Here is a 57,671-nt window from a genome sequence, read left to right as displayed (position 1 = left end):
TTGGAAGCGTTTGCCGACCAGTGAGCGCGGAACCTCTCCTATCCTTGGTATCGATCACGTCTGGTTCCGCACGCAGCCGCTCCCGAATGCGGCCGTCTATCAGCGCCTGAGGGACAGCTGGCATGCGTTCACAAGGGAGAACCAGCGGGTGCTGAAGAGCGAATCTGATCTCGCTGACTTCGAGGGATACATGGCAATCGAGCGAACCGCGGGCTTGAAGAGATCCCGGAAAAAGGACCCCGAACAGAATGCAGTGCTCAAGTTGTTCCTTCGTGCGTATGCACACGAGGAACTCGGGCTCAAGCGAGTGCTTGCGAACCGCCAGTTGCTCGACTGCTTGGAATCGGCGGGCTTCTCGCTCAAGCTCACGGACGTGGAGAACGCCAAGCGGGCTAAATCCCAGCTCAAGCTTCATTGTCTACGACCTACCCCGGCGGTTACCGGGCTTCTGGAGAGGCTTCAGAGACTCTTCCCTACCTTCGAGGCTGATCGGCTGATCTCCAAGGCCGGGGATCTATTCGAATATGCCGCGAACAAGGCGGAGGCCCCGGAAGGCCAACTGCTGATGCCGGGGATCTAGGCGGATTCCCGAAGATACTTGCTGACGGTCGCAGCCGAAACGCCGAGCGTTTGTGCGATCTCACGACGGCTCTGTCCCTTCTTGGCGAGGGACAGAGCCTTTTCGCGCCGCTCCTCAACGTCAGACTGGCTCGGGATCGACTTCGGAACGCGCGGCCTCGCTTTCGCCTCAGCAGGGACAAAGCGGCGGCGCGCCTGAAGGAGGAGCACCTCAAGGGAGCCGTAGAGCAGCAACGGGGGGACTGCTGCAATCACCATCGCAAGCGGACGTCCGTGAGCGTGAAGCGTGTTCAGTCCCACCGACGACAGGGTAACGGCAAGCACCAGCCCCTTGATCCAGCGGACGTCTCGATGGTCACCGGCAAGCTCGGCACGCAGCGCGGAGAGGCTGAAAATGCAGATGGCTCCGTCAACGATTACCGGAAACATCAGTGAGGCCGGTCCCACAAGCCCTCCCTCGCGCTCCGCCAGCTCACGAAGAGCTTCGAAGCTCAGAACGAACGCGCTCACCGCGAGCAATGCAACCAACACAGCGGTGGTACGCCCGATCAATTTCAGCGCCTGTTCCTCGCGGGCTTCAACGGCTCCAATTGCTTCAGGGACGGGATCGAGGGAATTCATCAGCATGCATTCCAACACAGACCGGCCTCCTTTACAAGATACCCGCCGATTGACAGGAATGGCCCAAGCTGTTTTCCCACCTTACTACGTGTTCTGTAGTAATCTCGCACGCGTTGCCCCCCGTAATTCCACAGGCTTGGTATACCCTCTTACCGATTTTACGGTGAGCATCTAGTAGCCCAGCCGCTTCAACAGTCGATGGGTGTTCGGGATGTGCCACAAGCCGTCGCCTGGTGAAGGAATCCCGTGCTGATTGAGGTAATCCTTCAAATCACGCGTAGTCTTGGCCCCGGAAGCCTTGGCGAGTTCCACGACTTCCCGGTATTGCTCGGCTTTGGCAATCGCTTGCTCATGGTGTCGCTTCGCGAGAACGCGGCCGGTTTCCCCAAGCACCACTCCTCTGGCTTTTGCTGCCGCGAGAGAAGCCTTCGTGCGCTCGGAGATCAATCTGGCCTCTTCCTCTGCCATGGCGGAGTAGACGTGCAGCATGAAGCGGGTTGCGTTCGGCATGTCGGCTGCCGAGAACCCCGCTATCCATCAGGCTGCTGATCATTGCGACGCTGCGCGCCAGACGGTCCAGTTTCGCAATCACAAGGTGCGCCTTGCGCTTCCTGCAAAGACCGAGCGCCTCCTTGAGCTTCGGACGATTGGCCTTCCGGCCTGATTCGACTTCGGTGAATTCAGCAATCACCTCGCCCGGATGGCTGGCCAGAAAGTGAGCGACGGTAGAGCGCTGGGCTTCCAGGCCGAGGCCCGAGCGTCCCTGGCCTTCTGTGCTGCACCGGTAGTAACAAACCCAGTTGGTCGCGGCGGATGTCTGCATGCTGGCATTTCAACATAAGCCACAAGGTTACCGCACGAATGTCCATTCGCCCGGTAACAAGGCCCCCACTCAGTTTGGGCGGAGAACCCGTTAGCGCGAGAAGCCTTGATGGGAGCGACTTCGATCCAAGCCTGGTGACCGGAGCGATTGGAAACGCGATTCTCCCGCCCCCCGAACGAGACAATCCGCTCGGACCAACCCGATGAACATCACACTTGAACTCCGCTGCCCTGCCCGCCGCCGATACCCGAAGTCCCCGCCGGGAGTGGCACTCCGGTCACACCCATTCGCCTCTTCCGTTCGGGAACCCTGCGGGGCCGCAGCCATTATGGGAACCGGACTCCTGATGGCCCGGTGCATGGCTGCCGACAGCGAGGCTCACTGGGGCAACGCATCCGCGGTTGCGGGCGCAATAAACGCCAAAGCGATGAACTCAAATCAAAAGAATCCGTCAGCCCCAAATCTCAAGCTTCAGGAATTGGTCCCGATCCTGGGCCGCTCCTGGGCGACCATCGAAGAAATCGCCAGCCTGAACCGTCTGCCGCAACCCGAGGTGCGAGCCTTGTTGGAGCGTCTCGACCTCCCGGTCGTTCGTCTTGATGGGAAGCTCGCATTTTATCTCGGCAACCCTGCTCGCGCGGTCCGGATGAGGAGTTTGCAGGGCTTCGTGCCCTCCGAAGAACTGCGGCACTTGAGCCTGTCACCAGAAGCGTTCGCACCCTGAATGCCCACTACCACTGATCTCATCTCCCACTCAATCAACGCTCCATGAAACCACAGATTACTTCCCAGAAAATGTCCGGCCCTGCTGACGAGACTCACAAACCAAAGAAAGTCGTCGGCACTGGGTTCTCCGACAATGTCGCGGCAATCATCGCGAACCTCACCCTCAACGGCACCGAGATCATCCGGCGCACAGGAAGGCTCATGTTCACGACCCGTGAGATGTGCGAGATTGGTCGACGAACCGGCTTGCTAGGCGAATTGGACGAGAACGGGACCAACGCGGCACGCCAGATCGGTGCGGCGCTCGGACGCCGGAACCTACAGGTTCTCAGACTGCGGGGTGCTGGCGACAAATGGTTCCTTCCCTCCGTCACCATGGACGAGCATGCTCGTGAAGGCTTCTGGAAGCTTGCCTTGGAAGATCGCGTCGCTCTGTATCACCTGATTCGCGACTCGGTCGTACGAGGCACACACTTGAACGGTTACATCGGCCAACAGCCGATCGTGCTGGATGCGTCGTTCTGGAAAACGCTCGCGGACCATCGCTTCACGGTCGATGGAAAGCCCCTGTCCAAATTCATGTGTCCCGATGGGAACATCCTCAAGCGATCGAATCCAGGCGCCCGTTCACTGGCAGAGGCCATCGAACACCGTCTGATGGCGCTGATCGGTGGTCTTGGTTCGTGCGCGTCCCGTCCCCTGCCAATCGACTGGGAGAATCAGACTACCGGGGACGACGTTTCGGACGACGATTGCCTCTGTCACGTGCTCGCTCACGTTGCGGAGAAAAACAGCCACCCGGTCCTCTGCCACACGCCTCCGTACTACCGCGACGACCTGATGTGACCAATGGCACGCACGCTCGATTGGGAGCGATCGTGCGCGCCTATCGCCGCGGGCAAGAGGGGTGGTCTACTTGACGGGAACTTTCTCGTGAGTTTCAATTCGGGCCATTTTTCCCATGTCCTTGCTCCCCGAACATCTCCGTCAAAGCCTCATCGTAAACTGGGAACTCATGATCGTCGCGCCCGAAGCAGGAGTATGTCCGGACCTTTATCCTGAGGTGAAACTATTCGCGCCAAAAGGGTGCGCAATTTGGCTGCTTACGGAGCTGAACCCGGACACGAATGTAGCCTTTGGCCTCTGCGACCTGGGACTTGGACAGCCGGAGCTTGGTTACGTGGATCTAAATGAGTTGGAGGCGCTCGCTGCCACCGATGGATTTGAGATCCAGGTGGACCTTGAGTTCGACACCCACACGCCGCTTTCGAAGTATGCCGAGTTGGCAAAGACTGCCGGTCGAATTGAAGACTGGTGACCCAAGGGATAACGCAGATACGAATTCCTGTTAGGTAAGTCGCGGAACGATTCTAGGCCAGCCATCGACGGCTTTCGAAGCCGTGAACAGAACGGGGGAACTTGACGAGCAGTACTGCTCCCGTTTTCAACCGCGCACACCTACTTCACAAAGGCTCGTGCTTGTGTCTTCATTTTGATGCAGGCGCTGTTGGCAAGTTCGACGCAACTCACTCCTCTGGCTTGCTGTTGGTCAGCGCGCGCACCACCTCCTCCGCAACCCGTCGATTTCCGTAGCTGTTAGGGTTGCTACGCTTTCCCGCCAAGGATTTGGCGACCGCGCTTTGCATCGCCACGATATCGATCGCCTGGGCAAGAGCTGGGAGATTGCCGATCGAGAGAACCGCAACGCGGACTCCATGCCACAGGATGATCGCGCCCATAACGATGAAGAAGCTGATGAGGCCGCAAACGCCCAGATTCACCCCCAGGGATTCTTTTCCTTGGTAGAAGGCTAGGAAACACCCCGCGACAAGTCCCGCGCCGACGTTCGCGACGTACTGAGGCAGCCGTTGCAGGATCGCCAGTATGACCAGCACCACGATTTCGATGAGCAGACAGGCGAGCAGCATGATTAGGGGAGCTTGGTGAATCAATTTCGGTTGTTTGGGCGACATGCCCCGTTCCGTTTCAAGGAGAGTGGGACGCGGGGCTTTGCGAGGAACTCTGCGCTTGTCGCGCCTTCATCGCGTCCATGTGCTGGACGATAGTGACGGTACCCAGGACTATCGCGATGAGTCCGACCGCCATCAGGACGGTAGCAATGCGGTCTTCCATCCCAGAATCCGCTTCCTGCGCGAGGGGGCGCGAACCGCCCTCGGTCGGATCACCCAGCAGGGAGTCGAGCGCATCGGGCGGGCCGTGGCCCGTAGGATTGGGGACGGCAGCGAGCAGATGACGAAGCGTCGTCCATTGCCCATGGGTCTCGCTCCAGGCTTCATCATCGAGAACCGCTGAGCCGGTCCCTAGCATCTCCCGGATCTGGTCGGGCGAATACGGACCGTAGAGGCGGTCTCCGCGCCGGATTGTGATCGCCGCGTCCATCACTCCTGGATTTCGGGATCAAGCTCAGCTACGAGCGTCTCCAGCCGCGCCTTCTCGGCCTTCAGATCGGGCGCGCCCTTTTCCACCTCCGCGATGATTCGGGACGCCTCCATGCAGCGGTGGTAGGCAGGAGAGCCTTCTTTGACCGGCTTGGTCTTATTGAGAGTGAGTGTGTTGATAACGTTCAGCGCATCGGCGTGCCGCTTCCGTTCGCCCTCGATCTTCGACTTTACCGCCGCGAGATCGGCACGGGCCTTCGCGAGATCATTGTTCGCGGGACTGGGCTGCTTCGGGGTTTCCTCGGGCCGTTCACTGGGCTTCGAAGTCGGCGCCGGCTTACTTTCGGCTGGCTTCGCTTTCGGGTTCCACGACGGGTCCTGCTCCAGCTCCGCGATGTCCTTGGCCCGCTGGGCCTGCCGCTCCGCCTCTCGCGCGGCCTCTTCTGCCTTTTCCTTGGCCTTCTCTTGCGCTTCGCGGCTAGCCTGGGCGTCTACGTAGGGCTTCAGCTCCTCGGCGGAAGCGCGGGCCGCTCCCGGCGCTTCGAAGTCCAGGTAGCCCTTACTGGTCAGCATCCCGAACACGATCATCGCGGGAATCCGGCGGGGCGCGCCGTCGACGGTCTCCATCTGCTCAGGCCCTGCATAAACGCCGACCAGTTGCGCGATCGAAGTTCCCTCGGTCAGCGCGATCTCATCCAATGCCCGCGGATTGTCCGGATGAAGCACCCACTGCTCGCGGCTCGCAGTATGGGACGCCATGATGAAACCGTCGCCGACCTGATCGACCACCAACCGCCCCGGGAGGATTGCCAGCTTCCCTTTCCGCTCCTGCGCCGAAAACATGATCTGACTGGCTCCGAGCGCCTTCGCATAGTAGGCGAACACCACCTCCCAGTCCGCCGACCCGGAGCGCTTTATCGGCTTCCCGTAGATCTGATCCGCGAGATTGGTAGCTCGGGAGTTCCCTCCTTGGGAAAACGCCCCCTCCGAAGCCGAGGAGGCCTTTCCTGTTCCGCTTGGCCCGCTGCCGCCGCTGAGGACCGAGACCACACCTACGCCCAAGACGACGACCACCGCAACCGCTGCCAGTTTCGGGAGCGCCGAGGCCTTCTTCGCCCTAGCGGCGGGAACCAGAATTGGGGTCGAACAGCCGGGGCAGGCAACCTGAGAGCCTATGGCCTCCAAAGGCGCGGAAAGCTGTTTGCGGCATGAGGGACAGGCGAATTTCGTCGAGGAGGGAGTGGCTGCCATCGTCGAAACTACAGCACCCCGAAGGATTCAGGTCAATATTACCCGTCACAATTATGACGGCCCGTTGTCTTCCTGAAGACTGATAGCTGGATCGCTGGTGAAAGCGGAACCAGTTGAATTTGGGAAGAAACTTGGCGGTGTTTTCTTGGCGGAACGCGAACGCAAGAAGCTCTCGAAGACTCGTCTTTCGGAAATGGCAGGTGTAGCTCGGGCGGGAATCGTTCTCTTTGAGCGCGGCGACAGGATGCCGTCGATTCACATTTGCAAAGCTCTAGCCGATGCGCTGGGAGTTCCGCTCAGTCGTCTGGTGAAGCGCGCTGAAAAGCTGATGGAGGAGCTGGAGTAAGAGAATCTGAGGAGTGGTCGGCCGCGAAGTCGCCAAATCAATGCCGGAGCTGGCTTCTGCGCCCGGAGCAACTGTGCTTTTCGCCCTCGCCCGGAGTCTCTGGTGGCTACGAAACTCGGGCGTCTTTTCGTAGCCCGAGTAGCCCGAGTAGCCCGAGTAGCCCGAGTAGCCCGAGTAGCCCGAGTAGCCCGAGTAGCCCGAGTAGCCCGAGTAGCCCGAGTAGCCCGAGTAGCCCGAGTAGCCCGAGTAGCCCGGAAGGACGGGCTTCCGGGCGCGCTCCGTAAAAGTTCTCTTTGGGTATATCAAAGCGCCGGACCAACGGCTGGCGGCGGAGCCCCTTCGTCCAAAGAGCAGGAGCCCGGCTTGCGCCCCATGATGGAATGGCTGCCTATGCCCGGAGGTCGGGGCTGTTTCGCTGGACGATCCACGCCGGACCCGTGGGCCTACCGGTCGAGCGGGATCTCCACTTCGAGGCCACGAAGAGCGTCACTGACTACGCGCTGAAAGTCCTGAACGCCGAGAGAGTCACAGTCTAGGCCTTGCGGCATGCCGCGTCGTCCGGGCAGTCGTGGCGCGATCCATTCCAATCGAGGACTTCAAGGAGGCCTGCGGATTTGTAGCGGGCATACGGACAGCCGGTTTCCCATTCCCACTCGCCCCCCATGCTCTTCTTCCCGTGCTTCGAAAGAATCTGGTCCTCCTCCAACGTCACGATCACTGCCCGGCAGTGCCTAGTCAGCAATGCGTAGATGCCGTCAACGCAGAGATCGCTATCAATGATCCTCTGGGCGAGTGCGATTCGGGGAACCGTGTGCTCGTGGCGGAGACCGCGAATCGATTTCTTGCGAAGCTCCCGCGCATTTTTGGTCGCCGGTAGCATTTCAACGTCGTATTTGATAGCGTCCGGGCGGATTACGCCTTCATGCCTGCAGTAGGCGTCGGCGGTCCAACGCCAGAGTAAAAGAGAGATCTGCCACCGGGCGAACTTCCTGAACGCGTTCTTCGTGTCGTTCGCGATTGGGACGTAGCGGCGTATGAAGCGACAAAGCTCCATTCGCTCTTCCTGATTCAGGTGCCTGTAGCGAGGGGCGTCGATCACATCGGCCTGGGCAGTCATTTCATTCGGGTCATTCCGGGCGGAAGCCCGTCGTTCTTGGCTGGTGCATGCCTGTCCATGATTGAAGGGCCGGGGCCGGGCGAGAAACTCGGCAGCTGAGAATTCCCCGTGGCGGTCAGAACACCGTTCTTCTCCTCCAACGTGATAGCGGACGGAAAATAGATGAAGCCCGTCTGCCTCCATTCCGACCAAGAGGTAGTGCCTGGCTTCCAATCTCGGCAGGCGTCACAGGCCAAGCCTGCGTAATATCGCCTCGTCACTCCGTTAAGTCGGTCGGCGTCAGAAACGGGCTGCTTGGTGATTGTTCTGACCACAAGTTTCCGCCACTCTATAGGCCACTGCGACTTCTCGTGATAGGTCGAGGAAGCCGAACCATCCGGGCGGAAAATCACGTGCTTCGCTAGCAGCGTCGCGGTCGCTGTCAGCACGTCCCGCTTCTCAGAGTCCGGGACGGGAGCCAGCGTGGCGACTGCGCCCTTCAGCCCCTGTTCCAGGAGCTTCGAGACATTGGCCTGGCCGCACGCAGCGGTAGCCAGGAGAAATAGAAGGATCGGGACTCGCACTGTGATACCGTTCATAGGGCAACCGGGCAGATGCGGAAAGCCGGTAGTTGGCATCTCGCAGATTTCTTTGTCTCGCCCTCCATTCCCGTCCGTTGACATAAGATTCGTAAATCTGTCTAACAGACGAATGAAGGCCGCCGACCTCAAAAGAATCATTGATCAATTCAACAGGGAGACGCTCGCCAAGCCACTGGGAGCCGAAGGATCACTTGGCCCTGAAATTCTACCACCGGGCACAGCCTCCGTCACTCGCCCACTCGAGGCTGCTGACACCAACCGCTGCGATTGTTTCTGCGGGAAAACTCCGAAAGGCTACAAGTCCGCTCGGAATTTCGTCGATACCTGCCTCACGCTCACGGACCCCAACGCCGCAGCCAGCCAGGTAGCGGTGGGATCAGTCGCCGTTGGAGCGGTGATGGACGACACTACCGGAAGCAGCGACGACGATCTCCCGGTCGTGCTGGCAGTTGGCATCAACTACGGCCAGGGCAAAGGATATTTGAATTCGCCTGTCCCCACCGTGGATCGGACAGGAATGCGCTCGAAGCTGCAAAAACCCGCTCAACTTCTCGCCAGTCAGAACTGTGAGGCCCGAGGCCTCGATGAACCGTTCCATCTGGTAGCCGCGAACTTCTTTCCCTGGATCACGTCAGAGCCGTGGTCGTCTTACAACTTCAACAGCATCGAAGAAGCCGCCTTGGTTTCCTGCTGTGGTTACAGTGATCCCCACCAGTACATTCTGGACCTGATCGCCCTTATTAAGCCAGCAGCGGTGGTCTTCCATGGTGCAAACAACGCGGTCCCTTACATGGGGGCGGAAGTTGTCCGCCGAAGTCTCGCCGCGAATCATTCGTCAGGGTTTGAGGTGGTTTTCAGCGACAACCTGGCCGGTAGCTACCAACCGGGAGTCTGGAACGCCATTTGGCTCTGTTACCTCGATGCCAACCGTGCCGCGATGGCCGTCAGGGACTTCGACGAGTAGGACTTGCCCAGACAGACCAAGTCGCTGGGCATCACACGATGATCCCGCTCTCTCGGAACGAGAACCAAGGCTTCCGCCCGGCCAGGGGGTCACCGACGATCAGATGATCCAAGAACCGAATCTGCAACACGTCGGACGCCTCCACCAAGCGTCTGGTGCATCGGTCATCACTGATGCTCGGACTTGGATCACCTGATGGGTGATTGTGGGTGAGCACGAAGCCATACGCACCGCTCATGATCGCTGGCCGAAGGACCTCCCTTGGATGGAACGACACCTCGTTTAGAGTTCCGAGGCCGGCCAGGTGCCATCCGAAGATCTCCAGCCGGGTGTTCAGGAACAGCACAACCAGGTGCTCCTTGTCCGGCTCGTGGGCCGGGTCGGCAGCGACGACCTCGTTGAAGTAGCGGTAGATCGCTTCGGGGTTGTCGCCTTGGCTGGACGGTCGTGGTTCGCCGATACGGACCACACGATGTTCGCGGATGATGAAACGCATGCTGTGGTTCGTCGGGCCGACTCCAGCCACCGAAGTCCTAGCCCGAACCTGACGATTACAGCACACCCGGCAATAATCTGACAATCCCCCTCCCCAGCGCGATTCCAAGCTGTAGCGCCAGTGCATCCCTCCCCCGCCGAAAGACTGCCGGAGCCTACGAAACCCGAGTAGCTTTTCGTAGCCCCAGCTCTCTCCAGAAGGTCCGAAAAGCCCGGAACGACGGGACTTCCGCCGCGTTCCGTAAAAGTTCCCTTTGGGTATATCAAAGCGGCTGGCCTACGGCGCGCCCGCTTTGCGGAAAGCCCCGGAGCCAGGCTTGCGCCCCATGATGGAATGGACGTTCCCATGCTTGGTTCTCCATTCCGACCCGTAGCCCTTCCCTCCCGTTACCCCGGCCGACTATACCTGACCGAGATGCCCGGCTACTGGCGAACCGCGGGGTATCACGCCCGCTTCTGGCAACCGCTGACCGAGGGCAGTGCAGAAGGCTGGGTCCTCTGCCTGGCCGGAGAAGCTGAGAGGAAGCGCAAGGCTCCCGACTACCGGGAGTTCCTGGAGGCCGCGAAGCTTGGCGAACGCTGGCTGGAGTTCCCGATTCGTGATCGGTCTGTCCCGAGGGATCTCCAGGCGTTCCTCGGTCTACTGGATAGACTGATCGGCCTTCTTCACCGCCCGACAACCGTCCTCGCCATCCACTGTGCCGCCGGGGTCGGCCGGACCGGAACAGTCGCCGCTTCGTTGCTCGTTCGGATTGGCCTCCCGCACGATGAAGGCCTGACGCTGATTGAGGAGGCCGGTAGTGAACCCGAAACCGCGCGACAGTTTGCGTTCGCCAGAAGCATCGAAGCACTTACCCCAGATCAGCTAGCTGCCATCGCGGGGCAGTCCTCGGAGGACGCGATCCTCAGCAGGCTGCTGGAGCAACTCGACGCACCGGAGATCCGAATGCAACTGACGCATTCCGGGGTCTATCGGCCCGATGATCTGGTACCCGGCGACCAGGCACTTCCCCGGCTGATGCGGTGCATCCAGACCTCCGACCTTGACTTCCGCGGCCGGAGCTTGAACGAAATCGTGAATCAAGCGCTGGCGATCTAATGACCGGCCGAAAGGCCGCCAGGGGCACCATCGACCGAGCGAGGAACTCGCAACTGCGCCGTCGACTTCCAATCGATTCGGCTCCTGCCATTCTAGCGGCGCTCGATCTTCTCTCGGAACTTGTAGATCTTCCAGCCGTCGCTGGTCCACTGGAGTGCCAGTTCCACATTGGCCACTCCTGATGCAGACGACCTTCGCCCTGGTAAACGTAGCGGTAGGAGAAATCGAAACCAACGCGGGTAGTAGCTCCCTCGATTTCCACGACTTGAGGTTGACCAATCAACGTCAGCTTCCGACTCGGATAGCGTTGGTGAAACTTTTCTGCGCTCTTGGTGAGGTCGCGCCGAGTGGCCTTCGCCCCTTTGATATACTGGTAGTCTGACGATGCGGTGAAATGACTCGCCCATACTCCGGCATCGTTGGCGGTTTGGGATGCCCAGTAGCTCTTCCAGAAGTTATCGATGCCGGCCGCCTTGTCGGAAGCGGGCGCGGGATCGGGCCGTGGCTGGGAAGTAGCCGTCGGGCGATCGGTAGTGCCTCTCGCCCTCTCCCGTGCGGGGAGCGCCGCGGCGAGCGGCGTCACTTCCAAGTTCTTCAAGCCGTCTACCAATGACTTCAAGTGCTTCACTGAGCTAGCGAAGTTGAGCGACTGACCATCGATCCGCATGAAGGTCGCAATGCCAACGACCTCACCGGACATGTTGACCACGGGTGATCCGCTGGAGCCAGGTGAAATGGGGGCGGTGATCTGGATTTGCTCCCATGCCCCTTCAGTTCTGACAGCTGAGACAATGCCGTTCGATACGCTTTGATCGAACCCTTGGGGACTCCCTGTCACCATCACCGGCTCGCCCTTACGGATCTTCGCAGGGTCGGCGAGGACTACGGGAGGAACATCCTTTGCTCCAAATTTCAGGATGGCCAGGTCAGTTTTCTCATCGAGCGTCAGAACGCCGGAGCTAAAAAGCTGAACGCCAGTTGATGTCTTGGCCGTCACTCTTCGCCCTCCCTCTACCACATGGTAGTTCGTGGCGACTTCGCCGTTTGGCCCCACAAAGAACCCGCTGCCAAGACGCTCTCCACCTTCTGCAGTCAACACCTGGATGGAAACAACGGAAGGTGAGATTTTCTCCACCAGCTGAGGGAGATCTTGCTCAACAGCACAGGCTGCCAAGCCCGAAATGAGAAAGGCAACGCAGCTAAAGAATCTCCACATGGGTCTATGGATAGCGATGGGAGCGTGTGGAATCGAGGCGAATTCATTGATTTCACCAGAGAGCCGTGAACTTAGGGAGCCAGGAGCATGCTGCGAAGTTCGGGCCCAGCTCGCCAATTCGTCTCCTTTTCAAAAGCCTCTACCGCCGACTTCATACGGTGGTCGATTGCCGCCCCTCTGCTGCGGTTGGCAGACGAGGGCGAGAGAATGAGATTACCTGGAGAGTTCGACAGTTCGGGCGCGAACTTCACGGGAATTCGATGGTCGATATCCACCAACTCTCCAGCGTGAGGGCCATTTAGGATCTTCGGAGAACGACCGTGCCGAAGCGCATCGAGGTTCTCAGGCGAGTCGAACAGCCCCCATTCGCGGGCCAGTCGGTAGTTGGCCTCGATGTTGCTGCCCTCCAATGAGGCCGAGTGAAAGTAGCCGGGGGGAACTGGTTTGCCGAGCAACCCTCGGTAGACTTCGCCTAGAGCATCACCTGGTTTGACGCCTGCGCCTTCGACGGAATGGAGCTGATACAGCAGCTTCTTAAGCCGAGCATTCATCGCACGGTTAGACGCGAGCGTTGAGATCTTGGCTGGATCAACGAGCGAGGTGAGGCTCAGGAGCCTAGAAGATTTTGCTGCGCTGGCCGCATGCGACACCTCCAGTGCTTTTCGGGCACGCGCGGACAACGTCCCGGAATGCGCGAAGAGAGAAGTCAGCTCAGCCATGTCATCCGGCGAAGCCAGGCGAAGGACCTCGGATCTACCGACCTTTCCCGCCACCTTGGTTCCGATGGTGCGGCCAAACGTTCCAACCGAGGAGAGTGAGAGGGACGATCCTCCACTTGCTGGCGCAAGAGCGATGGACACGGTGATAATGGCGACGTCAGGTGCGAAGCTGCCAGCCACCCGCGCGCCGGTTCTGGAATCAAGCAATTGCCACGTTGCCTCCCCAAGCCGGATTGATTCTGTCCCAAAACCAGCTTCTTTGGCTTCAAGCTCCCGTTTGTCCTCCCAATACAAGTGGGCAATCCCCTGTATGGCGTCGTCTATCTGGGACGGATCCAGTCTTCGAATGACTTCCCACACACTGCTCCATGTAAGCTCGTCAATCTTTCGGCCGAGGCGTGCGAGAACCTCCGCCATGGAATTCATGAACTTCGCTCGGTATTGGGGATCCAGTGCCAACTTGTACGAACCGAGGGCGATGTCCCTTATAAGAACCGCGACCTCTTTGCCCACATCCCCGATGCCGTTAAACACCGCGACTGCGTGATCAGTCCCCGTCGAAAGCATTCCTTTCTCAAGGCCAGCGCTCACGAACGAAGCCTCGTTGAGAAATGAACGGAATCCTTCCGCGTCGCTCTCGAAGTCGAAAAGGATCGAAGGATGATTCCGAAGCTTGCCGCAGAATCGGTAGTAATTCTCCCCCGACAGGCCCGCACCCAGATCAACGAACACCGAGTCATCGCTGAAAAGGACTCGGCATTTCTCGCTAGAGTCTCCGCCGGCGGGGAACTCGGAAAGGCTTCGCGGTGGGAACAGCGGCTCAGTAAAGGCGAGATCGATCCCGAACTCGTCGGTTGCTTGAACCTCACGCTCGACCGGATTCAATTTGACCGAAGGCAGGGTCGCGAAAATGGCCACTGCCACTGCAACAAGGAGTCCTAGAAGTGCTATTCGAAAGACCATGGTTCTGGGGGGGAGAAGGTGGAGATTGCTGGCTTCTCGCTGCTGCCTCCATTACTTCTTTACGTAGGAGAGTCACCCATTTCGTCGCAGAACCTTGGCGACCATCTCAGCATCGAGCCTGCGCCCGTCGTCGCTGACATGTCGCTCGGGCTTTCCAGCCGCAAGTTCATCCCTGACCCGGAGGAGGAACCGCAGGGCGCGGGAATCGCCCTCGCGCACCCACTCGCCGGTCCTGGTCTTGAACTCCAAACCGAAGTCCAAGTGGTGGCAAAACATCCGGCGGCTGAGGCCCCAGTCGGTTTCAACCCGCGCCACGAGATCGCCATGGGTAAGCTCAATCACGGAGACCACGATTCCGGGACGCAAGCGCCCGACGTAGCCCTTCACGCGGGCCTTTCCTAACCGTGGCTCTGCTTCACGCCAAACGGCCTCCGGGCGTGCTGGATCGCCCGCCTCCATTGCCTCACGCGATGCGCCTCCAAATTGAATGTCCGCCAAGATCGTCGGCCCGCGGCGACAAGCACCGCCGGAACTCCCAGATCGGTCGGCCGTAGTCGAAGCGGGTTTCGTCGAACGGGCTCCCCCCGTGTTCACCGGGTCCCAGGGGCTGATAAAGCTGGACGCCTTCCCGTAGGCTCCACTCCCGAACAAACCGCGAGTCCTCCCAGTCCCCGACACGACATTCTTCGAGGGTCGTGCAGCGAGGAGGCGAAGGATGCAGCGCGGTCATTAGTTCATCTGAACACCATCCCCGAATGAATGTCAAGCGGTCGCTCGTCCACGCTCAGTTTTCCGGGGCAGCCTACGAAGCCGGGCTGGCACTTCGTAGGCCCTGGAGTCCTTCCCTTGGCCTTGGAGCCCCGCAGCTACGGCCTTTGGGTCACGCCCCGTAAAAGTGACCCTTGGGTATATCAGAGGGCCGGAGCTACCGGGAAGCGAGCCTGCTTCCTCTTTCTGCAGCTTCCAGCCTAATCGACTGGCGCGAGGAATCTCGCGGCAACCCAACCGGACCAGTTGCCATCTTCTACCGGCACCCACTCGGTGGTGCCATTGACCTCGGATCGCCCAGTCACAAACATCTCCGTGCCGTTGGCGACCGCAGTCACAACCGAAAAGGTGGCACCCGGACCTGAGCGAACGGAAAGCGTGTCGTTCGCTCCGACCCCGACTACACGAACCCTGACTGCGCCGTCCTTGGCGATGTTTCCGAGCTTCTTTGAAAGGTTCCCGGCCACTGCTTGCCTGAAACCGGCGTCGCCAAGCCTGAATCTGGAAAGAAAGCGGGAGAGTTCTTTTGATTCAGCCGGATTGACTTGATCGAGTGTGTTGAGCGCTGTGGTCGCCTTGGGCCAGTTCCCAAGGACAACGTTGCCGATCACAATTTGTCTCCAGGAGCCTGCCGCATCAGGTTTCAGTGCAACAGCACGCTCAAAGGCAGCTAGGGACCTCTCCGTCTGGTTCTGGTTCGCGATTGCGATTCCAAGATTGTGCCAGGTTGCAGCATCGTTCGGAAGAATCTCTAAAACCTTGAGGTATGACAACTCCGCCTGGCGGTCCAGCCTGAGAGCAGATGCGCAATAGGCGTAGTCGAAGTGAATGACCGCTGCCTTCGGATACTTCTCTACGAGCGCACCTGCGAGCTTCATTGCCTCCACCCATTCCTGCTTCTCAATTTTTGCGCGTAGCTCCCGGTAGGCCGGGTCAGCCATAGGAGCAACTTCGGACGGTTTGGAGCCCTTGTCCGGCACCTTCATTTCAGCTGTTGAATCCCCTGGCTTTGGACGTTGACGGCCGAAAAACGGCCATTGAAACCCAGTCTTTGGAATCAGTGGTTTTAGTGCTTCAACCGGAACTGCGAAATTCAGATTTTGCGGCTGAGACGCGCCATGGAGTATCATCGTCATGACCCCGATGACCCGGCCTTCGGAATCAAAGAGCGGCGAACCACTCGACCCTTGAGAAATAGGAGCGTTGGTCTGGAGCAAAACGCCTCCATTGGGCAGCAGTTGGTCCGGCAAGCGCTCCTTCAGGTCTCGCGGTGTGGCTGAGATAATCCCTTCCGAAAGCGTACCTCCCAGGCCTTGGGGACTCCCGAAAACCGCAACCCTCCTGCCAACCGGCACATCACTTGAGGCGGCGAGCTTAAGAAACGGAAGGTCCTTTGCCTCGATCTTTAGAACAGCAAGGTCAGAGGCCGGGTCTTCGGCTACGAGCTGAGCGTTGTCGAACCTTGCTCCCTGCTGGGTAATCAGCGCAAACTTCGCACCGTGCTCGACCACATGGAAATTGGTCGCCACCAGCCCGTCCGAAGAGACAGCGAAGCCGGTTCCTAAACCGATGGCTGTGCCCGCTTCGTCGACCACCTCGACACGAAAAACGCAAGGACTCACCACCTTTGCCAACTTCTCAAGATCGATCGTGTCCGTTTCTTTTGGCTCCGCAACCGGCGGAGAATCAGGTGCAGCGGATGGCGTGGCTTTGGCGGTTTCAGCTTCGGTCTCCGCCTTATCCGACGGAGGTGGTTTCGCTTCTGACGCGACCGCTGATGCAGCCTTGGGGGCAGGATCAGATTGGGGGATCAATGCTGTCTGCGTCGACGCAGGGGCAGCCGGGACCTCCCTGTCCTTGGCGTTCTGAACCGCGAACCAGATTGCGGCGGCGAGACAGACGACGGACAGAACCGCGATTGCAGCCTTCGGGGATCGGCGCTTGGGGGCGGGCGCGGGTGGCTCAGCCAATGCTGGTCCGGCTTTCGCTGGTGGTGGCGCTGGCGTCGCAGGAACTTCCACTTTTTCCCTAACGAGGAACCTATAGGGACCGGCACGGAAGTACGCGGGCGGCTCCAACTCGACGGGCTGCTCTTTTCCTTCCCGGATCAGCCAGAGGACTCCGGCCTCGTCCAGAGAGATAGCGCATTCTTCTTCGGCCAACCCCATCAAGGGCAAGGAAATCTCCATTTCCGGCGAGGAGCCGATTCGACCGAATTCGCCACGCCTCAGCGCGAACTCGATGAAAAGCCTGAGTTCGTCGCAGCTCAACGTGAAGCTCGTAGCTTCGGGGGAACCCGAAATAGGCGATGAGTCTTTTTTAGAACGGGTCAAATGTCGTGCGGCCCGGGCCTGTGCGTCACTGGCGGCTTTCGGCGCGATAAGGATCAACATGAAGCCTAAAACCGCGGCTACTCCAGCAGCACCAAACGCGAGATTCCGCGTTTCAATTCGTCCTCTGGAATACGAGTCGATTTTATCTTGGGTCTCGTTGTATCGCGATTGGCTGAAGCCATAGTGCTTTTGCCGTCCAAGGACGCCGCTCCAATAATCTTCTTCGCTCCCCGCTCTATTGCAGGCGCTCCCATAGATTCCCAGGATAACTGCCACCAAGACAGAAATGATACCGAGCTTTTTCATGGGGGGAAATCTCTAGCAGTTTGGTGCACGTGGGTCGGTCAGATCGATGCTCCCGTAGGCACTCGGGCATTATGCCCAGTTGCCTCTCCTCGACAAGAACCCACTCTGTGGTGCCATTGACCTCGGACCGCCGAATCACGAGCCATCTCCGGTCGAGGATCTCGACTGCAGGCGACGGGCGAAAAGGCGACGAGGAGCATTGATCTTCGATTTTTAAGCTGTCTCTATCCATCGCCTGCCCGCCCCGCCCATGCCTCTCTACCAATTCACCATCGGCGAGCGCTTTTCCCGAGCCGATGTGGCGGAACGTATCGGGCTTGAGCAGGAGAAAAGAAGCGGGGGTGATTGGTCTACCGGCTACTCCTTCCAAAGGGGAGCCTTCTTCATTTTCTGCAACGTCGGCACTGCGGGCAGGACCGGCCACGATTACCCGAACCGGTTCGAAGGCGACCGCCTGCGTTGGTCTGGGAAAACCGGGACTCGCCTCGATCAGCCGCAGGTTCGGCAGCTACTGTCGGGCGACCATGAAGTTTACGTCTTCTTCAGATCCGGTGATCGTGATCCCTTCGAGTTCGCCGGGATAGGAACAGCTGTGGAGCAAGAGGACGGACCGCCGATTCGAGTTCTTTGGTCGTTCGACCGCGATCCGGCTCCTCGCCCAGCCGAGACTCCCGGCGAGATCCGTGGCCAGACGTTTCGTGAGGGGGCAATGGTCCAAGTGACCGTCAATGCCTATGAACGGAACCCTGCGGCACGTCGGGCCTGCATCGATCACTACGGCTGCTCGTGCCAGGTGTGCGGGTTCGACTTCGAAGAGACCTGGGGTGATCTGGGAACGGACTTCATCCACGTCCATCACCTCAAGGAGATTTCCAGCATCGGGGATGAATACGAGGTGGACCCAATCAACGACCTGATCCCGGTTTGCCCGAACTGCCACGCGATGCTGCACCGCCGCCGACCTGCGCTTATGCTGGAAGAGCTTCGAATCAAGCAATCACGGCACGGTAGCGGCCCTTCTCTGCCGACCTAATCACCGAGAACTCCCGTCAATGAGAAAGAGTGGAATATACCTGATGCATTTAAGCTACCCGCCGATTTCCAACCAGGAAGGAGACTGGTTATATAATGATCCAAATGTTAGGGATATACTGAAGCGCAGTAAGCTATATTTTATTGGGCAAAGGGAAGAACTCTTATTTGAGGACGTTGCCCATCCAAATGGCCCGGACGGGGTCTGGGTTTTCAATCTAAAGTGTGGAGCACAGATTTGCGGACCACTCGCATTAGATTTTGGTCAACTTGATCTACCGGACAGCATACAGGTGGAGTTGGGCCCAAAGTGCTTGAAGATTCGGGCATTGCCTCTCCACGCCGATCAGGAGCCCGTCTATTGGTGCACCCCTGACATTCTCCTTTACCAACACTCTCATGGTGTAGTTCATGTCACCGGACTGGCTGACACCAAGCCACTCAGCACCTTCAAGCTGCATTACGTCGGCATTTCGAAGAAAGGGGACAGTTTCAGTCGTCTTTTTGACGGGCACGTCAACCGTAGTAAGATTCTGTCAAACGAAGGGCAAATCAAGACTGAAGCCCGTCTGACGGATGAGGTGATGCTCTTCATGTTTCACATCGATGATATATCGATTCAAACCGATATCGGAATCAGTGATATTGACGAGGCATTCGGAGGGGGGGTCGACTCTATCGAACAAATGACCATGGTTGCCGACGCGGAAAAGGCATTCGCAAACATCATGAAGACTCATTATAATCGCGAGAGCTACGACTCCTACCCTAAGAGCAAAGATGGTCTGTGGGGGAGAGGCTTGGATTCCTATGCCTTCGCAATAAACGAACAGCTCATTTTTCAAACCAATACGTGCCAAATCGCTGGAGGAGAACTATTCTCGGAGGCTGAACCCGATCTCATTCATGTAAGCGGTGAATTGGTTTCGCTCATCTCGACTCCTCGAAGGTCCGATCCACCAAAAGAACATTGATCGATGGGTCTCGGGCGTCATGACCACGCTTGGCCCTCGCACGCGCCGCCGAATGGACCCAAGATTCAGTATATACGCACCTTATGGAAGCCAAAGCATTTAGTTACTCACTTACGGTGTCGATGCCGGATCCACTATTGGGCTCTCAAATTCTCGAACTCGGAGAAGCGATTCGGACAGACGCCGCTCGCTTGGGAATTGCCAATTACCGCAACAAAGCCTCAGCGATTCATTTGAAATGGTTAAGCCTGTCGTTCCTAAGGGCAGAGATCGACGCGTTAGACGAAGCCTATGCTCACCGAAGTGCCATTAAGGAGGTGGATTTTGCATTGATTGTGTCCAAAATCGAAGCCTATCTCACGCAGGCGCGCTCCATCCTCGATATCCTGGCTTGGGGTCTCACGTTGTCTTTCACAAGTGGGTCCGGCAGGGAAAGCATCAATGATCTCAGAAAACGGGACGATCTGCCGGAAGTATTCAAAACCTATTTTGATGAAGCCTTGACCTTTGACCCAACGTACGGGCTCGCCGAGAACGGGTGGCTGACTCTGCTGGTATCCATCGACAAAGGTCCCAGATTTTCACTAAGAGATTTCGTGGTCCATAAGGGGACCTTGCGGCTTATCACCATTCAGCACGCGCATCCCGGGCCACGGTTTGGCTTTTTCCCGCTCAAGGATCATACCTCTGATTCTCCCGTTGGAGAGGTGCTTCAGAACATCTACGACGGGATTGACGAGTTTTTCGCCTTGGTGATCGCCTACCTATGGGACCTGAATGGAGGCAAACCGGACGATCACGTCACGGATTCTGCGGAGGAGTCTGACCGAGAAGGCATGAGCTTGGGGTAGGGAACACCCGAGCCTTTTCTAGGAAGGTAAGCCGCCAATTTCGTCATGCTGCCCGTCTCCCCAAAGCAAATCCTTGCGGCTAAGGTTTCCCTTACGGGCGACAGCCAGCATGGCGAGCTTAACTCTCTTTGGATCAGTAGCTTGTGTTCATGCTGAGCCGGTATGGCTACTATGGGGAGGCAGAAGCATGAACTCCAATTTATGGGCGCCAATGAGATCCCCCTTAGAAGAGCTGCGCCGCATACTCGGTGGGCTCAATCTAGATCTCCGATGCCCACAGCCCCATGGAGCGGCTTCCTGACTTTGTCGCCGACTTTGAATGAGGCGCTAACATTGCCTTGCAGGGACCTTGGTCTACTCGCTCTTGGGAAATAACGTAGGAGCCCACCCTCCACGCCGAAGCGACAGTGCTTCCCTCCCCTGCCCAAGGGCTCCCGGAGCCTACGAGGACCGCCTGGCTTTTCGTAAAGCCAGCGTGCCGGGAAACCCCCAGCAGCCCGAAATGACGGGCCTTCTAGCGCTCCGTAAAGGTTCCGCTTGGGTATAACAAAGCGTCCTGCCTCCGGTCTTCTCTCGAAGAGAGACCCCAGGGGCATGTCGGACTGACCAACGACGTGGAATTGAGGACCTTTGCCTATGGGTCAGTTCATGGCAGTGCCTTGAACTTTTACGAGAAGTAGCGAAGAGGCGCTGACGGTGGTAGCATTGCCCGCTCTGCACCCCGCAGAAATGGAACCTCATCATTACCATGCCGCTGGAACCCCGCCCTGACGCCCGGAAAGACATTCCTCCCTGCGTCCATGTTCGTGGCGCGCGGGAGAACAATCTGAAGAACGTGGATGTCGATATTCCGCGCGATGCGTTTGTTGTCTTCACCGGGGTTTCCGGTTCAGGGAAATCGTCGCTTGCCTTCGGCACGCTGTTCGCTGAAGCACAGCGACGGTATCTGGAGTCAGTCTCGCCCTACGCCCGCCGTCTGATCGACCAGGCAGGCGTTCCGGAGGTGGATACCATCAGCGGGCTGCCTCCGGCGGTGGCCTTGCAGCAGCAGCGCGGCGCAACCAACACCCGCTCCTCGGTGGGCAGCGTCACGACCATCTCCAGCCTGGTGCGAATGCTGTATTCCCGGGTCGGTGAATATCCGCCGGATCAGCCAATGCTTTACGCCGAGGATTTTTCACCCAACACGGTGCAGGGCGCCTGCCCGGCCTGCCATGGGCTGGGGCGCGTCTATGAGGCGACCGAAAAGACGATGGTGCCCGATGATTCGCTAACGATCCGCGAGCGTGCCATCGCGGCTTGGCCCCCGGCTTGGCACGGGCAGAACCTCCGCGATATCCTCGTCTCTCTGGGATACGACATCGACACGCCCTGGCGCAAACTGTCGAAGAAGGTGCGCGACTGGATACTCTTCACAGACGAACAGCCCACCGTCCCGGTCTATGCGGGCCTCACCCCGGAACAGACCCGTGTCGCCCGCAAGCGGGGCACCGAGCCCAGTTACCAGGGAACTTTCACCGGCGCGCGCCGCTATGTGCTGGAAACCTTTGCCAACACCAAGAGCGCCCTCATGAAGAAGCGGGTGTCGCGCTATCTCATAGGCCGGGACTGCCCCGTTTGCGCCGGCAAGCGATTGAAGAAAGAGGCGTTGTCGGTGAATTTTTGCGGGCTGGACGTTGCCGAATTTGGTGAACTTTCGTTCGAGGGACTCGTGGCCCTGCTCGCACCAATTGCGCGGGGCGATCTATCCCATATCAAAGACCTCTCCAGCGACCAGACCCTCGACAAGCAGGCCTGCGTCGCTGCCACCGAGCGTCGCGTCGCGGCGGGCGGTTCCGCCCACAGGGGCGCGCCTGACGTTCGCCGGACCTCTTCGGTTTCCGAGGAAAAGCGCCTCACTGCCCAGCGCCTGTGCTCGGAGCTGCTGGAGCGGTTGCATCCGCTGATCGACCTTGGATTGGGCTACCTCTCCCTGGACCGCAGCACGCCCACGCTGTCCCCTGGCGAGCTGCAACGCCTCCGGTTGGCCACCCAGGTGTTCTCCCAACTCTTCGGCGTGATTTACGTGCTGGACGAACCGTCGGCGGGATTGCACCCGGCAGATGGCGAGGCGTTGTTGACGGTATTGCGCGGCCTGCTATCGGCGGGAAATTCACTCTTCATCGTCGAACACGATCTGGACATCATCCGCCAGGCAGAGTGGCTGGTGGACGTGGGGCCAGGCGCGGGAAGCGAGGGCGGGCGGGTGATCTATAGCGGGCCTCCCGACGGGCTTGGAAAAATCAAGGCTTCGATCACCCGGAGGTATCTCTTCGACCTGCAACCGCCGGAAGCCCGTACTCCTCGAACGGCCCGCGACTGGCTGCGGTTGGAAGGAATCGCCCGCAACAATCTGCTCGGCCTCGACATCGACATTCCCATAGGCTGCTTCACCGCGGTGACCGGAGTGTCCGGATCGGGAAAATCCAGCTTGGTCGGCCAGGCGCTACCGGAACTGATCCAGGAACAGCTCGGTGGCGATCCGCCCGAATCCGAGGACGAGGAACTCGACCCGCTTCTGGAAATCGCGCAGGAAAAGACCTCTGGTCGCATTGTGAGCGGCATGGAGCACATCCGGCGTCTCGTGAGGGTGGATCAGAAGCCCATAGGCCGCACTCCGCGATCGAACCTCGCCACCTACAGCGGCCTTTTCGATCATGTGCGCCGACTCTTCGCCGCGACACCGGCCGCGCGACGCCGTCGTTACGGCCCCGGCCGATTCTCCTTCAACGTGGCGGAGGGCCGCTGCCCTACCTGCGAAGGGGAGGGCTTTGTCATGGTCGAACTACTGTTCCTCCCCAGCGTTTACGCACCCTGCTCCTCCTGCCAGGGTTCCCGGTATAACGCCCCGACGCTTGAGATCGAGTGGCGCGAAAAGAACATTGCCCAAGTGCTAGCCATGACAGTTGGAGAGGCATGCGAGTTCTTCGCGGGGGAAGAGAACGTCATGCGCTCGCTCTTGGTGCTCCGCGAGATCGGAGTCGGCTACCTGCGCCTCGGCCAGCCGGCGACGGAACTCTCCGGGGGCGAAGCCCAGCGAATCAAACTGGCCACCGAACTGCAAAGGGCGCAACGCGGCAATACCCTTTACATCCTCGACGAGCCGACCTCGGGCTTGCATCCCGCCGACGCCGACCGCCTGATGCGTCAGCTCCAGGGCCTCGTGGATGCGGGAAACACCGTCATAGTCGTCGAACACGACATACGCTCCATCGCCCAGACCGACTGGGTGATCGATCTCGGTCCCGGCGCTGGTGAGAATGGGGGGCGCATCATTGCCAGCGGCACCCCCGTCGAGGTCTCCGAGGCAAAAAGCAGTCGCACCGCGCCATATCTCCGGGCGCTCTTCAATAGGATCGTGGCAGCCAAGTAGTCTGCGGGCCTTTGGAAATACGGTCGTTTGCAGCGGGAATGTTACCGCGCGTTGAAATAATCAGTCCTGCAAAAGCTTACGACTCGCGCCGCTAGCACAGCTCGTAGCACCAGACAACCGCAAAGCCCGGAAGGTCGGGCCTTCTGGCGTGCTCCGTAAAGATCCCGCTGGGGTGTATCAAAGCTTTGTGCCTAAGGGCTTCTCTCGGTAAGCTCAGGAGCCCGACTTGCCACGTGTGCTGGAGTGGTTACTCCATGCGTGCCTCTCCCTTCCGCCCCGTTGTCCTTCCCCCTCGGTTTACCGGCCAGCTCTACCTCACAAACATGCCCGGCTACTGGAGGCCTGCCGAATTTCACACGGAGTTCTGGCGGCAACTGACCAAAGGCGACTCGGAGGGTTGGGTTCTCTGCTTGGCCGGGGAAGCAGAAAGGAAGCGAAAGGCTCCAGATTACCGAAGGTTTCTGGATGCCACGGCACTCGGCGAGCGCTGGCTGGAGTTTCCAATCCGTGATCAGTCGGTTCCGGACGATCTGCCGACATTCCTGATACTGCTGGACCGATTGATCGGACTTCTGCAATCCCCGGCAACCGTTCTCGCTATCCATTGCGCCGCCGGAGTCGGGCGAACCGGAACGGTTGCTGCCTCGTTACTAGTTCGGATCGGGCTACCGCCAGATGACGGCCTCGCAGCGATCGAGCGTGCTGGCAGTGAGCCGGAGACCGCGCGGCAGCTAGAACTCGTCCGTGAGATTCCAGCGGCCTCAGGCCGACATCCAACCGATAATCAGTTTCTACAGCGCGAGTGACCCGATGATGATGAGGACGACTCCAGCGATCACCCCGGCAATTAGCAGAATCGCGAAGCTGAGCGTCGCCACGCTGCCTCTTGATCAAGCGCTGAACTCAATCAAGGCTGAGCGGAAAAGAAGTGATCACTCTGCTGGAGGCGTCGCAACGCGGACGATGAAGCTTCGCAATGACGACCGCCACAATGAACAGACCTCAGCCGAGGAAAGAAGTGATCCAGCCGGGGCGATTTCATTTCTTCTCACCTCACCTCCAGCGAGTGGTCTCCTTTCGGAAGCAGCACCATTTTGCAGTCCGGCAGGGACGTATCAAAGGTCGGCGCGGCGACGCCGTTCACCATGATCTTCGCACCCGGCTGAATGCCGCTGACAATTGCCTTCCCAGCGCGATGGGCGTGAAGCTTGGCCGGAATATCACCCCGCCCCGCCCGGTCTCGTCGTTCGCAAGTTGTAAAGACCATCCCCGGTCCGGACTTCACTGGCATCACTTTAAGCAGCCGGACGGATCGTCCAGAGAGAAAGATCTCAAGTCGACCCAGATCGTCCGCCGAGCGGGTGGCCACGGTATCGGCGAGTTGGTCATAGATGAGATAGCGTGTACCGGCCTTAAGCTTCAGGTATAATTTTGCCGCTGGCTCCATGGAAGTTGTCTCCTCGGTGAAGCGATCCGCCTTCACCTTCGTGCGATCCAGCAGGAAGTAGGCATGACCTTCCGCCAGATCATAGCGGGCGCAGGCCCAACTTGTGGATCCCTCCGCAAGCGGTGTGATGCCGATGGTCTTCGTGATGGCCGCCATGACCTCTCGGTAGAGCATCGCGGTATCCGTGCCGCTGTCCTCGTAGCGCTCCGGCGGTGAGAAATTCAGGTAGATGACCTGTCCGCCACCGGGGACGGCCACCCGTGTAACCAGAGATTCATCGCCCAGAGTGACCAGAGCCTCCCCCGGGCAAGCCACCAAGGATTTGTCGAGTTTGATCATGGTTCCGGGGGCAATCGCGAAATGTCCTTCCCACTCCGCGGCGATGTTCCCGATCTTTCCTTCACGCACTTCCGTTGCCCGAAGTTGTTGCAGGCCCAGAATCTTTGCAGCATCCGGCTCATCCAGCCCTGTCAAGGGGTCGAGGGCCAAACCCTTGCATGGCCGTGATGGCACGAAGCTGTGGGTCACCAGCACCCGCGAGAGATCCTCCCTCAGCCACGCCTGAAGCCGGGGAAGCACATCGCGCGGATAGTCCCATGGAGCGAAGAGGAGCACCTTCCTTCCCGCCAGCATGGCGTCGCTCAGGGGGAAATAGGCCTGTTCGAAATCGACATGCAGGTCCACGAGAGCGGGGGCCAGGCTATACTTCTGGTGGACCGACTGCTCGGAGTTGTCGGTGGAATGGAGGATGGAACGGTTGACGATCGACAGAACGGGCGCGATTGGCCGCACCGGTGCATCCAGGGCGTACTGCCAGAAGCCATCCATCGCCTTCACGTAGCCACGCCAGCAGTCGGCCTGCGGGCCGGCCGGGTCCAGAGTCTCCGAGGGAGATGCCCAGATGTAGTCCTCCTCCCGGTCGTCAAAATTGCCCGCCGCGCTGATCGCCCAGGTTATCGCGTAGTTGCTATTGGGATCCCAGTAATGGGGCCGGGCCGGCCCAAATCCGGAGTCCGGGTGCCCGCCAGCCGCGCCTGTCTCGCCAATGAGGCCCAATCGCTTCCTTTGCTTTGCATCAACCAGTCGATAGGGTTCGGTAAAATAGCGGTAAGTGTGGTAGCCGGCGATGGCGTTCCACGGGCTGCCCCACTGCTCCAGCCATGGAGTGCCGGTGTCCGCCAAACGTCCCCACATCAGCAGGTCGGTGCCATTTCCTGTGTTCTCCGGATTGAGCGATGCCTCGAGTTCCCCGCCTAGTGATTTTGCATGTGCACCCGTCTCCTGTGCATACTTCAACCAGCACCAGTGGAAGAGCGCCCGGAAGAGGAACGCATTCCGTCGCTGCTCCTGAGTCGGATTTTCGCCGACCAAGTTGGGCCGGACCGGCTCGTATTCACTCCAGCTTCGCAGCCCGAGATCGGCTGGCTGGAAGCGGACCCCGGAAAGCTCCGCGAGGTAGTCCCAGAAGCTCATCGTCCGCGGCTTCCCCGGACCGGTGATCCGCAGGCCGCCATCGCTGCCGGCCAGGGCACCACGGTAGGCCCTGAAGCAGGCCTCCGAATACCCCCACTGTCCGCCCACCCATGGCCAGACGAAATCGACCATTGTGAATGCATCCGCACCCACATCCTCCATCGAGACGCGAAGGTTGTCTTTCGCCGCAGCAAGGGTGGCCGGGTGGCAGTAGTCGGCGACCGGGTGAGCAAAGCCGAGTTCTGCCGGCTTGCGGTTCAGAAAATCGATCGACCATGCATTATGCTTGTCCAGATGACCCTCGGGCATAACGGGTCCCGCGGCTTGGACCGTAAAGCGCATCGACCGCTGCTTGGCCGCCTTTGCCAAGTCCGCCATGTCGGCCACACGGGCGGGATCGTAGGCACGGCAGTAGTCCAGGTTCGGCCACCACTCCGCCAGACAATCCAGGAGAGCGCCATCTCCCCCGAATCCGCAGAATCTTATGCGTTGGTCGGGGCGGCCGGGGGGAGTCGCCAAAGCTTCCGCGGCAATCGAAGCGAGCGGCAGGAGGAAAGAGAGTGCAAGGCTGCGGCGGCGGGCGGGAAAAATCATTTGCCCCGCCTCTAACGACCGCCGAATTGACAATCTTTCCGCATCCCCAAGAGAGATACGACCGGATCATGAAAATCGTGGTAGAGATTACGCTGGCCAGTGTGCTACCGGTGCAGACCTGCCTCGTATCGCCAGACCCACGAGCGATGCGACTGTATCTCCAGGCCATGGGAGTAGGCCAAGAATAGTCTCCAGACCGATCCTGATGACGGTTCCCGGAATCCGGATGACGTCGCCCATCAGGGATGCGACAATCCCGAGGTGGAGCGCTCACCTTCGGCTGCCTGGCCTGCGCCCTTGTCGATTTGGCCCGGAGTGACGTTTTTCATCTGACTGCCATGCTTTCGTCAGCTGATGCCGAGCGACTCGCTCACCCGCATCAGCAAGGGGTGGAGGGGGTAGGGGCTCCGGAAAAACTTCCCTCAGTAGCCAGCACTTCTCTGCACCTGCGAATCGCCCTTTGGCTCTCATGCCGGCTTAAACTCCTTCAAGCGCACGGCAGATCGCGCTGCAAAACGCCGGGAGATCATCGGGATCCCGCGAGATCAATCTTCTGTTCCCAGGTCAACGCATCCCTGTGTTCTGGGACTACTTCCGGAATTCATTCGTTCGGAATGCGAGCCTGCACATCGGTCATTTTTCTTTTAGCCATCACCTCCAAGGACGGCTTGTCGGCGCTAGGTGGATCTGCTATCCCCGCCTACTTCACGAGGAAGCCGAACAATGAACACTGTCTCATTTTCGTCTGACTGCACGTTGATCGAGCCGCCATGGGCCGACGCCACCTCGCGCGCGATGTAGAGTCCCAGCCCGATGCTTCCAGGGGGTCTTGAAAGGTCACTGCCCGAATTGCGGCGGAGTGGATCGAAAATTACAGAACGGAATTCTTTGGGAATGGGCACCCCGAAGTTGCGAACCCCCAACAAAACATCTCCTCCATTATCCTCTAGGAACAAGCTTATCGGGGCAGTCGGCGAGCCGTGCTGTACGGCGTTCCCCAACAAATTGGAAATGACCTGTCTCAAGCGTGCGCGATCCCACGCCCCCGAGGGATCAATATCGCAGACGAGGGAAAAAGTGTGTGATGGATGCGCCGCCCTCATTTCTTCTACGACTTCAAGGCAAAGCTTCTCCAAGTCCATGACCTGGCGCGCTACGATCATTTTCGCTCCCAGCCGCATCCCCGTAAATTCCAGCAAGTCACTGATCATTTTCTCCATGGCTCGGACGGAGACTGCAATTTGGGATGCCATTTTGAGAGCCAGCCCGGAAAGATCGCCATGCTGCTCGAGCATCCCTGAAACCATGGCTAGCGCATGAAGCGGTGTTCTCAGATCATGCGCAAGAATTCCGAGGAATATCTCCCGCGAGTGGTCGATACGCTCAGCGTAATGGACGATCGATTTGGCCAGCAACTGATCCACGGCCTCGTTGAATCTGGTCATATCGCCGATCTGATGTTCTGGCTCTTGATCGGATTGGAGGCTCCATAGATGTAGAACGCTGGCGCGAAGGGCCCGGTATTCAGCGACCAAGGATCGAAGATCAAAGCCGGATTCTGCGCGGCTCGCAGCATGTCTTACAGACGAATGATCCACCAACTCGCTTTCGCGCGAGGTCGGCCCCTCGCCGGTAGCTTTCCCGCGCTGTTCGGAAGGACTCTGGGGACGTTGCATGTCCTTGATGACGGCAAGAAGCATCTCGTCGGCGTGATCGCGAAGCAGCCGGGGGCCCTGGTCTCCGGCGGGCCAGATTTTCCGGGCGAACTCCTCCCATTCCCGAACAATCTGATCAATGTTGTCCGAAATGAACTGGTAAAGCCGCATTCCCGCCGTTTATCCGCTTCGCGCAAGTTATTCGAGGAGATTCCGCCACAATCGACGCAAGCTCTCGCGAGATATGCGCCAAAGCCTAAAGGAGCAGCGCTACTCGGGTGTTCAGATTACTCGCTTCCACACCACCTCTTCTCCAGCCGAGGTCGCCTGAAGCACTGGTAAAAAGATCCAAGCCCGAGAGCGGCGGCTGGCCTCCGGGGGACGAAACGCTTGGGTTTCCTTACGACCGGTCCAACGTGGGACAGCCTCTTTCGTAACCCAATCGCCACGCTGGCAATCCACGGGATGTTCGCGTTGTTCGCCGAAAGGCAGCGGTGTAAGGGAATTTGGCATTATGGAGAGCTTGCCGCGTTTTTTCCCGCGATGCGCGAGCAAGGCGACAAACAGTCGAGAAACTGTAGGTAGCAAAACTCGGTATTCCGCTGTGTAATGCGAGGGACTGATCCGAGAATCTCTGAGTCAGCGACCAAAGACACGAGTTCGTCCAGCTTCACAGGTTTCACGAGATGATGAGTAAAACCTGCCTCTTGGGATCGGCTTCGGTCCAAACACCACCCCATCCCGAGACCGCAATGAACGTTGTTTGAAGAGACTGTTGCAAGACCCTCCGCGCTACTTCGTAGCCATCGAACTGAAGAAGTCTTGGAGCCAGAGGTGAGAACGCGATGTGCGACGCAACCCGGTAGAAGCAGGTATAAGGGCAGATTGCATGAGTCGATCGTGCACAGGATGGGCTAGTCGTCCTTGACAAGTTCTTCGTTCGCTTGCCTCAGCGCGAAGCGCGCCTCTGCGATATAGTGTGAGGATGGAAGGTGCCTCGTCAATTCGCCGGGAACGATGGCGTGGAGCGCCTCCCCGCGAAATTTTCGCAGCTTTTCCGCCGGGTATGGGGGAATCTCGAAGCTTTCTTCGAGGACTCGCGTAACCGCGTCGATCGCGGCAAATGCCTTCAGGCTCTCAACCTGATCGATTGGATTAATCGAGTCCAAGAGGGCCTCAAGGGCAGCAAAATGATGCTTCATGTCCGCACCGTGAGGGCACTCCACCCCACTAGCGATGTAATAACCCTCATCGTGGCCGATTTTCACTTGTAGATCGGACTCAAGGTCGCCAGCGAAAAGATCAATCCAAGGATGCTCGTGGCGGCCGTCAATCTGCTCACTGCAACCGCCGGCAGCCTTTTTGAAGAGCCAGCCTCGGTGACGGCGAGCCGGGCTCGAACAGCCACCTTAACCAACCATTTACTGGCATTCCTCCATCGGAGCTCAATCCCCCGTTGATTCCCTCCACATTTTGCGGGCCGGCAGATGTTCACCTCTGTTTCGGAGAATGGACCTTCGCTCGCGAATTCTTTCCCGCGATGTTAATTTGAATGGTGCTGCACTTCGACCAAAGCGACCTGTTAGTTGTTTTCTTGGGAATTTCGATGTTTGCCGCTGCCTTTCTTCCCCGCTTGCTGTGGAGACTCCCCGTTTCGATGCCGATGGCCGTGCTAGCCTTCGGTTTTACAGTATTCTCGCTACCGTTCGGTCTTCATACGCTCGATCTTTTGAAGTCGGGTGCCGCTACAGAGAAGCTGGCAGAGGCAGTTGTGGTCATTTCCCTGATGGGTGCCGGACTTAAAATCGACCGGCCTTTTGGATGGAGTCGATGGCAGGGAACATGGCGTCTACTCGGCATAACCATGCCCCTGTCCATTGCCGCCGCCGCTTGGGCAGGCTGGTGGATTGCCGGCCTGGCCCCTGCCGCAGCCTTGCTGGTGGGTGCGGCCATCGCTCCTACCGACCCCGTTCTCGCATCAGAAATTCAAGTCGGTCCACCCCGGCGGGGCTCCCGAAACGCCGAGGTCGCCAAGGAGGGCGATCAAGACAATGCCGAAGAAGACGAGTTCCGGTTCGTGCTTACATCCGAGGCTGGCCTGAACGACGGCATGGCCTTCCCATTCGTCTACGCCGCTCTCTCTTTGGCAGTGAACGGCACTTTGGCCGGTTGGACCAGCCACTGGTTCGCTTTCGACGTCACCTATCGAATCATTGGAGGGCTTCTCTGCGGGCTGATTCTAGGCAATCTCCTGGGCCGGATCATTCTTGCAATACCCATGCGGAACCATGCGGCGACCGCGATGGTGGGTCCTGGGGCATTGGCTGCTACTCTAATCATCTACGGAGCGACGGAATACATCGATGCTTACGGATTCCTCGCCGTCTTTGTGGGAGCCGTGGCCATACGAAGCGAGCGGCGCGATCATGACTACCACGAGTCCCTCCACTCTTTTTCAGAAATGGCCGAGCGAGTTTTGACGGCCACCGTACTGCTCGCGCTCGGCGGTGCTCTCGCGGGTGGGCTCCTGGCCCCGCTCAACTGGAAGCTCTCGCTGGTGGCCGTCCTGACCGTGTTGGTGATTCGACCGATGAGCGGAATGGCGGGAATGATCGGGTTTACAGAAGCGACATGGAGGGAGCGAATCGCCATCAGCTTTTTCGGGGTCCGTGGAATAGGGTCGATCTACTACATGGCGTTTGCCCTCGACCGGCATGTTTTTCCCGAAGCGAGCCGCTTGTGGGCGTTTGTGGGGCTCGTCGTCGTAATCTCGATTGTAGTTCACGGCATGTTGGCAGCACCGGTTACGCGCTTACTGGACCGTCACGGTCAAAGGTGAGCGCATTGACCGGCCTAGCATCTTGAACTCTTTAGGGTGATTGCCCAAGCGGCGAGGTTATCGCGTCGGCCTACAAACGAAGCCAGGATGTATGAACGCGGACCACACCGGCGGAACTTCTCCGCCAATGCCGCTTTTGCTGGAAGCGCCTGCAATTTCAACACGACTACATTGTCAGTAAAAGGATCGAGAGCTTGATGCTTTCCAGTACAAATCGGATATACTGGTAGACTTTTTTTGACCCAACCTGCGGAAGCTAGTTTTGACCCCGCGAGTGTCGGCTTGGTTAGTGAGAGGCTTGTTCCTTCAAGGCAGGACACCGGCAATCTTATCTGGATTTCGGACCACATAGACGGCCTTCACTCGGTTTCCTTCAAAAGCGAATGTCATGACGCTGACCCCCTGCTCTCCGTGACTGATCACAACACCCGGACTGCCATTGATCGTAACGAATCTTGGAGGCGGACTCCCTTCAGTATTCAAGCGGCGCATCCCCATGAACATACGGCCAATTCTGTCCGGACCGTAGATAGGGAGAAGCGCCGCGCGAACCTTTCCGCCGCCGTCGCTGTAAAGTATTGCATCATCGGTGAGGAGCGCAAGTAGCTGCGAGAGTTCGCCCGATTGGGCGGCGGAAAGGAACTCTCTCACGAGCCGCTCGGCTTCCTCTGTCGCCGTAGGTGCGTTGGTGGATTGTCGACCGAGCTTATCCTTGGCTCTGGAGACGATCTGACGACAGGCAGCTTCGGAACGTCCGGTGATCTCGGAAATCGCTGGATAGTCATGGTCAAATGCCTCGCGCAGAATGAAGACCGCACGGTCGACCGGAGAAAGCGTCTCAAGCATTAGCATGAACGCAGTGCTCAAAGTGTCGGCCAGCTCGTCAGGGAGATTTTCTCCGATGATCGGTTCGGGAAGCCATGATCCGACGTATTCCTCACGTTGGCGGCGGGCGGAGCGCAACTGGTCGATACAGAGACGAGTAACGGCTTTCGTCAGCCATGCTTTCGGAAGACTGATGCTGCCCTCCAATTCCAAATGGTAGCGGAGATAGGCCTCCTGAACCATGTCCTCCGCTTCGGTAACTCGTCCGAGCATGCGATATGCGATGCCGAAAAGATGCGGACGATGATCGTTGGCGGAGGACATGGATGGCGGAAGAGGATGATGCTTTCTCGATAGAATCACGCCAAGAAGGTCAGGCGGTAGCAGGAACGGTCGGGAGAAACGCTGTCCCGAATCGATTCCAAGCATTGATAGTCGCAATCGCGAGCGTGATGCGAGCCACCTCAGCTTCGTTGAAGTGGGAACTGATCTCAACATAGTCTTCGTCGCTCACGTGATTGCCTGGCAGTTTGGTGAGGGATTCGGTCCACCGCAGGACAGCCCGCTCGGAATTCGTGTAGAGATGAGGTGCTTCCCTCCATACGGGCAGCAGATTCAATCGCTGGGGAGATTCACCCGCTTTGACTGCATCGTTGAAATGTAAGTTGATGCAATGAGCGCAGCCGTTGATCTGGGAGGCGCGGAGCTTTATGAGTTCAAGGATCTTTGGATCGATTCCGAAGCTTTTGACGGCGGTTTCGAGAGCCAACGCGGCCTTGAAGACCTCGGGAGCGGCTTTCCATGGATCGATGCGGCCAACAAGCGTGCTGTCTTGGTTCATACATCCATTCTGACGATTCAGGCCGTCCATTTGTGACAAGACGTGCGAATTTTCCATATCGAAACCCCACATGGAGGGAACGTCGCGCTGGGGACGCTGAGATCGTCAGATAGCCAAGAAAGGGAGGAGATGCAGGGAGACGGGCTTTCGGCTCAAGGTCTGCCACAGCATAGGCTTCCCTAGCGGAGGCTGGGAACGCCCTGGCTCAAAAGTGCCGCGTTCTCAGGCGTTCCGGTGTGGACGGCTCATGTCTTGATCTCGCCGGGTGATGAGTCCGATCTCATCGAATTGCCGGGGGTCTTGGCCGGCGAGACGGATCCCTTCGTCAACCAACGCGCCTCTCAGATAGCAACGCAGGGCGCTCGCAAGTTCCCGAATCTCCACGTCTGCCAGCTCTTCATCCGCCTTGTTGAATCGACCGGGTTCGCAATCCCGCCACGCTGCCAGGGTCGAATCGGACATGTAGTAGGTGAAGAACTCTTCGTCGTGGGATCTGCGCACCAGCCGGCAGGCCGATAGCACACGCTCTCCCCACGACTTGATAGGGTCCATCAGTTCCCATAGCGCCCGTGAGACATTCGCCTGTAAATAAAGGTGACCGGAGCCCGCGGGATGGCTTGAATCCTTCCGAGTGTCGTGCTCCAAAACTTCCAATCGTAAGTATTCTGACTCTTGCTGACGACGCGCTATTCAACCGTGCCGTCCCACTCGCGGCTGGGTACACGATTTACGGGAAGGCGGGAAGCCACTCGTTTTGAGCAACCTCCCGACTCCACCGCTGATGCGCCCTTTTACCCGGCTTTCGGCACCACGATTTTCAAGAGTCCTTCCTTCGTCTCCACGTTTAATTGGTCGGCCTTGACCTCGCCCGGCAGGGTAAGGTGCTGCGAATAGTAGGCTCGCCGTGTAACCGACGTCTTCCCGTCGTCACCGGACTTCGTCGGACTGTTTTCGGCCGCGGCTTCAATCTTTAGGATCCTGCCCTCGAGGGTAGCCTTGACGTTCTTGACGTCGCGTTGGGGCAGGTAGGCGGTTACGACATAATTGGAACCGTCCTCTTTCAGGTCGATGAACGATCCGAATCTCGGCTGGTCGAAGTAAAGCGATAGCTCAGGGGCACGGGGAACCTTCCCAAAGCCGCTCTGGAAGATCTCATCCATCTCACGCTGGAGGTCTTCCATCTTCCGCAGCACATCGCTCTCCCACTTGGAAGGAGCGAGGAGTGCGATGTCCGGGACCACCCCCCTTGAAAGTGGCGATAGTGCCTGCTTTCCCTTGGCGACGGTCACGGTGATGATTCCATCATTTTTCCTGCGGTCGATCAGCGGCTCGACTCCCGGCTTGGCCCCGGCAAGCTCTACGTTTTGCTCGTATCGCCCAAGGTTCCCCTCCTCCGGAACCAAAATGTGGAGTACGTTGCCTTTCAAGCTGACCTCCACTCGCTCCAGATCGCGGCCAGGCAGGTCCAGACGGAGCATGTAGTTCTCTTGCTGCTCGCGCAGATCGATCGAAGCGGAGACGACCGATGGAGTTCCCTCCTTCCGGAGATTTCTCCACGTGTCCCGGAACCTGGTCGACATGTCGTTCTGCCAGTCCTGGACTTTCTGTAGAAAGCTTTGGTCCTTACTTTCCTCGGCGGCCAAGAAAGGAGCTGCCAGAAGTAGTGAGCAGCCGGCTGCCGTTATCGCACCCGCAAACAGGCGGGTGCTCCGTTTGAGATGTGATAGATTTTTCATCGGTGATTATTTTCGGTGTTAATGGTGCTGATGAGAAAGGGTGGCCCACCCGGTGGCACCGGGAGGACCACCACATTCTTGAATGCAGGTTGCTGTCTTGAGCCTGCTGGAGGCTCAGCGGCGAGCGCGTCAGGTTTCTCCCTTGATTTCGATCACCCGGGGCTTGGATGCCTCGCTCTTGGCAATGTGGATCTGAAGCACTCCGTATTTGAACCGGGCCTCGACGCTCTCGGAATTCACGTTTTCCGGAAGTTGGAACACCCGGGAGAAGGTCCCGTAGGCACGCTCCATACGCAGGTAGCGCACATCGTTGCCCAACTCGGGTTTGCGTTCGCCTTGGACGGTAAGGCTCCGGCCTTCCAATCGGACCGACACGGCGTCTTCCCGGACGCCCGGGATCTCGACCTTCAACAGATAGCCGCCGTCGTTCTCCGCAATGTCCACCACCGGACTCCAATCCGGTGAAGCTGCGGTTTCACCTTGGTTACTTGTTCCGTTCTGCGGGGAGCGGCCGAGGATGCTGGACAGACGACCATGCACATCAGCCAATTCGCGGAACGGGTCCCATCGAATCAATGCATTCATATTTCCAGTATGGATAAGGCGGGTGGTTGATCTAGCAGCCCGCTCGCCCCGCCGGGTCGCGAGCGAGCCGGTTCAATCATGGAGCGACAGAATCCGCGCGTCTTGTCTGACCTGAACGAGAATTTTTTCGCGAGCTGAAAGGGAGCTCATTCACGCCCGGCAGGGTTGAAATCCGCCGACTTTTGTACATGATTCTCCCCATGAATCCCGATCCCTCGGAACTTCGTTCAAGGGCCATCGAGACCACGATGGCGCAGTTCAATTTCGCCAAGGTTGCGGTAGCCGCGGCGGCCGTTGGCTGGAACATCAGCACGCGGCCCCAACAAGACGGCGGGGTTCCGATACAAGACGAAATGAGACGCATCGCCCGCGAGCTGCTGGAGAAGGCGTGGGACGACGAGGAGGCGCAGAACTGCGAATATTGCCATGGCGGGCTAAGGGCCAGCCGGACCGATGGCTGCCTGACGCTCCAGTTCGTGATCGAGGAATTCTACTTCGTGGCGGCTGTTGACGCCGTTGCCTCCTTACCCTAACCACGGTGAGAAAGCGCGGATGCGGAGGTACCGCGTTCCGTCCCGTGCCGATGGAGGATGGGGCTAACTATTGGATCACCGGCTTCTTCCATCACACGAATCACGATTGGAGGTAGCTGCGAAGCGCGACCGGCCGTGGAACGTTTAACCTGAAGCGGTGTGCACCGCGGGCCTCTACACTCATTGCTCATTTTTACCTTTTCGGGCACCGCCCAGCGCCGCAATCAGCGACTCCAGTTCTGCTATTTTAACGGGCTTCACCAGATGACCGTTGCATCCCGCCTCGGCAGTCGCATCGCGATCTTCCGGCCGGCCCCAGCCGGTGAGCGCTATGATGATAGGCCGATGGCCGCCATCAAGGCTCCTGATCAGCTTCGTTGCTTGCAGGCCGTCAACCTCCGGCATCCCCACGTCCATCAGGATCAATTCCACACTGGATTTCTGAAAAACAGAGATCGCTTCGGATCCTCCTCGGGCAGCTAGGACATCAGCACCCAAGGTAGAGAGCAGAAGGGAAAGAGCTTCGAGCGCATCGGCATTGTCGTCGGCAACCAGCACTTTCATCCCCTGAAGTGGGGATGCCCCTGAGTGGCGGTCCTCTCTCTCCTTGGTATCGACCTCGCGACATTGTAGCGTGGGGATCGAAAGTGTGAACGTGCTGCCCTTCCCCAATCCTCCGCTTTTGGCCTCAAGTGAACCGCCTTGAAGTTCCATTAGTGATCTTGCGAGATGAAGCCCGAGTCCAAGCCCGCCCTTTGACGAAGAGATTGATCGTGCCGCCTGGGCGAAAATGCTGAATACGTGCGGGAGGTCCTCGAATGAGATGCCAATCCCGGGATCGCTTACGGACACTACTGCATTATCGCGCTCGACAGTGCCTCTGACCTCGATCGCGGCCCCTGAGGGTGAGAATTTCGAAGCGTTCGCGAGCAAGTTCCCGAGAACCTGGGAAAGACGTGTCGGATCTGCCCAGACAATGACGTCAGGGTCGTCCAAGCGAACGCGGACTGTTTGCTTGGAGCTTTCGAGTTGCGGACCCACAGTTTCCAGCGCGTGGGATACCGCGTCCCGGAACAACACCGGTTCGAACTGTAAAGACAGTTTGTTCCTGGTGATGCGCGACACGTCCAACAGATCGTCCACCAGCCGGACCATGTGGTTGAGCTGACGTTCCATCATGCTTCGCACCCGTTCGATGCCGTTCGGCTCGTTAGTGCCAACACGGAGAAGCTCCAAGCCGGTCCTGACTGGCGCGAGCGGATTTCTCAGCTCGTGGGCTAGCAATGCAATGAAGTCATCCTTCTGGCGGTCTGCCATCGCAAGTTCCACCGCTTGATCCAAGAGTTCCTTTTCCAGTGCTTTGCGGGGAGTGATGTCCTGAACAACGCCGTACATTCCCATGGGGATTCCGTCCTTGAATGTCGCGCGACCTAGTGCCGCCACCCATACTTCGGAGCCGTTTCTATTTACCCTATACTCCATGTCATACTGGGAGTCGGATGCCATGGCTCGTTCCACCGCCTCTTTGGCCAGCTCGGCGTCTTCAGGGTCTAATAGCGATTGCATTTCCTTCCACTCAATCTCCGTTGTCTCATCCAACCCGAATATTTCGGCAGCGCGCGGCGAAAGATCCACGATGTCGGTTCCGGCATCCCAACTCCAGTCGCCGAGCTGAGCTGCAGCCAGGGCCAAAGTCAGCCGCTCGGCACTCGCTTTTAGGGCCCGGTTGGATCGGGCCCGCTCGAGTGATTCCCAGCAACGGCTTACCACCACGCGGACCACTTCAATGTCCGCGGAGGACCATTTGCGCGGAATGGTTTGGTGCACAGCCATCGCGGCCGTGAACTTTCCGTCTTTGAACAATGGCACACAAATCACGGCCCTGATTGAGGTTGCTCGATAAGCTGCTGTGGAATCTGCAACACGCGTATCCGCATCAACGTCCTCAACCACGAAGGGTTCGTTCGCCAACATGCGTCGGACGCACTCCGGGCCGAAAGCAGCAACGTCCCATTTTCCAACAATACTGGCAACCGTTGGCCCGTAGTCCCCGGTTATGTCAAAAACCGCTTCGTCTTCGACAACTGCGTAGGCGCATCGGTCAACAGCTAGAAACTGGGCGAGCATCCGCGCTGTGGTCGACATTATTTCCTCAGCCTCGGTCAGGTGTTGCGTGGCCGATGCGAGTTCGGCTAGGAACCGGTGCCGTTGTTCACTTTGTTGAAGCTTTGCTTCCGTAAGGCGGCGTTCGGCGATATCGCGGAAGATCAACACTCCGCCCAGGATCGAGCCCTTTGAGTCGGTGATCGGTGCCGCGCTGTCGTCGATTGGAGTTTCGGTACCATTTTTCGAAATCAGCAAGGTGTGGTTTGCCAATCCCACCACGGCGTTCTCGGCTAAAGCCCGCATTACCGGGTTTGGAACGTGGAGCCTCGAAGTTTCATTAATGATGGGGAACACCTCGGTAACGGGGCGGCCCACTGCCTCGGTCAAGGACCAACCGGTGAGTGCGGATGCCACCTTGTTAAGATCGGTTACGGTCCCTTTCGGATCGGTCGTAATCACCCCATCCCCGATGCTCTGCAAAGTAGTATGAAGAAGATTTTTCCTGGCATCGGCCAAGGCGCGATGACGTCGCATTGATTCCCCGCTCACGATCACGAACGTGATCGCAACAGCGAAGGTGATTGCCGAAACCGTTCGTGGAACCGCCGGCCACGTCCCATCCATGAAGAGTGTGTCGCAGAGGAGAAAGCCAATCACCGCGGGTATGATGGCAGCTCGGTAACCGGCCAGCCAAACGACGACCGCAACGGCAGGAAAGAGGGTCACCAGAGTAAGGCGATTTCCGAGCCATGGCGCAAGAAGCCATCGGGCTGTGACGGCTGCCACAGTCAGCAATACACCGATCACCAGGCTCCGGGTAAACGTATCGTGGGGCTTCGGTTTTAAGCTCATGAGACTCTGGGAGTGCCTGAACTTGGCCTCACTTCAACACTTTGCAACCACCGCGGAGAGACACCGGCCGCACTGATTCCGAGGAACCGGAACCCTCGCGGCCTCGCTACTCGTCCGGATTGGTTTACCGCCCGATGAGTCTCTGCCCATGGTCGAGCACTCTAGGAGTGAGTCGGAGACCGCGTGGCGACTGGCCGTCCATCCGCATGATCCCACCGGCCTTCCCGCCGGGTAGTGGGGGGTAGGGGTCGGGCGAAAACTTTTCGGGCGGCTCGATGTCCAGTGGCAGCTTTATCGCCACGGGATTGGTCTTTCGCGCTTCACGCTATTCTCGGTTTCGTTGTGTCAGTAACGTTGCGCTGCCCCCGATAACGCTCTAACCTAATGTGTGACTCTTCAAGAATTGCACGCCTACGATGGGATCTGTGTAGAACTTCACGTGGGGCGGGAAGTGTGGCTTGCGACCCTGGAAGTCGGCAAGGACGCGGGTCTGGTGGACTTCCGGCCGACCAATGAGGAACCTTTTGAGACAGCTCCATCCTGTCCGCTGGTCGTGGACGAACGACTCCTCTCCGCCTTGCAGGTGGAGGGGCGGGATCGGCTGGTCGCCGAGGCACCGTGGCTACTCGAACTGCGCGATGACCCGTGTCCGTCATGATCGTGATCGCTCCGCCCGTTGCAAACGTCGAGGTCTGGCGTAAGCTGATCCGGCATGTCAGACGACAAATCCAAAACAGGTGGGCCCGATCGGGAGCGGATCAACACGAACGAAGACTACGAGGTCCGCAACTGGTCGAAGAAGCTCGGGGTAACGCCTGACCAGCTCAAGGACGCGGTCAAGAAGGTCGGGCCGATGGTGGACGACGTCAGGCGGGAACTTGGTAAGTAGCCCGCCGGTTCTCAAGCGACCCCAAGGTCTTTCAGCAGCGCCATCGGGATGGTGTGGGGCTGGAGCTGTTCCCATTCTTTCGGGTACTCCGGCGGCTGGTGTATCGTAAATCCGGCCTTCGCCAACTCAGGCAACTGGGCCCAATTGATGGGCATGGAGACTGTTGCGCCCGGTCTGGCGCGAAGGCCCCATGGGGCGATGCATGTCGCTCCGCGCCCGTTCCGCATCCAGTCGATGTAGATTCGGCCGGTCCGTTTGGACTTGGTCGAGGTGACCGTGAATCGCGAAGGATTGAAGGCTGCCACGGCAGATGCAACGGCCTTGGCAAACGGTTTCATCACTGTCCAATCGTGGTTCGGCTTCAGGTGAAGCATGATGTGAAGCCCCTTCCCCCCTGAGGTCTTCACAACGGTTTCGAGATCCCGCTCCCGAAGAAAGTCGCGCAGCAGCAACGCTGCGCCGAGCACTTCCTTCCACGGAACGGACTCCTCGGGATCCAGGTCCCACGTCAGGAAGTCAGGCTTCTCCACATTCTTGAGAGGAGCACCCCACGGATGAAATTCGATGGCGCTGAACTGCGCGAGTGAGACCAGGCCTTTCACGTCTTTGATGAAGAAGATGTCGTCGCCATCCGGTAACTTCGCCTGCTTCACCCCGTCGGGTATGTGGGTGGTGAACGACTTTTGGAAGAACAGTTCGCCTGTAATTCCCGCCGGTGCCCGCAACAACGCGAGAGGCCGGTTGGCCACAAAGGGGAGCATCAGCTCTCCAACCCGCTCGTAATACTTGGCGACCTCCAGCTTGGCCACCCCGTCGCCGGGAAAGACCATCCGGTCCGGATTGCTGATCGCGATCCCGGCCACCTTCGCCCCCTTGCCGTCAGCAGTCGCGGTCTGGACCGCATCCATGTGGACCTCATCCGGGCTCTTGTCCTCCCGAAATGCAACGAACGAAGCCTGTCGCACGGATCCATCCCGGGTGATCTCGGCAAACACCACCTCTGCAACCTTGATGGGCTTCAGCCAAATCACCTCCTCATCAAACGGGAACGCGGGCTTGCTGGTCTTGAGCGGCTTCAACAATGCCAAATATTCCCGCCGGTCATCCTCAGTGAACCCGGTGCCGACCTTGCCACGAGGAACAAGCTTCCCGTTTTCAAATGTCCCGAGGACCAGCGATGAAAACCCCGGCAATGAGCTTTTAGGTGGCGTATAGCCGCACACGATGAACTCCTGGCGGGGACGGCATTTTGATTTCGTCCAGTCCCGCCGGTCGCCGGGCTTGTAGGTTCCACTCAGTTTCTTGGTGATGATGCCCTCCAGTCCCAGCTTGCAAGCCTGCCTGTAGAGATCGGCACCCATTTCAGGAGACCAGGTGGTGGAGCGTTTCACCGTCCCTTCTTCGCCGACCACCTCCGCCAAGCGCTTCTGCCGTTCGGCAAGCGGCAAGTCCCGCAAGTTGAAGCCGTCGAAGTGCAGGAGGTCGAAGGCAACGAAGGATATCTCATTGGGACGCCCCTTAAGGGCCGCTTGGAGATCTCCGAAATTGCTTCGCCCCTTCTCGTCCCAGACGACAGCCTCTCCATCGAGGATGAAATCCTTCTTAGAGACTGCTGTCAGGTGCTTCGCGAGAGGGCGGAACTTGTCGGTCCAGTCGTGACCATTGCGGGTGTAGACCGTCAGCTGGCCACGGTGCTTGACGACGATCAGCCGATACCCGTCGAATTTGAGTTCGTGGACGACGTCGCGGCCGGCGGGAACTGTGGATACGACCTGCGCCAGCTGGGGAGCTACATACCGCGGCGTCTCCCGCTCGGCTTCAAAGCTGGGCTGCGGATGCGTGGAGGGCTCCAGCTTCTTCAGCATCCAATTCGGTTCCTCCTTCATCCGGGCAAGCAAGTAGGGGCCGCTCAAGCGATCACCCCGGAGATGGAACTTCAGAGTGCCCTTCGCGAAGTCCTTCCGCCATCCCTTGTCCATCGGCTCCCACGTCCCCTTGTCCCAGATCGCCACCGTGCCGGCACCATAGTTACCTTCAGGGATCACGCCCTCGAACTTCCCATATTCCAGCGGATGGTCCTCAACGTGGACGGCAAGGCGCTTCGCAACGAGATCTTCGGGAATACCCTTCGGGACCGCCCAACTCACGAGAACGCCGTCAATCTCAAGCCGGAAGTCGAAATGATGCCGCCGCGCGTGATGTTCTTGCACCACGAATGAGCGACCTGAGGCATCCCCGATCTGAGGGCCGGGCTCCGGCGTTTTTGCGAAGTTCCGCTTCGCCTTGTACTTGCCCAGCGGAGACGCAGCCTCGGACTGCTCCGAGTCCTTCGTCTTCGCGCGCCTCGCTGCGGCCTTCTTTTGCGCTTTCGCTCGGACTTTCGCCTTCCCGAGTTCGATCCACACCGGTGCGTGATCGCTTGCCTTCTCCCAACCACGCACCTCTTTGTCTACTTCCGCTCTTACCAGCCGAGTCGCGAGCTTGGGGCTGAGCAGGAGGTGATCGAGCCGAAGTCCGGCGTTGCGGCCATAGGCATTCCGCAGGTAGTCCCAAAACGTGTAGATCCGCTCGTCGGGATGGAGAGCGCGAATCGCATCGGCCCATCCTTGGTCGACCAGCTTTCGAAAACACTCGCGGACCTCCGGCCGGAACAGTGCGTCATCAACCCACTTCTCCGGCTTGTAGACATCCAACTCCGTGGGCATCACGTTGTAGTCCCCCGCCAGGACAATCGGCAGATCCCGACAGAGAAGTCCGTGGGCGTGTTCAAGCAGCCGGTCGAACCACCGGAGCTTGTATTCGAACTTCGCCCCGGGGGCAGGGTTACCGTTCGGCAGGTAAAGACATCCCACGAGCAGCCCGTCCACGGCCGCTTCCAGATATCGGCTGTGAGTGTCGTCCGGATCGCCGGGCAGCCCTCTGCGGGTCTCAAGGGGTTCGGATCCGCGCGCTAGGATCGCAACGCCGTTCCAGCTCTTCTGGCCCTGCCATACAGCGCCATAGCCGGCGTCCCGGATCGCCGAGATCGGGAACTTTTCGTGTGACGCCTTCAATTCCTGAAGGCACACCACGTCCGGCTTCGCTTCTTGGAGCCAACGCAGCAGTACCGGCAGACGTCCGTTGACCCCGTTGACGTTGAAGGTCGCGATTTTCATGACGCTCCTGACTTCGGTGTACGGGGCTCAGCGAGGCTCCTGCCCATCACAGTTTAGCAAGGGATCTAGCATGATCGCCATGTGATAGTCCGGCCACGTTTCAATCGCAGCTGAAACCGACGCCGCCGCGCCGGGCCGGTCTCCTGCGTTGATAAGCCGGCGAGCATTGGCGTGGTAGAACACCGCTGCGGCGTTGCGGTCCGCGGTGGGCCCGTTCCGGAGCATTCCGGCCACCGCTTCTCCCAACGCCCATGCATGCGTTCGCGGACAGCATCGCAAGCGGAGGCGAAGGGCGGCCGGAGTGGAACGTTCACCAGGGCTGAGGCCATCCAATGCCACCCATGCATCGTCCCACATTCCCAAGTCTGCGAGCCCTTCGATGGCGGTAATGGACATAGGCAATCACGCGGACTTCTTTGCTGCCTTCTTCGCGGACGCTTTCTTCGGCAGTTTTTTAGCCGCCTTCTTGGCCGCTGATTTTTTGGCGGGTGCCACACCGCCGCTCTTGGAGCCTTTCCCGCCCAAGATGCTTCGCTCTAGGTAAGCGGCAAGATCGATGGTGTTACTCGCGGTGACCGATCCTTCCTTCTCGCGATCTCCGCCTTTCACCGCGGCACTCGCACCTTTTTTAATCTTTTCATCGATGTACTCCATCAGCTTGGCCTGATACTCGTCGTGGTGGTCCTCCGGGTTCCACTCCTCGGTCATTTGGTCGACGAGATTCTTCGCAAGCTCCAACTCCTTCTTGGAGGGCTCGAATTTTGAATCCTTACTTGATGGTAAATCGAGCTTGGAGGCTGGCTTCACCTCGTCGGGAAAGCGCATAAGTTCGAGGACGATGACGTCGTCACGAACGAACATCGCGGCAAGGTATTCCTTGGTCCGGATCACCACACGGGAAATCCCTGCCTTGCCGGTCTGCCGAAGTGTTTCGCGCAGCAGGGCGTACGCTTTCATACCACGCTTCTCCGGCTCCAGGTAATAAGGCTTTTCGTAAAGCAACGGCTCGATATCGGCAAGGTCGACGAACTGTTTGATCTCGATGGTTTTCGTCAGCTCCGGCTGCACTGAATCAAGCTCCTTGTCATCGAAGAGGACATAGTGCCCCTCTTCATGCTCATAGCCTTTCACAATCCGGTCCCAAGGCACCTCCTCATCAGTTTCAGCATTCACCTTCTTATACCGGATCCTGGCGTTGTTCTTCTTATCGACCATATGAAGGCCGACCTCCGCTTCAGGCTCCTCGGCACTGGTCAGACCCACCGGGATGTTTACGAGACCGAAAGCGATTGCCCCTTTCCAAATAGATCGCGCCATCGGATTCCTGTCGCGCAGATCATGCCGGATGGTGGTGGCATTACAGGATGGCCCTTTGGAGCGCAGGCGTTTCAGCCTTCTTAAGTTTTCGGTGATGCACTCCGCACGGTGAGATTGTTTTTTGCGAAGCCCCGTTCTCACGGCATTCAAAGGCAACCCCGACGGCCGCCCCGTCAGAGAGGGTCCAGGTCCTGGAACGAGCAACCGAAAGGTTTTTTGGGGCGCGCAACCACTGCTGTACTGCCCAATGGATCATCGCCACGACTTTGGATACCTTCTCCCCCAACTTTCCAACGCCGCTCCGTCCACGCGGATAGAGATTGTCGGGGCTATATTCGCCAATCATAGCATTCCGCCAAATCGGGTCCGATCCCACTAATGTAGGCAACCATTGCAGCCCGACGAGCAGGCACTCGGCGTTGACCGTGATGCTATGGTTTTGGCAAATGAGCACAGCCAACGAAATCGAACACACGGCTTCGACGTGGAGTGTTTCGTCGCCAACGCGCTGGAGGCCTCGATGTTCGAGTAAGAAAAGTAATCGGATCGTCCGGCCGACGCTGCGGGCACGGTGACTCTCCCCGACCCCACTTTCCGCCTGATGTCATGAGGTTTTTCGCTACACGCCGCGCGGCCAGAAAAAGCCCCGGGTGGGGGTATTCCCGCAAAGACCAACTGAAAATCGGACTCGGGCGAAACCAGTTCAAATCGATCAGGTGATTCATTTCCGCGTCTGCATTCTTGGGAAGGTTACAGGGTGGCGGCGGCGGGATTATGCAGCTCCGGTTCACCAGGACCGGCAACAAGGTAATCCTGATGGCTGAGGTCTGGGGCGAGGAGGAGGATCGGGGAGAGTGCTTCTCGATGATCACCACCGAGCCTACGAAAGCGGTGGGTGAAAAGCGCGCCACGAGGTCCGTGCCCGAGTAGGATTCCAGCACGTTCTGTTGTCCCCCCACCACCACAGGCCGAAGTAACCCACCGGACTATCCAGCGTGAAGGTGGTGGTCGCAGGGCCGTTCGCTCCCTGCGCCCAACTCGCGCACGTCTAGCTTGGGTCATCTCCAAAAAGCACCCGCCTACCGGCTTGAAAGCGGCAGGCGGGCTTGAATCCGGGGCAACGTATCAGCGAGAAGGCGATGGCGGCGCCGCAGGTGGCATGCGCCGCGCCCCGAAGCGCATCTCGCGAGAGCCGACAGAAAGAGGGGGGACAAGTCCGCGCTGAGCGCTTTTCTATGGAGATGGATCAGAAGACCCGGGGGTCGAACTGGGATAGTCCATTTCCCCTTGCCTTGCGGGCCTTCACAATTTCATCAAGAGTTCCTCGCCAAGGGGGCGTCGCATCGTCGAAACACTAGCTGACATAGTTGTGCCCTGGTCTCGGATGTCGGCCGTGAAAGTCCTTGATGAGGCGGAGCCACCTGAGGCTGAATTCGACCCGCGCCCACTATCACACGTATTGAGCCTTAACCCAAGGGTGGCGTCAGGATCCGCTTCGCATCTCGAGTCGGAATGGATGCCCGCGGGGACTCATTCCTTCGACTCCTTTGCGGACTTTTGAATCTTAACCTTTACCTCTACAAGCGCGTCAGCCAAAGCCTGCAACTCTGGATCGAGTCCGGGGGCGAACTCTTCCGGGCGTTCCGGAGCTCCGGGGTCGGGATAGGATTGTTTGGGCTCAGCAAGAGTAATAAGCTCCGTGCCGTCATTCGCCGGAGCCGGACCGCTGAAAATCGCTGCCATTTGAGACCCGTCCAACCGGAAGTGATACTGCTCACGGTTAATGCCTGCATCGATCAGCTTCTTGACCTCGGGATACTTCGAGGAATCGAATTTCGGAATCGGCAGGATCTTGGCCCAGTCGACCCCAAGCGTCTCCAGCGCTTTTGCGAAAGCCATCTCATGGGCTTCGTCCCGTGCGATCAGGAATGCCACCGTGGCGCGCAGGGTCTTGTTTTTAGACATTTGGTAGATGCGGCACTTTTGAAGGCGCCCCGTGGATTCCAGCACAAGGTTGTCGAGGAGATCGAGGATTAGGTTCCCGTTACAATGGACATAGCTTCCACACCAAGGATTGCCAGCCGCGTCTACAGGGAGCGCACCTTGGGCACCGACGATGAAATGATGGGGATTTTGTTGCTCCTTCGCCATCTCCATGGTTGCCGCGCCGCCCTTACCGGGGACATCAAATTTTTTGCCATGGTATTCCGGCGCCCCATCAAGCAACCGGGAAATAGTTTTGGAGATCAACTCCACGTGACTGATTTCCTCGATGGCAATTCCTTGGATCAGGTCGTGGTAGGCCTTCCCATCTCCCCGGAAGTTGAAGCTCTGGAATAGATACTGCATCATTGTGCGCATCTCGCCGAACTGACCTCCAAGGCCCTCTTGAAGAGCGTTCGCCGCTGACGGGTCGGGTTCGTCTGCAACGATAGGATTGATTAATTTTTGAGCGTGGTAGAACATGATATAATCAGGTTGAGGGGTTTAGGTCGAAACTTCAGGCACGAGCTGAGAGGTGAGTGCGAGTGATCTGAGGAATGAGGGGTTCCAATGTCGCAGCCATTCGTTCCTCGTCGCCCAGAATCGCACGGCATGTCTCTGCGATCTCGGTAAACCCCGCCCCCTCGGCGGCAGCCTCGAGCGATCTGTAACAGGCGATCTCGAAATGTTCAGCAGCGTAGTTTGAGAGGACAATCTTAACGGGAGCATCCGAGGCCATGCCAATGCCCAAGGGACTCAATTTTCCCGATAGTTTTGCCACTCCATCCTTGAGGCTGCTGGTATCCTCCCCGAGGGAGGTCAATGCTGCTTCCACCATTTGGGCGTGGCGGAGGGACTCCTCGGCGTGGGCGGCGACACCGGCCTGAAGCTCCGGGTAATCACCTAAGTGCTCCACCTGGCCTTTGAGCATATCAGCAAGGTTGGCTTCCATGGCATGTGCATCTCTAAGCCAGTCGGCAATGTCGTTCTGTGCGGTTTTCATCGTTGTGCGTTGGGGTTGGAGAGCTCGCTTTCGCAAGTGGCGTGCCAATACCACTCAGCGGGCTCGCTCAGTGCGTTCGGCCTCAGGAGCCTCCTTGCACAACCTCAAGTCGATATTCGCCCCCAAAACGACTTCGGCCCTCAGCCTCTCGTTCATGTGATCCAGTGCGATATTAGTGCCTTCGTCCGTCTCAGACGCGACGCAGTCGCTGGCGATGATCAAGTGATAGTCCCTCATGTAGGCATCGTTCGCCGTATAAAGAACGCAAATATCGGCTGCGAAGCCGCTCAAGATCAAGGTATCGATTGCGAGGAAGTTCAACAGCACCTCGAGGGAGGACGAGTAGAAGCCGGAGTGTTTAGGTTTGAGGACGAAGTAGTCCTCCTCTTCAGGCATCAGAAGCGATACCACGTCCTTTCCCGTAGATCCGGTTGAAACACAGCGGCGGATTTGCGACTGGAAATCGGAATTCCACCGTCCGAAATTATCATTCACGTATATAATCGGAATGCCGGCGGCGCGCGCGCGGTTCCGGAGTGACGACAGCCTTTGTGCCGCGGGCAGTGCACGTTTCAAAAGCCTTTCGCCACCGGGGAAGTCCATGTCATTGATGACGTCGATAAGCAAAAGCGCGCATTTCATCCTGAACCCCTCCAACTTGTTGACCGGGGCTAGTCACGGATAGAGACCCATGCAGCAAGAGCGCCTGCACCGGCGACTGCTGTGACCAAAAGGATGCGGGTTGCAAAAGCTTTCCGGTTGAATTTCCATTCCGCTCCCCATCCCTTCTCCTTGATGATGTTCGGCACCCGACCTGTCCCTAGATCTTCAAAGATGCCTTCTATTGCTCCGATACGATCGGCTGCCATGAGCGGCAGCCAGTGCCGGTAAGCCGATTCACTATGCCGGAAAGCGTAGCGTCGCAGTACGCCACTGACGCCTTTTGGTGGACTTGCCTCGCCGAACACCGCGGAGAGGCCCGGCCGCTCGTTGGAATGAAGGATCTCCACGGTGGCAACCTGGAGGGGTGGGCGCTTCCATGAAAGCCCGCGCGGTAGGTCCGGATCCCGCAAGCGCATGGGGTACGTGGGATCGTTCTTAGGGTCTGCATCCACTCCCCAGCCGGGAACTTTTTTATAATCTTCCGGTATCATGGTTTCTTTATTCGGCGGTGGGTGGGATAAGTAGCGGCTTGATGCATCCATCGAGTTTACTCGAGAAAATCCGGTAGGCGTTGGAAACATCCTCCAAAGAAAACCGGTGGGTGATCAGGGCCTTCGGATCGATGATCCCCGATCTCACGTGCTCAACCAATCTTGGGAGGAGCCGTTTCACGGAGGCCTGATTTGCGCGGATCGTGATTCCTTTATTTACCACGTTTCCAAACGGCACCATGGTGGCCGTTGGCCCGTAGACACCCACGACGGAAACGACGCCCCCTTTGCGGACCGAGTTGATCGCCCAGTGGAGGGCCGTGGACGATCCCCCTTGGAGCTTCAGCTTGCGCCCGAGAACACTTTGCATTGCGCGCCCTGCTGCTTCCGCTCCTACCGCGTCGATGCAAACGTCCGCCCCTAGACCGGTGGCCTTTTTGATGAACAGCACCGGATCTTTCATTGTATGGAAATTATGGACCTCGCAGGGGGCATACTGGCGGGCGAAATCGAGACGATAATCCAACTCGTCTACCACGATCACCCGGCCCGCTCCGAAAAGCCATGCGCACCGGGCAGCCATGATTCCGATGGGACCGGCGCCGAAAACAACGACGGTGTCACCCGGTTGGATGCCTGCCATCTCGGCCGCCTGATATCCCGTAGGGACGACGTCGGTGAGCATCACAGCATTGTCCGGTTCGATGTCGGGTGGGATAATCATCGGACCCACGTCCGCAAATGGAACCCTAACATACTCGGCCTGACCTCCCTGATGCCCTCCCGTGGTGTGAGAGTATCCGAAAATCCCTCCGACAGCCGTGGCCCCCGGGTTGGATTCATGGCAATTTCCGAAGAGCCCCTCCAGGCAGAACGCGCATTGTCCGCACGCGATATTGAAGGGGACAAGAACGTGGTCGCCACGCTTGAGGCTAGTGATGGCACCGCCGGTGTCTTCCACAATACCGGTGAATTCGTGACCGAAGGTGGTTCCCACCCGTGTGTCGGGAACTGCGCCGTTGTAGAGATGGAGATCCGAACCGCAGATGCAGGAACGTGTGACGCGCACGATTACATCGCGCGGATGCTGGATCTCGGGCATTGGCTTCTGCTGGGCACGAACCCGCCGGGCTCCCCTGTAATCCATAGCTAACATGCGGGGGCTTTTGCAGTACGCGTGCCGCTGCAGAAGTGCGGACTTTATCACTCCTATCACCACCGCCTTCGTCTAGGATGTGCAAATCGACCTCTCTCCGGGCATAATGAGCTTGCTACGAGGTGGCCCCATGGTTGCTCTCCCTCCAGGGTTCCTTGCGGACATGTCATCGTGAACCGGAACTACATTAGCTTGGTCGTAAAGGCACGAAGAGGCCCGAGTCCTTCGATCGCATTAATACCGCGTAGCTCCGGAGAAGTCCCCAACTCGCTTGCTGGGAAAGCTTCACCTCATGGCCGATTAGAGAAGATTCCCTAACCACCGCTAGGTCGCGGTATTTTCCGATTGCCAGCGGCTTTTCTGATGGGGGCGGCTGCTCGGACGCCCTCGTGTTGCCGGGAAGTAAGGTAGTGTCCGACTCGAAAAACTATTATCTGAAGGCGACCAAGGAATTCCGCTTTAGGGCCGGATCGTATGACTGCCGCGAGGGCGAGGAGTAAAACTTGCTCATCCTCGGCTCGCGACATGCAAATGCTGCTCGATGGCGAATCAATCCAAAGACAACGAGAAGAAGGCCCTTCGTCCAGCGCAGGAGCAGGAGCACCAACCCGGACGGGAAGGGGAGATGCGTCCGACGCCGCACAGCGAGAACTCCGAACTGAAGGTAAGCGGGCGGCTCGCAGGGCGGGTGGCGCTCATTACTGGCGGCGACTCGGGAATCGGGCGTGCCGTAGCGATGTCTTTCGCGCGAGAAGGTGCTGACGTGGCGATCATTTATCTCGAAGAAGAAGAGGACGCCCGCGAAACCGCCAGGCTGGTCGAACAAAAGGGTCGACGGTGCCTGTTCCATCGGTGCGACATCCGAGTGAAATCCCGGTGCGAGGATGCGGTTGCTACGACTATGGAGGCCTTTGGAAAGTTGGACATTCTTGTGAACAATGCAGCGGAGCAGCATCCGCAGCCCTGCATCACCGATATTTCCGAGGACCAGTTGGAGAAGACCTTTCAGACCAACATTTTCGCACTCTTTTATCTGACCTCGGCGGCGCTGCCGCACCTCGAGTCATCTGAGCACCCGGCGGTTGTCAACACTACCTCCGTCACTGCCTACCGCGGGAGCCCGGAGCTGCTGGATTACTCCGCCACCAAAGGGGCGATCGTTGCGTTTACCAGGTCCCTCGCCGGACAACTGGCCAAGAAAAAGATCCGCGTCAATGCCGTCGCGCCCGGACCGATCTGGACCCCTCTGATCCCGGCCACCTTTCCCGCGGAGAAGGTCGCGACTTTCGGTTCAGACGTGCCTCTGGGGCGCGCCGGCGAACCGTGGGAATGTGCGGAATGCTTCGTGTCCTTGGCAAGCGCGGCCGCCAGCTACATAACGGGGCAAGTCCTGCATCCCAATGGCGGGGAAATCATCAACGGCTGATCACCTCATTTACGTCCTTTGGCACGGTTCTCCGGCGATGTCTTGGGACACCAAATTCGCTAATAGGCGAACACCCTGCTTTGGATGCTGGTGGCAGACTGTCTGCGAAGACACGATGTATGGAAGCGCCCCACGCGATGGCGGCGGTCCCCAGCCCCTCCCGGTTTGGTTCACTTCGCTGGCGAGACCGCGTGCCGGGACCGGCCAAGGCTTTAGAGAATGCCTAATGGAATGCCGCGAGGGGCTAACGTATGATCCGCTCATGAGGGACCAACTCGCCGGCCCGTCCTTGCCCCGCAAATTCATACTCTACTTTCCGATCGGCTGCGCCGGTGGAAAAGAGCTTTGTTCCACCGTGGAAGGGATCATGTGTGATCGTCTCGGCGGTGTGACCAGCTATCCTGCGCGGGGGACGTTTAAGATGGAGGGAGGGCGGCGGGTATCCGACGACCTGCAGGTACTGGAATGCTTTTGTGAGAATTCCGAATGGCCGGAGCAGCAGCCGTTTTTGATCACACTCGCAGAGCTGATTGGTTGGATTCTGGATCAAGAGTCCGTAGCCTGCGCTCTCGACGGCCGAATGCAGGTGATACCATCTGCAGGACCGCCGGAATGGAAGGTGGAAGGGGAAAACGCATCAGGCATTTCCGAGCAAGCCCTGACCCGGCTGGTGATGAAAAGTATCGGTGGAGAAAAGATACCCTGAGACGCGAGGCATGCATACCAGCCATCACCAGTGCCAGGTTGCCCTCCGCATTCGCTTCACCAACGCTCTACGCCGGGCGTCCGTGACTTAGGTCGTAGCCATCACAGGTCGACTCGCCTCGGACTCCGGTAGTCTCATCGCGCGTTTTAGGATTTTGGTCGTTCCTTTCACGACGGTTCGAGAGGCAATGGGAAATCCCAGGTCCCCATCGGGAGCCCGCCAGCCTTATCACTTCGCTGGTATCGTTCGCGATTCCAGTTGGACTGCTTCCCCCGATTCCCAGTTGTTGGCACCGGGAAGTATCTGCGGCGCGGGAATGTCCGAGCGATCCCTCTTCTTCTCGTCCGACGAAATTCCATAACCCTCGTCACGCGACTTGATGAGACCGGATTCCGCCTGCCCATCCTTCGTGAAGCCCATCATGAGTTGCGGAATACCAAGCGGTAACTCGTCCCCGCGGTCAACTTGCCACGTGTGCCAGGTCTTTCCATAAGTGCCAACCAGGTGTTTCATCAGCTGTTTCTCGGCTACCGCCGGAATTCGTGGAGCGATCAGCTGGCCCGATTGCACCTCGTGAACATGGCTGTGCCACAGCTTCTTTTCTTCCGGATCAAGGCCTTCAAAAAGCTTGGCGGTGATGATATACTCGATGCCGATCAGTTTTGCGTCAGGCTTGTCGGTATCATAGATAACGCACTGCATGATCTCTTCCCCCAGGTGCGAGCAGTAGTGATGGGCTGTCACCTGGCGCTTGATGTCGCCGTTGTAAAAGTGGAACCCGCAGACATGGGCATGGATCGATTTGAGGGGAGCTTCCGACTGGAGCGCCTCCGCACCGGCTTCCAGGAGCTTGGTTTTTCCGCGTTTATCTTCGCCCCCCGCATGCGCTTTGTCTTCCGGACTCTCTTTGCAGGAGAGTGCGAGCAAAACTGGGACAGTCAGAACGAGTATCGGCAGAAAGGTCTTCATCTGAATACATCGTCTACCGTACTTTGAAATGCAAGTTTGATCCGGTATCGTTCTTTGATCAGGACGTTCCTAGACGGGCGTGAGGGGGACTACCTCGTTGCGAAGCCTAATAGGCGAACTGGCGAATGGCCCTCAACAACTAGCCTTGGCGTGAAGCGAAATTGCAACGACCTCATCACGCAGACATTCACCGTCGCTGCTCGAAGTCGACCACCAGCACCAATGTGATTTGGGGGCGTCGAACGGGTTGGTAGCGAAGACCAAGCTTTGCACCCTGGATAGCCTCTCGGCATACCGCTGATCCTTCCACCTTGATTCTAACAGCTTCCCGGTTCGACTGATCCGAGCCTGTCGCTTCGCGAGAGTTACCGATTCTGATCCTCGATTTTCATCCTCTCCCTCACGCCTCCGCCCACGCCCGTTCCCGAAGGGCTAGGCCTATGAAGCGCTCCTTTCGTGGCCGGGAAAGGGGGTGCAGTCTGGATCGGCCATTTATGCGCGATGTTTGCCGAGCTCCGCTCGGTTAAGTCCGGCATCAGGCGGTGCGACCAGTAGGAGGCGCGGGCCTTCCACCCCGTCGGCATCTCCTCGCGAGGATGTAGCGCGGCTTTCACGATTACGGCCACGACTTTTCCCGGGGGATCCATGGCCGCCATTCGAGGAGTCCCGCCGCTGTAGTTGGCGGCATGCTCCCACCAGGGAGTATCCGCCGCCCAAGGCATCACGGTGGACACTTTGATGTTCCGGTAGCCGATGAGCCGCAGTTCCTCGTTCTAGGAACGCCCAAGGCTCAGCACCGCGGCCTTTGAGGCTGCATAGGAGGCTTGGTAAGCCAGCGGCACCTCGCTGTCGATCGAGCCGACATTCACAAGGACGCCACTCCGCTGTAATTTGAACTGCCGGACGGCCGCGTTGCTGCCGTAGATCACGCCCTTCAGGGTTACATCGACTACCTCCGAGTGGTCTTCGTTCGGGATTTCCTCGAAGCCGCCAATCGCTCCGGTTCCGGCGTTGTTCACCTAGACGTCGATCCTTCCGAAACGCCGCACCGCGTCGCGTGCGGCGCGGTCTACCTCCGCGGTCTTGGTCACATCCGTCCGCACCGCATATGCGGATCCGGCATGGCTGCGGATCTCTGCGGCTAGTTCGTCAAGCAGCGGACCACGGCGCGCGGTGAGCACGACGTTCGCTCCCTGTCGCGCGAATTCGCGCGCGGCGCCCTTGCCGAATCCCCTGGAGGCACCAGTGATCAGAACGGTTTTTCCCGCGAACGCGCCCTGGCGCTCGCCCGTGGAGCAAGAGGCGAGGATAAGCGCAAATATCAGGACGACCCGGCATTTGGTTTTCATGGGCTCCTCTTTTGCAAACGGGGTGCCAGAGCTCCTGCATTCGTGCGATGGCCATCTCTCACCCGTCCCCGAACCTTCCGAGAAACTCGGCGACCACCGCATTGGTCCATCCGAAGCCGGGCTCGTTCGTCACATAGCCGAAGCCGATCTTGCCTTCGATGTTGCTGGTGCAGGAGCGCGCGTCGTATTTCTCCCGCAGGACGCCTTCCTTTTTGAAAGAGGTCGCAACCATCGCGACGAAGCGCCGCGCGATCTCCCGCGCCTCTTCATGAAAGCCGTAGCGCTCCAAGCCGTCCACCGCAAGCAACTGGAGCGGTGCCCATGCGAAGGGGGCATCCCACTGCTCGCCGGTGACCGCCGGGCTGGCCTCGAGCCCACCCGGCTGGAGGAACAGATCGAGGTTCCCAACCACGCGCTCCGCCTGCTCCTGCGAGGCAACGCCTGCCCAAAGGGGCCAGAAAGTCGTGAGAAAGGGATACTCCCGCTGTGACTCCCGGCCCAGATGGTAGTCGAAATACAAGCCGCGCCTTTCATTCCAGAAATACCGGTTGATCCGCTCCTTCGACTCCATTACGCGCTCTTCCCAGAAACGGGCGGCGTCGGGATTCCCGAGTTCATGGTGAAAGACCGCGAGCTCCTCTTCCATTTTCAGAAGCAAAGTATTGAGGCAAACCGGAGCGTAGTGAACGACATCGAGATTGAGCTTTCCGAAGCGGTCGGTGGGATCGAATCCTGATTCGCGCATCGAGCGGTCGCCGATGTAGGCGAGGTCTGTCAGCTCGTCCCGCTCCCGGTCGTAATAAAGGTCAACGTCGTAGTCATCGATCGGGTGCTCCTTGAGGAAGCCCTTCACCCGGTCGTAGTGGGAGCGGCCGGATTCGTCGCGTTCTGATGCCAGCACTTCCGGGGCGGGCCCGTTGCCAAGGTCGCGGTACCGCGACAAGCCCGTGGCCTGGTTCAGGTGCGGCGGAACCCGCCAGTAGTAGTAGTATTTCTCCACCAGCGGCAAGGCGGCCGACAACCATCCGCGGTCACCGGTCGCCCTGAAGATGTCCGCCACCATCATCGAGAGCACCGGCGGATGCGAACGGGTAAGATAATAGGTCCGGTTCGCATTGAGGACGGATCCGTAATGCTGCACTTCATACAGGGCCTGCTCCGCCATGCTGCGCGCAAGCTCCAACCGGCCCGAAATGAGAAGCCCGCGAGAGATGAAGTAGGAATCCCAGCCGTAGAACTCGTTGAAGCGCCCCCCAGGCACCACGTAGTCGCCCGGCAGATACAAGAGGCCGTGCTCGCGGATCGAGTCCCGCTCCGCCGGAAGGTTTCTCACTTCGAGGCGAGGTCGACGTCCGGCAGGAATGTTGGCCATGATTTTCGCGGTCACGGCCTCGAGATTCTCGGAAGACGGCACGTAAAGGATTTCTCCGGCATCCGGGGGCAGCTTCGGATCGTCGATCGCGGCGAAGATGCGTCCCGTCCCGCGGGTGAGCGAGTCCCAGGTTCTGTCAACGTAACTTCGTAGCTCCGACTGCTCCGTCGAAGCTGGAAAATCGGGCGGCTTCATGGTCCAAATATAACGATGCCTTTACCCGGGAACTCAAGTGTTCCATCGTTGCGGTGCCTCGGTTCAGCGCCCGCCCCGGCGATCCGCTTCGCCTCGGTCGGAATACCGGCGGGGATCGGGGTGATGCTTTCTCCAATCGCGCCCGCGATGATATACGGGCCGCGCCTCATCAGCAGCCATTCCGTTCCTGCCTCCAAGGAAATGTTGGTCCTGTCCAAAGTGCCCAGCTCGGCAGTGCCGCGTCGGAGAGCCAGCAAGCGGCGGTACCAATCCAGCATCTCCCGGTGCCCCGGGTTGTCCCGTTCGTGCCAGTCCAGCTTGCTGCGCCGGAACACCGCGGGGTCCTCGGGATCCGGGAGTTCGCCCGGCGGCCATCCCGCTTCGCCGAATTCCCGCTGCCGGCGCATGGCGACTTCCCCCGCCAGTTTCCGGTCGGTGTAATTGGTGAAATACATGAAGGGCGTCGTTGCGGCCCACTCTTCGCCCATGAAGATCATCGGCACGTAGGGCGACAGCAGGATGAAGGCGGATGCGATCTGCTGCGCGAGTTCGTCGCAACGCTCGTGCTGGTGGAATCGGTCTCCCAGCGCACGGTTCCCGATCTGGTCGTGGGTCTGGAGGTAGGCCATAAGGGCATGGCCGGGGATATCCCCGGGCGGATGCCCGTGCGGGCCCTCGCGGTGCGGGGAATAGCAGCCGTCGTAATAGTAGCCGTTTACGAGCGACTTCACGACGTGCTCGGGTCTCCCGAAATCACAGTAGTAACTCTCCGATTCCTTCGTGAAAAAGGTGCGGATCGAATGGTGGATGTCATCGTTCCACTGCGCGTTCATGCCGTAGCCGCCGTTTTCCCGCGGGATGACGTAGCAGGGATCGTTCGCGGCGGACTCCGCGATCAGCACGTAGGGGCGTCCCGTCTCTGCCGCGAGCCGGTCCACCTCGTTCCGAAGTTGGATCAGGAAATGTTCCGGCGAGTCATCCTTCACCTTGTCGATCGCATCGAGCCGCAATCCGTCGACGTGATAATGGCGCATCCACATCAGTGCATTCCCGATGAAGAAGTCGCGGACTTCCCCGCGATGTTCGCCGTCGAGATTCGGGCCGTCGCCCCAAGGGGTAACATGGTCATTGGTGAAGTACGGGCCGTAGCTCGCCAGGTAATTCCCATCCGGGCCGGGATGGTTGTAAACCACATCCAGGATCACCGCGAGGCCGGCGTCATGACAGGCGTCCACGAAGTACTTCAGTTCCTCAGGGCCGCCATAGGCATGATGGGGCGCGAAGATGGATGCGACGTCATATCCCCATCCGCGGTCGCCGGGGAATTCCCCGACCGGCAACAGCTCCACATGGGTGACGCCAAGGTCCACCAGTTCACCGAGCCGTCCGATCGCCCCGCGGAAAGTCCCTTCGCCTGTGAAGGTCCCCACGTGCAGTTCATAAACGACCGCACCTGGCCACGCCGGTGGCATCCACTCCCTGTCCGTCCAAGGAAACAAGGAATGATCGACCGTTTGGGAAAGACCGTGCACGCCCTCGGGCTGTGAAGGAGAGCGCGGGTCTGGAAGGGGTCCCCTGCCATCCAGCAGGAAGCCGTACCGCGTTGCGGGCGGAAACTCTCCTCGGCTCTGCCACCATCCGGGGCGGGACCCATCCTGCACCATCTCCTGCATCTCGCCGTCCGCGACGACCTTCACGTCGGCGGCGGCGGGTGCCCATACCTTGAGTTTGGATCCCATCATCGTCATATCCTTTCGAGTAGAGCCACGGGTAACTTCAGCAACAGCTTTTCCAAGGATGCGGGGCCCTCCGTATACACGGCCCCGTCAAATGCATTTCTCCAGTTGCCCTTCGGCAATTCCATCGCCGTGTCCTGCCAGTCACCGTTCAGTGTGAGCACCAGCCGCGGGATGACCACCAGCACGTCTTCCCCGCG

General features: G+C 58.8%; 50 protein-coding genes and 3 pseudogenes (2 of these 53 only partly in view). 20 read left to right on the top strand and 33 right to left on the bottom strand.

The window, feature by feature from the left end; all coding sequences use genetic code 11:
* A protein-coding gene (locus OJ996_RS05480; protein ID WP_264512014.1) for a hypothetical protein crosses the window boundary here: on the top strand, positions 1-580 show its 3' portion. The gene continues 1,919 nt to the left of window position 1, outside the view; 580 of the gene's 2,499 nt are visible here — the last part of the coding sequence; the start codon falls outside the window, past its left edge; it ends in the stop codon at positions 578-580.
* Here OJ996_RS05480 and OJ996_RS05475 read toward each other — a convergent pair.
* The 3 genes and pseudogenes from OJ996_RS05475 to OJ996_RS26395 all read right to left on the bottom strand — a co-directional run.
* Complete coding sequence (locus tag OJ996_RS05475; RefSeq protein WP_264512012.1) at positions 577-1,200, bottom strand: DUF2637 domain-containing protein; 624 nt, start codon at positions 1,198-1,200, stop codon at positions 577-579. The genes OJ996_RS05480 and OJ996_RS05475 overlap by 4 nt on opposite strands.
* Positions 1,201-1,371: 171 nt before the next feature.
* On the bottom strand, positions 1,372-1,689 hold the full coding sequence (locus tag OJ996_RS05470) for a recombinase family protein (RefSeq protein WP_264512010.1): 318 nt from the start codon (positions 1,687-1,689) through the stop codon (positions 1,372-1,374).
* A 103-nt stretch (positions 1,690-1,792) separates the two neighbouring features.
* A pseudogene (locus OJ996_RS26395) lies at positions 1,793-2,023 on the bottom strand (recombinase family protein); the annotation flags it as partial.
* Between the two features lie 358 nt (positions 2,024-2,381).
* Here OJ996_RS26395 and OJ996_RS05465 point away from each other — a divergent pair.
* From OJ996_RS05465 to OJ996_RS05455, 3 genes are all read left to right on the top strand, one after another.
* Positions 2,382-2,747 (top strand): hypothetical protein, encoded by a 366-nt coding sequence (locus OJ996_RS05465; RefSeq protein WP_264512008.1) that lies wholly within the window; start codon positions 2,382-2,384, stop codon positions 2,745-2,747.
* Positions 2,748-2,791: 44 nt separating this feature from the next.
* The gene (locus OJ996_RS05460) at positions 2,792-3,595 is read left to right on the top strand and encodes a hypothetical protein (RefSeq protein WP_264512006.1); all 804 of its coding nucleotides are present in this window, start codon (positions 2,792-2,794) and stop codon (positions 3,593-3,595) included.
* A 115-nt stretch (positions 3,596-3,710) separates the two neighbouring features.
* Positions 3,711-4,067, top strand: a complete 357-nt coding sequence (locus OJ996_RS05455) for a DUF2958 domain-containing protein (protein WP_264512004.1) — start codon at positions 3,711-3,713, stop codon at positions 4,065-4,067.
* Positions 4,068-4,275: 208 nt separating this feature from the next.
* Here the strand turns inward: OJ996_RS05455 and OJ996_RS05450 are convergent, their stop codons facing one another.
* A complete protein-coding gene (locus OJ996_RS05450) occupies positions 4,276-4,677 on the bottom strand; it encodes a hypothetical protein (RefSeq protein ID WP_264512002.1) in 402 nt (133 codons plus the stop codon).
* Between the two features lie 100 nt (positions 4,678-4,777).
* Between OJ996_RS05450 and OJ996_RS05445 the strand changes: the two genes are divergently transcribed.
* Positions 4,778-5,062, top strand: a complete 285-nt coding sequence (locus tag OJ996_RS05445) for a hypothetical protein (RefSeq protein WP_264512000.1) — start codon at positions 4,778-4,780, stop codon at positions 5,060-5,062.
* Positions 5,063-5,148: 86 nt separating this feature from the next.
* Here OJ996_RS05445 and OJ996_RS05440 read toward each other — a convergent pair whose 3' ends face one another.
* Positions 5,149-6,036 (bottom strand): hypothetical protein, encoded by an 888-nt coding sequence (locus OJ996_RS05440; protein ID WP_264511998.1) that lies wholly within the window; start codon positions 6,034-6,036, stop codon positions 5,149-5,151.
* A gap of 460 nt (positions 6,037-6,496) precedes the next feature.
* Here OJ996_RS05440 and OJ996_RS05435 point away from each other — a divergent pair, with 460 nt between their 5' ends.
* Positions 6,497-6,745, top strand: a complete 249-nt coding sequence (locus OJ996_RS05435) for a helix-turn-helix domain-containing protein (RefSeq protein ID WP_264511996.1) — start codon at positions 6,497-6,499, stop codon at positions 6,743-6,745.
* Positions 6,746-7,277: 532 nt separating this feature from the next.
* Here the strand turns inward: OJ996_RS05435 and OJ996_RS05430 are convergent.
* Positions 7,278-7,862, bottom strand: a complete 585-nt coding sequence (locus OJ996_RS05430; protein ID WP_264511994.1) for a hypothetical protein — start codon at positions 7,860-7,862, stop codon at positions 7,278-7,280.
* A 690-nt stretch (positions 7,863-8,552) separates the two neighbouring features.
* Here OJ996_RS05430 and OJ996_RS05425 point away from each other — a divergent pair.
* A complete protein-coding gene (locus tag OJ996_RS05425) occupies positions 8,553-9,407 on the top strand; it encodes a hypothetical protein (RefSeq protein ID WP_264511992.1) in 855 nt (284 codons plus the stop codon).
* A gap of 31 nt (positions 9,408-9,438) precedes the next feature.
* Here OJ996_RS05425 and OJ996_RS05420 read toward each other — a convergent pair whose 3' ends face one another.
* Complete coding sequence (locus tag OJ996_RS05420) at positions 9,439-9,903, bottom strand: JAB domain-containing protein (RefSeq protein WP_264511990.1); 465 nt, start codon at positions 9,901-9,903, stop codon at positions 9,439-9,441.
* A gap of 414 nt (positions 9,904-10,317) precedes the next feature.
* Here OJ996_RS05420 and OJ996_RS05415 point away from each other — a divergent pair, with 414 nt between their 5' ends.
* Complete coding sequence (locus OJ996_RS05415) at positions 10,318-11,001, top strand: phosphatase domain-containing putative toxin (RefSeq protein ID WP_264511988.1); 684 nt, start codon at positions 10,318-10,320, stop codon at positions 10,999-11,001.
* A 461-nt stretch (positions 11,002-11,462) separates the two neighbouring features.
* Positions 11,463-11,654, top strand: a complete 192-nt coding sequence (locus tag OJ996_RS05410; protein ID WP_264511986.1) for a hypothetical protein — start codon at positions 11,463-11,465, stop codon at positions 11,652-11,654.
* Between the two features lie 29 nt (positions 11,655-11,683).
* On the opposite strand, the pseudogene OJ996_RS26535 reads toward OJ996_RS05410, so the two are convergent.
* The 4 genes and pseudogenes from OJ996_RS26535 to OJ996_RS05395 all read right to left on the bottom strand — a co-directional run.
* Positions 11,684-12,217, bottom strand: a pseudogene (locus OJ996_RS26535) (S1C family serine protease); the annotation flags it as partial.
* 71 nt (positions 12,218-12,288) lie between these two features.
* Positions 12,289-13,899 (bottom strand): hypothetical protein, encoded by a 1,611-nt coding sequence (locus tag OJ996_RS05405; protein WP_264511984.1) that lies wholly within the window; start codon positions 13,897-13,899, stop codon positions 12,289-12,291.
* Positions 13,900-13,971: 72 nt separating this feature from the next.
* Positions 13,972-14,286 carry a hypothetical protein gene (locus OJ996_RS05400; RefSeq protein WP_264511982.1) on the bottom strand — a complete coding sequence of 105 codons (315 nt, stop codon included), beginning with the start codon at positions 14,284-14,286 and terminating at the stop codon, positions 13,972-13,974.
* A 581-nt stretch (positions 14,287-14,867) separates the two neighbouring features.
* Entirely contained in the window at positions 14,868-17,306 is a 2,439-nt protein-coding gene (locus OJ996_RS05395) for a trypsin-like peptidase domain-containing protein (protein ID WP_264511980.1), read from the bottom strand.
* A gap of 250 nt (positions 17,307-17,556) precedes the next feature.
* On the opposite strand from OJ996_RS05395, the gene OJ996_RS05390 reads away from it, so the two are divergent.
* From OJ996_RS05390 to OJ996_RS05370, 5 genes are all read left to right on the top strand, one after another.
* A complete protein-coding gene (locus OJ996_RS05390) occupies positions 17,557-18,339 on the top strand; it encodes an HNH endonuclease (protein WP_486624553.1) in 783 nt (260 codons plus the stop codon).
* Between the two features lie 19 nt (positions 18,340-18,358).
* Positions 18,359-19,312 (top strand): hypothetical protein, encoded by a 954-nt coding sequence (locus tag OJ996_RS05385; protein WP_264511975.1) that lies wholly within the window; start codon positions 18,359-18,361, stop codon positions 19,310-19,312.
* Between the two features lie 83 nt (positions 19,313-19,395).
* Positions 19,396-20,163 carry a hypothetical protein gene (locus tag OJ996_RS05380; protein ID WP_264511973.1) on the top strand — a complete coding sequence of 256 codons (768 nt, stop codon included), beginning with the start codon at positions 19,396-19,398 and terminating at the stop codon, positions 20,161-20,163.
* A gap of 748 nt (positions 20,164-20,911) precedes the next feature.
* A complete protein-coding gene (locus OJ996_RS05375; RefSeq protein WP_264511971.1) occupies positions 20,912-23,575 on the top strand; it encodes an excinuclease ABC subunit UvrA in 2,664 nt (887 codons plus the stop codon).
* 323 nt (positions 23,576-23,898) lie between these two features.
* Complete coding sequence (locus tag OJ996_RS05370; protein WP_264511969.1) at positions 23,899-24,381, top strand: phosphatase domain-containing protein; 483 nt, start codon at positions 23,899-23,901, stop codon at positions 24,379-24,381.
* Between the two features lie 242 nt (positions 24,382-24,623).
* On the opposite strand, the gene OJ996_RS05365 is transcribed toward OJ996_RS05370, so the two are convergent.
* The 4 genes from OJ996_RS05365 to OJ996_RS05355 form a co-directional block, all read right to left on the bottom strand.
* The gene (locus tag OJ996_RS05365; RefSeq protein ID WP_264511967.1) at positions 24,624-27,089 is read right to left on the bottom strand and encodes a hypothetical protein; all 2,466 of its coding nucleotides are present in this window, start codon (positions 27,087-27,089) and stop codon (positions 24,624-24,626) included.
* An 87-nt stretch (positions 27,090-27,176) separates the two neighbouring features.
* Complete coding sequence (locus OJ996_RS26530) at positions 27,177-27,329, bottom strand: DUF4112 domain-containing protein (RefSeq protein ID WP_425605546.1); 153 nt, start codon at positions 27,327-27,329, stop codon at positions 27,177-27,179.
* Positions 27,330-27,766: 437 nt separating this feature from the next.
* On the bottom strand, positions 27,767-28,915 hold the full coding sequence (locus tag OJ996_RS05360; protein ID WP_264511965.1) for a sensor histidine kinase: 1,149 nt from the start codon (positions 28,913-28,915) through the stop codon (positions 27,767-27,769).
* Between the two features lie 743 nt (positions 28,916-29,658).
* Positions 29,659-30,012 carry a hypothetical protein gene (locus OJ996_RS05355; protein ID WP_264511963.1) on the bottom strand — a complete coding sequence of 118 codons (354 nt, stop codon included), beginning with the start codon at positions 30,010-30,012 and terminating at the stop codon, positions 29,659-29,661.
* Positions 30,013-30,296: 284 nt separating this feature from the next.
* Here OJ996_RS05355 and OJ996_RS05350 point away from each other — a divergent pair, with 284 nt between their 5' ends.
* Positions 30,297-31,583, top strand: coding sequence for a cation:proton antiporter domain-containing protein (locus tag OJ996_RS05350; protein ID WP_264511961.1), 1,287 nt, complete (start codon positions 30,297-30,299; stop codon positions 31,581-31,583).
* A gap of 306 nt (positions 31,584-31,889) precedes the next feature.
* On the opposite strand, the gene OJ996_RS05345 is transcribed toward OJ996_RS05350, so the two are convergent.
* The 5 genes from OJ996_RS05345 to OJ996_RS05325 form a co-directional block, all read right to left on the bottom strand.
* Entirely contained in the window at positions 31,890-32,732 is an 843-nt protein-coding gene (locus OJ996_RS05345; protein ID WP_264511959.1) for an RNA polymerase sigma-70 factor, read from the bottom strand.
* Between the two features lie 49 nt (positions 32,733-32,781).
* Positions 32,782-33,249, bottom strand: a complete 468-nt coding sequence (locus OJ996_RS05340; RefSeq protein WP_264511957.1) for a carboxymuconolactone decarboxylase family protein — start codon at positions 33,247-33,249, stop codon at positions 32,782-32,784.
* Between the two features lie 222 nt (positions 33,250-33,471).
* A complete protein-coding gene (locus OJ996_RS05335; RefSeq protein ID WP_264511955.1) occupies positions 33,472-33,801 on the bottom strand; it encodes a hypothetical protein in 330 nt (109 codons plus the stop codon).
* A 239-nt stretch (positions 33,802-34,040) separates the two neighbouring features.
* Entirely contained in the window at positions 34,041-34,985 is a 945-nt protein-coding gene (locus OJ996_RS05330) for an Hsp20 family protein (protein ID WP_264511953.1), read from the bottom strand.
* 129 nt (positions 34,986-35,114) lie between these two features.
* Positions 35,115-35,570, bottom strand: coding sequence for an Hsp20/alpha crystallin family protein (locus OJ996_RS05325; RefSeq protein ID WP_264511951.1), 456 nt, complete (start codon positions 35,568-35,570; stop codon positions 35,115-35,117).
* A gap of 188 nt (positions 35,571-35,758) precedes the next feature.
* On the opposite strand from OJ996_RS05325, the gene OJ996_RS05320 reads away from it, so the two are divergent.
* Positions 35,759-36,103, top strand: a complete 345-nt coding sequence (locus tag OJ996_RS05320; protein ID WP_264511949.1) for a hypothetical protein — start codon at positions 35,759-35,761, stop codon at positions 36,101-36,103.
* 180 nt (positions 36,104-36,283) lie between these two features.
* Here OJ996_RS05320 and OJ996_RS05315 read toward each other — a convergent pair whose 3' ends face one another.
* Positions 36,284-39,061 carry a PAS domain S-box protein gene (locus OJ996_RS05315; protein ID WP_264511947.1) on the bottom strand — a complete coding sequence of 926 codons (2,778 nt, stop codon included), beginning with the start codon at positions 39,059-39,061 and terminating at the stop codon, positions 36,284-36,286.
* 451 nt (positions 39,062-39,512) lie between these two features.
* Here OJ996_RS05315 and OJ996_RS05310 point away from each other — a divergent pair, with 451 nt between their 5' ends.
* On the top strand, positions 39,513-39,719 hold the full coding sequence (locus OJ996_RS05310; protein ID WP_264511945.1) for a hypothetical protein: 207 nt from the start codon (positions 39,513-39,515) through the stop codon (positions 39,717-39,719).
* 54 nt (positions 39,720-39,773) lie between these two features.
* On the top strand, positions 39,774-39,950 hold the full coding sequence (locus OJ996_RS05305) for a DUF3606 domain-containing protein (RefSeq protein WP_264511943.1): 177 nt from the start codon (positions 39,774-39,776) through the stop codon (positions 39,948-39,950).
* 11 nt (positions 39,951-39,961) lie between these two features.
* Here OJ996_RS05305 and ligD read toward each other — a convergent pair whose 3' ends face one another.
* From ligD to OJ996_RS05270, 7 genes are all read right to left on the bottom strand, one after another.
* Complete coding sequence (gene ligD, locus OJ996_RS05300; RefSeq protein WP_264511941.1) at positions 39,962-43,105, bottom strand: DNA ligase D; 3,144 nt, start codon at positions 43,103-43,105, stop codon at positions 39,962-39,964.
* A gap of 402 nt (positions 43,106-43,507) precedes the next feature.
* The gene (gene ku, locus OJ996_RS05295; RefSeq protein ID WP_264511939.1) at positions 43,508-44,563 is read right to left on the bottom strand and encodes a non-homologous end joining protein Ku; all 1,056 of its coding nucleotides are present in this window, start codon (positions 44,561-44,563) and stop codon (positions 43,508-43,510) included.
* A gap of 1,389 nt (positions 44,564-45,952) precedes the next feature.
* Positions 45,953-46,888 (bottom strand): manganese catalase family protein, encoded by a 936-nt coding sequence (locus OJ996_RS05290; protein WP_264511937.1) that lies wholly within the window; start codon positions 46,886-46,888, stop codon positions 45,953-45,955.
* A gap of 34 nt (positions 46,889-46,922) precedes the next feature.
* Positions 46,923-47,408, bottom strand: coding sequence for a DUF892 family protein (locus OJ996_RS05285; protein ID WP_264511934.1), 486 nt, complete (start codon positions 47,406-47,408; stop codon positions 46,923-46,925).
* Between the two features lie 54 nt (positions 47,409-47,462).
* Positions 47,463-48,050 carry a cysteine hydrolase family protein gene (locus OJ996_RS05280; protein ID WP_264511932.1) on the bottom strand — a complete coding sequence of 196 codons (588 nt, stop codon included), beginning with the start codon at positions 48,048-48,050 and terminating at the stop codon, positions 47,463-47,465.
* 29 nt (positions 48,051-48,079) lie between these two features.
* Positions 48,080-48,562, bottom strand: a complete 483-nt coding sequence (locus tag OJ996_RS05275; RefSeq protein WP_264511930.1) for a hypothetical protein — start codon at positions 48,560-48,562, stop codon at positions 48,080-48,082.
* Between the two features lie 7 nt (positions 48,563-48,569).
* Positions 48,570-49,718, bottom strand: a complete 1,149-nt coding sequence (locus tag OJ996_RS05270; protein ID WP_345783763.1) for a zinc-dependent alcohol dehydrogenase — start codon at positions 49,716-49,718, stop codon at positions 48,570-48,572.
* A gap of 541 nt (positions 49,719-50,259) precedes the next feature.
* On the opposite strand from OJ996_RS05270, the gene OJ996_RS05265 reads away from it, so the two are divergent.
* Both OJ996_RS05265 and OJ996_RS05260 read left to right on the top strand, forming a co-directional pair.
* A complete protein-coding gene (locus OJ996_RS05265) occupies positions 50,260-51,144 on the top strand; it encodes a glucose 1-dehydrogenase (RefSeq protein ID WP_264511926.1) in 885 nt (294 codons plus the stop codon).
* A 262-nt stretch (positions 51,145-51,406) separates the two neighbouring features.
* Positions 51,407-51,850 carry a hypothetical protein gene (locus OJ996_RS05260; RefSeq protein ID WP_264511924.1) on the top strand — a complete coding sequence of 148 codons (444 nt, stop codon included), beginning with the start codon at positions 51,407-51,409 and terminating at the stop codon, positions 51,848-51,850.
* Between the two features lie 228 nt (positions 51,851-52,078).
* On the opposite strand, the gene OJ996_RS05255 is transcribed toward OJ996_RS05260, so the two are convergent.
* The 5 genes and pseudogenes from OJ996_RS05255 to treY all read right to left on the bottom strand — a co-directional run.
* A complete protein-coding gene (locus OJ996_RS05255) occupies positions 52,079-52,819 on the bottom strand; it encodes an OBAP family protein (RefSeq protein ID WP_264511922.1) in 741 nt (246 codons plus the stop codon).
* 773 nt (positions 52,820-53,592) lie between these two features.
* A pseudogene (locus tag OJ996_RS05250) lies at positions 53,593-54,168 on the bottom strand (SDR family NAD(P)-dependent oxidoreductase).
* A 58-nt stretch (positions 54,169-54,226) separates the two neighbouring features.
* Positions 54,227-55,735 (bottom strand): trehalase family glycosidase, encoded by a 1,509-nt coding sequence (locus tag OJ996_RS05245; RefSeq protein WP_264511920.1) that lies wholly within the window; start codon positions 55,733-55,735, stop codon positions 54,227-54,229.
* Complete coding sequence (gene treZ, locus OJ996_RS05240) at positions 55,732-57,474, bottom strand: malto-oligosyltrehalose trehalohydrolase (protein WP_264511918.1); 1,743 nt, start codon at positions 57,472-57,474, stop codon at positions 55,732-55,734. The genes OJ996_RS05245 and treZ overlap by 4 nt, the downstream gene beginning before the upstream one ends.
* Positions 57,475-57,479: 5 nt before the next feature.
* Positions 57,480-57,671 carry the final stretch of a malto-oligosyltrehalose synthase gene (gene treY, locus OJ996_RS05235; protein WP_264511916.1) on the bottom strand. It continues 2,229 nt past the right edge of the window, so the window shows 192 of its 2,421 coding nt (coding positions 2,230-2,421); its start codon lies beyond the right edge, outside the window — the gene reads right to left on this strand; the stop codon is at positions 57,480-57,482.

This window comes from Luteolibacter rhizosphaerae (assembly GCF_025950095.1).
Classification (GTDB): domain Bacteria; phylum Verrucomicrobiota; class Verrucomicrobiia; order Verrucomicrobiales; family Akkermansiaceae; genus Haloferula; species Haloferula rhizosphaerae.
Note: the sequence above shows the minus strand (reverse complement) of the source record. Positions and strands in the feature narration are given on the sequence as shown.

Excerpts from the sequence above, each read along its gene's own strand:
- OJ996_RS05265 (WP_264511926.1), top strand. The coding sequence starts at position 50,260 with ATGGCGAATCAATCCAAAGACAACGAGAAGAAGGCCCTTCGTCCAGCG.
- OJ996_RS05290 (WP_264511937.1), bottom strand. The coding sequence starts at position 46,888 with ATGTTCTACCACGCTCAAAAATTAATCAATCCTATCGTTGCAGACGAA.
- OJ996_RS05380 (WP_264511973.1), top strand. The coding sequence starts at position 19,396 with ATGGAAGCCAAAGCATTTAGTTACTCACTTACGGTGTCGATGCCGGAT.
- OJ996_RS05315 (WP_264511947.1), bottom strand. The coding sequence starts at position 39,061 with ATGAGCTTAAAACCGAAGCCCCACGATACGTTTACCCGGAGCCTGGTG.
- OJ996_RS05320 (WP_264511949.1), top strand. The coding sequence starts at position 35,759 with ATGATTCTCCCCATGAATCCCGATCCCTCGGAACTTCGTTCAAGGGCC.
- OJ996_RS05285 (WP_264511934.1), bottom strand. The coding sequence starts at position 47,408 with ATGAAAACCGCACAGAACGACATTGCCGACTGGCTTAGAGATGCACAT.
- OJ996_RS05385 (WP_264511975.1), top strand. The coding sequence starts at position 18,359 with ATGAGAAAGAGTGGAATATACCTGATGCATTTAAGCTACCCGCCGATT.
- OJ996_RS26530 (WP_425605546.1), bottom strand. The coding sequence starts at position 27,329 with ATGGGCGACGTCATCCGGATTCCGGGAACCGTCATCAGGATCGGTCTG.
- OJ996_RS05255 (WP_264511922.1), bottom strand. The coding sequence starts at position 52,819 with ATGAAGACCTTTCTGCCGATACTCGTTCTGACTGTCCCAGTTTTGCTC.
- OJ996_RS05340 (WP_264511957.1), bottom strand. The coding sequence starts at position 33,249 with ATGAACCAAGACAGCACGCTTGTTGGCCGCATCGATCCATGGAAAGCC.
- OJ996_RS05270 (WP_345783763.1), bottom strand. The coding sequence starts at position 49,718 with ATGTTAGCTATGGATTACAGGGGAGCCCGGCGGGTTCGTGCCCAGCAG.
- ligD (WP_264511941.1), bottom strand. The coding sequence starts at position 43,105 with ATGAAAATCGCGACCTTCAACGTCAACGGGGTCAACGGACGTCTGCCG.
- OJ996_RS05350 (WP_264511961.1), top strand. The coding sequence starts at position 30,297 with ATGGTGCTGCACTTCGACCAAAGCGACCTGTTAGTTGTTTTCTTGGGA.
- OJ996_RS05325 (WP_264511951.1), bottom strand. The coding sequence starts at position 35,570 with ATGAATGCATTGATTCGATGGGACCCGTTCCGCGAATTGGCTGATGTG.
- OJ996_RS05275 (WP_264511930.1), bottom strand. The coding sequence starts at position 48,562 with ATGATACCGGAAGATTATAAAAAAGTTCCCGGCTGGGGAGTGGATGCA.
- OJ996_RS05410 (WP_264511986.1), top strand. The coding sequence starts at position 11,463 with ATGCCGGCCGCCTTGTCGGAAGCGGGCGCGGGATCGGGCCGTGGCTGG.
- OJ996_RS05245 (WP_264511920.1), bottom strand. The coding sequence starts at position 55,735 with ATGAAGCCGCCCGATTTTCCAGCTTCGACGGAGCAGTCGGAGCTACGA.
- OJ996_RS05365 (WP_264511967.1), bottom strand. The coding sequence starts at position 27,089 with ATGATTTTTCCCGCCCGCCGCCGCAGCCTTGCACTCTCTTTCCTCCTG.
- OJ996_RS05360 (WP_264511965.1), bottom strand. The coding sequence starts at position 28,915 with ATGCGGCTTTACCAGTTCATTTCGGACAACATTGATCAGATTGTTCGG.
- OJ996_RS05415 (WP_264511988.1), top strand. The coding sequence starts at position 10,318 with ATGCCCGGCTACTGGCGAACCGCGGGGTATCACGCCCGCTTCTGGCAA.
- OJ996_RS05475 (WP_264512012.1), bottom strand. The coding sequence starts at position 1,200 with ATGAATTCCCTCGATCCCGTCCCTGAAGCAATTGGAGCCGTTGAAGCC.
- OJ996_RS05345 (WP_264511959.1), bottom strand. The coding sequence starts at position 32,732 with ATGTCCTCCGCCAACGATCATCGTCCGCATCTTTTCGGCATCGCATAT.
- OJ996_RS05395 (WP_264511980.1), bottom strand. The coding sequence starts at position 17,306 with ATGAAAAAGCTCGGTATCATTTCTGTCTTGGTGGCAGTTATCCTGGGA.
- OJ996_RS05460 (WP_264512006.1), top strand. The coding sequence starts at position 2,792 with ATGAAACCACAGATTACTTCCCAGAAAATGTCCGGCCCTGCTGACGAG.
- treZ (WP_264511918.1), bottom strand. The coding sequence starts at position 57,474 with ATGGGATCCAAACTCAAGGTATGGGCACCCGCCGCCGCCGACGTGAAG.
- OJ996_RS05305 (WP_264511943.1), top strand. The coding sequence starts at position 39,774 with ATGTCAGACGACAAATCCAAAACAGGTGGGCCCGATCGGGAGCGGATC.
- OJ996_RS05280 (WP_264511932.1), bottom strand. The coding sequence starts at position 48,050 with ATGAAATGCGCGCTTTTGCTTATCGACGTCATCAATGACATGGACTTC.
- OJ996_RS05370 (WP_264511969.1), top strand. The coding sequence starts at position 23,899 with ATGCCCGGCTACTGGAGGCCTGCCGAATTTCACACGGAGTTCTGGCGG.
- OJ996_RS05425 (WP_264511992.1), top strand. The coding sequence starts at position 8,553 with ATGAAGGCCGCCGACCTCAAAAGAATCATTGATCAATTCAACAGGGAG.
- OJ996_RS05455 (WP_264512004.1), top strand. The coding sequence starts at position 3,711 with ATGTCCTTGCTCCCCGAACATCTCCGTCAAAGCCTCATCGTAAACTGG.
- OJ996_RS05430 (WP_264511994.1), bottom strand. The coding sequence starts at position 7,862 with ATGACTGCCCAGGCCGATGTGATCGACGCCCCTCGCTACAGGCACCTG.
- OJ996_RS05450 (WP_264512002.1), bottom strand. The coding sequence starts at position 4,677 with ATGCTGCTCGCCTGTCTGCTCATCGAAATCGTGGTGCTGGTCATACTG.
- OJ996_RS05470 (WP_264512010.1), bottom strand. The coding sequence starts at position 1,689 with ATGCTGCACGTCTACTCCGCCATGGCAGAGGAAGAGGCCAGATTGATC.
- OJ996_RS05405 (WP_264511984.1), bottom strand. The coding sequence starts at position 13,899 with ATGGTCTTTCGAATAGCACTTCTAGGACTCCTTGTTGCAGTGGCAGTG.
- OJ996_RS05330 (WP_264511953.1), bottom strand. The coding sequence starts at position 34,985 with ATGAAAAATCTATCACATCTCAAACGGAGCACCCGCCTGTTTGCGGGT.
- OJ996_RS05465 (WP_264512008.1), top strand. The coding sequence starts at position 2,382 with ATGGCTGCCGACAGCGAGGCTCACTGGGGCAACGCATCCGCGGTTGCG.
- OJ996_RS05260 (WP_264511924.1), top strand. The coding sequence starts at position 51,407 with ATGAGGGACCAACTCGCCGGCCCGTCCTTGCCCCGCAAATTCATACTC.
- OJ996_RS05375 (WP_264511971.1), top strand. The coding sequence starts at position 20,912 with ATGCCGCTGGAACCCCGCCCTGACGCCCGGAAAGACATTCCTCCCTGC.
- OJ996_RS05420 (WP_264511990.1), bottom strand. The coding sequence starts at position 9,903 with ATGCGTTTCATCATCCGCGAACATCGTGTGGTCCGTATCGGCGAACCA.
- OJ996_RS05390 (WP_486624553.1), top strand. The coding sequence starts at position 17,557 with ATGCCTCTCTACCAATTCACCATCGGCGAGCGCTTTTCCCGAGCCGAT.
- OJ996_RS05335 (WP_264511955.1), bottom strand. The coding sequence starts at position 33,801 with ATGGACCCTATCAAGTCGTGGGGAGAGCGTGTGCTATCGGCCTGCCGG.